The sequence below is a fragment of the Rathayibacter sp. AY1C1 genome (assembly GCF_002932105.1).
Lineage (GTDB): Bacteria > Actinomycetota > Actinomycetes > Actinomycetales > Microbacteriaceae > Rathayibacter.
On record NZ_PSWH01000011.1, the window covers coordinates 1 to 56,485 of the forward strand.

A 56,485-nucleotide genomic window follows, 5' to 3' on the forward strand; every position below is an offset into this window, starting at 1 on the left:
CCCTCGAACCGCCCCCGACGCCCCCTCGAAGACCCGGAGCCGATCGTGAATCCTCAGACGACGCCAGACCCGACCCGCCCTCGCCGACGACGCGCACGCCTCTCCCTCACCACCGCTCTGATCGCCGCTCTCGGCATCCTGGTCGCCCCCCTCACGGCGCCCGCCGCCTCCGCGGCCACTCTCGACCCGGGCGCCGGGCAGAGCACGCGGATCCAGGAGACGAACTCCTCGCTGACCTACAGCGGCTCGTGGCGCACGATGACGGGCGGCGACAGCGGCGGCGGGATCAAGTTCCTCAACAGCACCGGCTCCGTCTCGTTCAGCTTCCGCGGCACCGGCTTCAGCTGGGTCAGCCGCACCACCGCCTCCGCCGGCATCGCCACCGTCACGGTCGACGGCGCGAGCACCTCGGTCGACCGGTACACGAAGACCACGGCGTACCAGGTCCCGGTGTTCACGAAGAAGGACCTCGCCGACACCGTCCACACGGTCAAGATCGCCTGGAGCGGCACGGCCAACAGCTCCGCGAGCGACAAGAACCTGGTCATCGACGCGTTCGACATCACCCGCGCGACTCCCGCCACCGAGGAGCCGACCGACGAGACCGGCGGCGGCGAGGACGACGGCCCCGTGCTCGACCCCTCCGGAGCGACCAGCCTCCTCGTGCAGGAGACCGACCCCGCGCTGCAGTACACCGGCTCGTGGAGATCGATGGCCGGCGGCGACAGCGGCGGCGGGATGAAGTACCTGACCTCCGCCGGCTCGGTGAAGTTCACGTTCGTCGGCACGTCGTGGCGCTGGATCAGCCGGAAGACCTCCTCCTCCGGCATCGCCGCGGTCTCGGTCGACGGCGGACCCGTCACCAAGGTCGACCGCTACAGCTCGACCGCGCAGTACCAGGTGCCGGTCTACGAGACGACCGACCTCGCCGAGGGCACGCACACCGTGACCATCTCCTACACGGGGACGAAGAACTCCAAGTCGACCGACAAGAACCTGATCATCGACGCGTTCGTCCTCGCCGAGGACGGCCTCGCGACCGACGCCGTGGAGCTCTCCCCCCTGACCGACGGCTACACCGTCGCCTGGGACGCGCCCTTCAGCTCGCGGGTCGTCTCGTACGACGTGCACCGCTCGAACGAGGACGGCTCCGGCGACACGGTCGTCGGCACCGTCGCCGACCCGGTGCGCCAGTACCGCGACGAGACCGCCGAGGCGGGACGCGCCTACACGTACACCGTCACGGCGACCGACGACGCCGGCCGCGACTCGCGGCTGAAGGAGTCGGCCACCACCTCGGCCGACATCCTCGCCTCCCGCGCCTCGCTGCTCGCGGCCTTCGACTGCCCCGCCGCCACCAAGACGGTGTCGACCTCGGCGCAGCTCGTCACGGCCCTGACCAACCCCTCCTCCGGCGACGTCATCCGCCTGGCCGACGGCGTCTACACCGGCAAGTTCGCCCTCCGCGGCACCGCCGCCCAGCCCGGGTCGATCTGGATCTGCGGCTCGCCCAACGCGGTCCTCACCTCCGGATCCACCTCGAGCGGCACCGCGCTCATCCTGAACACGGTGAGCGACGTGCACCTCGTGGGCTTCTCGGTCCGCAGCTCCTTCCAGGGCATCCAGGTGCTCGCCAGCAAGGGCGTCCAGATGGCCGGCCTGACGGTGAGCGAGATCGGCTACGAGGCGGTCCACTTCCGCAGCCAGACCACCGACTCCCTGATCGTCGGCAGCACCATCCGCCGCACCGGCCTCGTCTCCGCCAAGTACGGCGAGGGCGTCTACGTCGGCACCTCCGACCGCAACTGGTGCGAGTACAACAGCTGCAACCCTGACCGCACGGCCCGCATCGCGGTCGTGGACAACGCGATCAGCGACACCGGCGCCGAGCCGATCGAGGCCAAGGAGGGCACCCTCGACGGCGACATCATCGGGAACACGGTCCTCGGCGGATCGCGGCTCGCCTCGGACGTCGTCTCGCTGATCCTGGTCTCGGGCAACAGCTGGCTGGCCGCGGGCAACTCCGCCGCGGGCACCACCACCTACGGCTACCAGGTGATCACCCGCGCCGACGGCTCGGGCAACGACAACACCATCAGCGGCAACCTCGCGCTGAAGACCAGCAACGCGGTGGTCTACCTCCACCAGCCGTCCAACTGGTCCACCAGCGGCAACACGCTGAGCTGCTCCAACTCCGGGAAGGACCTGATCGGGAACGTGGCCTGCACGCCGTGACCTGACCCGCTCCCCGCGCGCAGAACCGCCGCCGTCGTCCCCTCGACGGCGGCGGTTCTGCGTGTGCCCGCCTCCCGCCGACCAGGCGCGGACGGCCGGGGTCGCGCCCGACTACCGCGGACTCGCGAGGGCGCGGGCGGGCGCTCGTGCGCCCGTGGGCCGCGGGAGGGGGCCGAGAGGACGGGGACGGGATCAGAGCCCGGCTGACGCGCCCGCGCCTCTCCAGCACGCAGAAGTGGGCGGAGTCGCGCGCGAGTACCGCGACTTCTGCGGGCTCGCGGGGTCAGCTGGCTCCCGGAGCCGGTGAGGCATTCGGTCCGGCCACGGCGGGCACTGGAGAGGCCGGAGGTCCGGAGGGGCCGGCCGGGCCCCGGAGAGCCCGCACGGGCCCGCCCCGGAGAGTCCGCGGCCCCAGCACGAGGACGCCGCCTCCTCTCGAGTCCGCGGAAGTCGGCGTGCTCGCGTGCAACTGCCGCGACTCGTGCGGACTCGCGGGGTGAGCGCGCTCGCGGGGGACGGAGAAGGGCCTGGTCCGGCCGCGGTGGGCGCCGGAGAGACTGGGAGGGCGGACGGACCGGCCAGGCCTCGCAGAGCCCGCACGGGCCCGCCCCGGACAAGCGGCGCAGTCCCCGGACGCGGAAGAGCGCACCGCGGCCGGGGCCGGGGTGCGCTCTTCCGCAGCGTGCGAGGACGCGATCAGACGATCGCGGGGGCCTTCTGCAGCTTGTGGCGGGCCAGGACGACCGCGCCGACCACGGGGGTGCCGGCGGTCTCGATCCAGTGCACGTCGGCGGCGGCCTGGGGCGAGTCGACCTTGCCCTCGATCAGGACGAGGACGGCTCCGTCGGCAACGCCGCGGAAGGTCGGCGACTGCTCGGTCGCGCCGAGGGTGCCGGTGACGATCAGGACGATGTCGTAGACCTTCTCGAGCTCCTCGACCAGCGCGCGGAGGGCGTCGGTCGGCATCGGCGTGCCGGCCTGGGCGCCGCCCGCGGGGAGCAGGTCGACGCGGTCGGTCGAGCGCTTGATGATCGCGTCGTCGAGCGAGGCGGCTCCGGCGAGCACCTCGCGCAGGCCCGGGCGTCCGCCCGAGGCGGAAGCGAGAGCCGAGCCCTCGGCGGTGCCGTCCACGATCACGACGGACGAGCCGAGCACGGCCAGCGCCTTGGCGAGCAGCACCGCGCTGGCGGTGTGCGGGGTCTTCTCGGACGCCGGGGCGATCGCGAAGGAGGAGTACGAGCGGGTGCGCGCGATGGCGGAGAGCTCGAACGCCACGGCCGAGTAGCGGGCCGGGATCTCGGTCGAGTTCAGCATCTCGTCGAGCTTGGTGGCCTTGACCGGGACGATGCCCAGCAGCGGCCGGTCGATCGCGGAGCGGACGTCGTCGCCGCTGCGGAGGCGGCGGTCGAGGGCGGTCATCACGATCGCCACTCCCACGCCGACCACGGCGCCGCCGAGGATGCCGAGCGCGAGCAGGACGAGGATGCCACCGGTGACCGGCAGCTCCGGCGGGAGCGCCTGGCTGAGCACCTGGAGCTGGATCTGCGGGACGGCGACGCCGTTCGTGGTGGTCGTCGGGTCGGCCCCCTTCACGGCCGCGTCGAGCTGGGCGGCGACCGCGTTGGCGATGACCGCGGCCTGCTCGGGCGAGGGGTCGGTGGCCGAGATCGTGATGACCACGGACTCCGGCTCGGCGAGGACGGTCACGCGCTTGGCGAAGTCCTCGATGGGCTCGTCGATGCCGAGGCCGTCGATGACGCCCTGCAGGACGGTGTCCGAGGTGCCGAGGGCGACGGAGGTGACCGTGGCCTGGGAGGCGGCGCTGTTGGCCGCGACCCGGTCCGCGGTCGAGAGGACTCCGGACGAGGAGACCGCGACGTACACGCGTGCGTCCGCCTTGTACTGCGGGAGGAGGACGGCGTTGAGTACCAGGGCCGCCACGGCGCCGAGCAGAGCGAAGGCGACGATGTAGACCCACCTCCGGCCGATGCCGGCGAACAGTCCGTTCAAGGTCATGGTGTGTGGTGTCCCTTTCGTCGACTGCACCGGAGTGCAGGGGGTCTGACTGTAGCGTCGTGATGTGTCGTCCGCGTTGCGCGGACCCGGCCGCGAGGTTTCGCGCGGGAGCGGTGGATCAGAGGTGGGCCTGCAGGAAGGCGAGGATCGCCTTCTTGTTGTTCGGGGTGTTGTTCTGGAGCCCGTGGTGGCCGGAGCCGTCCACGCCGACCTCGGACGCCACTCCGGCGTCCTGCAGGGCGACCTGCATCGCGTCGGCCTGCTCGACCGGGACGAGCTCGTCCTCGGAGGTCAGCCAGATCTGCGGGGCGTCCGTGGAGTCGACCGAGGTGATCGGCGACGCGGGGATGCTCTGCGGGCAGGTCGTCGAGTCGATCTCGTCGCAGTCCAGGTAGGAGAGGATCTGCTCCTTCGCCTCGGGCACCGGCGTGCCCAGCGACATCCCGGTCTCGGTCATGTCGGCGACCGCCGAGAAGGCGACGACCGTCTTGACCCGCGAGCCCTCGGTGAGGGAGCCCTCGCCGAGCGTGCCCATGGTCGCTCCGATGATCGCTCCGGCGGAGCTGCCCATCACGCCGATGCGGGCGGGGTCGAGGCCGAAGCGCGTGACCTGCGCGGGCTCGCGCAGCCACTCCACGGCGGCCTGCGCGTCCTCGATCTGGCCGGGGTACCGGCTGTCCTGGAGGAGGCGGTAGTCGACGGAGACCGAGACGAAGCCGCGCTCGGCGTAGTACTCGCAGAGCTCGGTCATCCCGCCCTCGTCGCGGGCGCCGTCGACGAACCCTCCGCCGTGCAGCATCAGCAGCGCGGGGCGGTCGGTGCCGCCCGCGGTGGGGAGGCAGGCGTCGGCCTTCAGCGAGACGCCGTCGACCGAGCGGTACTCGATCGCCTTCTCCGTCGTGAAGCCGTCGGGCGTGCGGACGGGCTCGGGCTGCGAGGAGCAGCCGGCCAGCCCGAGGGCGACGGCCACGACGGCCGCCAGGACTCCGGCTCTGCGTGCTCGTGTCGTCTTCACTCGTGGGACTCCGCTCTCTTCTTCTCGTAACTGGGGGAGGTGCCGGGCTCATCGGCCGGGACCGCGACGGGATCGGAGACGACTCCGGGGCCGCGCGCAGGGACGGGCACGGGCTTGCGCCGCTTGCCGGGGCCGCCGAGGGCGGCCGGGGGGACGTAGATCCACTTGACCTTCGAGAGGTAGCGGGTCACGAAGAGCGAGAGGACGACCGCGAGCACCATCACGACCAGCAGCAGCGGCACCTCGAAGCCGCCGATCTCGGAGCGGTCCTCGGGGAGGATCACCCGCAGGATCGTGATGGCGATCACGATGAAGTAGAGGTGCAGCAGGTAGATGTGCAGGCTGCGCTCGCCGCAGATCGTGAAGAAGTTCAGGAATCGCACTCGGGAGAGGGCCCGCGACACGAGGATGCCCATCGCGACGGCGGCCATCTGGCCGGCGAGGGCGAGGAACGGCACCCAGCGGATCGGGAAGAGGAAGAGCACCGCGCTCAGCACGACGAAGACCGGAGTGACGTAGAGGAACGCGCGGCTCCCCTTCTGCTCGACGACGTCGATGATCCTCTTCGAGTAGAGCGTGCCCACCAGGAAGAAGACGAACAGGGCGCCGATGCGGTTCCAGCCCACGTTGGTCGTGTTGAGGAGACCCGTGGTGAACATCGTCCCCATCACCGCGGCGAGGGCGACCTGCACGCGGTGGTCGACCTTGCGCAGGAGCCACGCGCCGAGCGTGAAGAGCACGAGGCCGTAGATGAACCAGTAGCTGCTGCTGGGCCAGAAGAACAGCAGGAGCAGGTTGAGCGGGTCGGTCGCGGGGAGCTCGCCGAGTCCGCCGTTCGCGAGCGGCACGACCAGGTAGAAGGCCATGCGGATCACGGACCAGACCACGTAGAGCCAGAGCAGCGGGTACAGCCTGCGGCGCCAGAGGTCGCCGAAGCTCCAGGTGCGGATGCGCGAGCCGAAGAGACCGGACACCAGGAAGAAGAGGGGCATCGGGAACAGCTCGAACACGACCTTGATGCGGCCGAGAGTGTTCTCGACCCCGATGTCACCGAGGTACAACGACGTGTGGTAGTACACGACCATCAGGATGGCGGCACCCTTGGCGAAGTCCACCCATTCGCGTCGGGCCCCGCCCGCAGGCTTCAGCAGCTTCATTCTCTCCCCCTTGTGCCCGGTCGTACCGCTCGTGAATTCCATCCGAGGTGAACAAGGCTCAGAGAAGGACGCAGGCTCGGTCGCAGAATGCGACCGAGGATCAAGACTAAGGGTGTATCGTCCGCGCCGCACATTCGACGGAATAGTGACGAGGACTCGATTGCCGGGAAGCGCACTCCGGCCTCTCCGCTCACCATGGAGACGACGGTCACCGGCGTCCGTTCCCGGCGCTCATCGCCGCTCGGTAGAGCGCGGGCGCCGCGGCGGCGAGCCCGAAGAGGACGGAGCGCTTGAGGTCGCGCCGGCGCACGAGCGCGACCAGGTGCCGGAGTCCCGCCTCGTCGTGCGCGGCCCGCCAGAGCCGGTCCGCCTCCTCGGGGCTGTGCGCGCCCGAGGTGGCGTCCTTGAAGCGGGAGAGCAGGGAGAAGCGCGCGCGGTAGTAGGAGTAGTCCTGCGAGTCGAGGATGCGCGGGTCGAGCCCGCGGGCCGTCCGCTCGATCACGGCGGCGAGCCCGGCGAGCGAGTCGGCGCGCTTCGCGCCCGAGCGGATGATCGAGCCGGAGCGGAGGCGGTACTCGTAGACGGAGTCGGGGACGACGACGACCTCGTCGGCCGCGGCGAGCAGCTGCGCGACCTGCGCCTGGTCCGAGTGCTGGCGGATCCGCGTGAACTCGATGCCGTCGAACAGCTCGCGGCGGAACAGCTTGTTCCAGAGGTGCCCGGTCAGCTCCCCGACCAGGAGCGCGGTGAAGGCACCCCGGCCCGAGAGCGCGAGCGGGCCGCGCAGGGAGCCGACGGGCGTGGATCCGGTGGCGTCGACCGCGACCGCCTGGGCGACCACCACGTCGGCGCGGCCCGCCTCCCCCGCCGAGAGCATGGCCTCGACCGCGGTCTCCGGCCACTCGTCGTCGGCGTCGACCAGCCAGACCCACTCGCCGGCGGCCTCGCCGACGGCGCGCTCGCGAGCGGCGGCGACGCCCTGGTTCTCGTCCTGGCGGAGGTAGCGGATCCGCTCGTGCTCCTCGGCGAACGCGCGGCCGATCGCCTCGGTCCCGTCGGTCGAGGCGTCGTCGACCACGAGGATCTCGAGCTCGGCGTGGGTCTGCCGCAGCAGGCGCTCCAGGGCGGAGGCGAGGTGCGCCTCCTCCTGGTGCGCCGGGACCACCACCGAGACGAGGGTCACTTCTGCCCCACGACCCGGCGGAGCACCGTCTCGAGGTCGCGGCCGCTGGACTCCAGCGAGAAGCGGTCGAGCCAGCGGTCGATGCCGGTGATCTCGAGCTCGCTCGCGCGGATCAGCGCGTCGGCGAGGTCGGAGGCGGAGGGGGTGAGCGCGAGCTCGCCGGTCAGGCCGGGGACGATCGCGTCCGCGACTCCGAGCGCCCCGGACACGGCGACCGAGGGGACGCCGGCGGCGGCCGCCTCGACCAGCACGTTGCCGAAGCCCTCGCGCAGCGACGGGAGCAGCACGACGGCGTTCTCGTCGAAGTGGTGGAACCAGTCCTCGACCCAGCCCATGTCCTGGAAGTCCACGCCGCGCGCGGTCGCCTCCGCCTTCATGCTGCCGAGCAGCGGGCCGCCGCCGAAGGAGACGACCTTCGCGGGGATGCCGCGGCGCTCCAGCTCCTCGGCCGCGAGGATCGCGAGCTCGGGGCGCTTCTGGACGACGAGGCGGCAGGGCAGCACGATCTGCAGGCCCGCCGCAGTGCCGGGGGTGCGCGAGACCTGGCGGGAGCGGTCGACCTTGGCGGTCGCCGGGTTCGGCACGACGGTGCAGCGCTCGCCCGAGACGCCGAAGCCGGCGACGAGCTCGCCCGCGACGGGGTGCGAGATCGCGATGACGTGGTCGGCGCGGCGGTAGAGCGTCTTGGCGAGCCCGAGCTGCACCTTCTGGGTCCTCGAGAAGCCCGGGATGCCGAGCGAGACGAGGTTGCGCTCGCTCACGATGGTCTTCGGGCGGTCCGCCTTCGCGGTCATCTCGGCCGAGGCCAGGAGCACGATGTTCGGGTAGCCCTGCAGGGCGACCGCGACGTCGGGGGTGCGGCGGCGGAACAGCTCCTTGAGCATCCGCGCCTTGCCGACGTGGCCCTTGCCCTCGCCGATGCGGTGCAGCACCGCGCCCTCGGGGAGGTACTCGTCCGTGCCCTTCACCGAGGTGGTGACCACGTCGACGTAGTGGCCCTGCTCGAGGAGCCAGCCCATCCAGGTGCGGGCGACGAACTCGGCCCCGCCGCCGTGCAGCGACGTGACGACGAACATGATCCGCATGCGCGGTCCCTTCTCCTGCGCCGCGCTCATCGCACGACCTCCGCGCCGAGGCCGCGGGTGTTGAGCGCCGAGAGGCGGCGCACCTCGGGCATGGCCGCGTCGATGGTGGCGCGCACGCCGCCGTCGCCCGGCTCCGCGAGGATGCGGTCGATCACCGGGAGGACGCGGTCGGCGAAGCCGGGGACCGGCTCGACGCACAGCTGCGGCAGGCCGATGAGGCGCATGATGCCCTCGACCTTGCCCTGGGTGGCGAGGGTGATCGCGGGGACGCCGAGCGAGAGCGACATGATCGCGAGGTGCATCCGCCCGGTGACGGTCAGCAGGGCGTCCTCGGCGAGGCCGCGGATCTCGGCGGGCATGAGCACGCGGTCGACGACGGTGACGCCCTCGGTTCCCACGCGCTCGGCGACCGCGCGGACGGCCACCTTGTCGTCGCCGATGGGGCGGGAGACGTGCGGGAGGAGCACGACGTGAACGCCGGCCGCGCGCAGGCGGTCGACGATGCGCTCGTACTCCGGCACCTGGTCGACCATGCCGGCGACGAGGGCGCTCGCGTTCACGAGCGCGAAGGGGACGCCCTCGGGCAGTCCCAGCCCCTCGCGGAAGCTGCGGTCGCGGGTGCGCGCCGAGAAGACGATGTCCGTGACCTCCTCGACGCGCTGCACGCCGATGCTCCGGGCGCGCTCCGCCGAGAGCGGGTCGCGGAGCATCGGGACGACGCCGGCGCGGGAGGCGGCGATCAGGGAGCGGCGGGCGGCGAGGCGGGCCGCCGCGTTCCAGGAGAAGCCGAGGACGCGCGTGGGCACCCCTGCCTCGGCGGCGGCCTGCGCGAGCAGGGAGCGGCGGACCGAGCCGCGGAGGCTGTACTTGCCGTCCATCATGTCGGCGCCGACGACCGAGACCGAGCGGGCGCGGCGGATCAGCGCGGCGTAGGCGCGGAGATCGGCGGCGTGCGCGTCGCCCACTCCGTAGACCAGGTGCGGGAGCTCGACGACCTCGACCCGGTCGGCCTGCTCCTCGGGGATCACGACGTCGCCGGCGTAGCGCTGGACGACCACGACGGGGCCGCTTGTGTTCTCGAGGAACGCCTCCAGCATGGCCTGGTCGCCGATGTTGCCGCTGCCGGGAGCGGCGATCACGAGGTGAGACTCGGGCTCGGGTCGGAGGGCCGCGAGGGCGGCGCGGAGCACCGCCGCGTCGCGTCGGGCGGGCAGGCGGGTCGTCGTGACGAAGTCCTTCTTCCAGGACTTGACGACGCCGAGCTTGAGTTTCATCGATCTCTTTCGGTGGGAGGAACGGCGGCGGGAGGCCGCTCGGAGTCGGGGATGCCGGCCGTGACGGCTCCGTCGACCAGCGCGCTGTCGCCGGTGGGGCTGATGGCATCGACCGTGGCCGGGGCCGGAGCGGCGGCCGGGCGGCTGCGGCGGAAGTGGCGGCGCAGGTCGGCGAGGCTGAGGATCTGGCGGCGGAACGCGGGGAGGATCAGCATCCAGAGCCCGACCCCGACCAGGACGGCGGCGCCGCCCACGAGGAGGCGGAGGACGGGCTGGTCGGCGGCGATCCAGACGGTGGAGAAGTAGGCGCCCACCGTGATCGATCCGAACGTGATGCCGCTGCGGAGGCCGTTGGTGAACATCTCGCGGACGGGGGCATCGGAGGTGCGGCCGATCCAGATCAGCGCGGTCGGCCAGGTGAGGGCGAGCGAGCCGGCGTACGCGACCGCGACGCCCGTCACTCCCCAGTTGGAGCCGAGCAGGATCAGGACGACCATCAGCGGGCGGGTCGCCAGGCTGTACCAGACGCTCTGGCGCACGAGGCCCTTGGCGAGGAACACCCAGTTGGAGCAGTACGCCGTGGCCTGGAAGAACCCGGCCACGAGCAGGATCTGGAAGATCGGGACCGAGGCGAGCCAGCGCTCCCCCACCAGGATCCGGATGACCGAGTCGGACTGGGAGCCGAGGACGGCGAGCACGAGGCCCATCGCCGTCAGCATCGCCGACTGGCCGAAGAGGATGAACGTGCGGAACCGCTCGCGCTCGTCCTGCAGCTTGGACAGCACGGGCAGTGCCACGCGCTGCACCGGAGAGTTCAACTGCTGCAGCGGCAGCATCATCAGCTGGAACGCGCGGTTGTAGAGGCCGAGGTCGACCGGGCCGAAGCGCGCGCCGATGATGACGGAGTCGACGTTCTTGCTCACGTAGGTCAGCGCCTGGGTCGCGAAGACCCCGCCTCCGTAGCGGAGGAAGTGGCCCATCGCCTCGCCGCGGCGGTAGCGGCCGGGACGCCAGCCCGTGATGAAGACCAGCATCAGCACGCTGATGAGCGGCTGCACGATCTGGCTCCCGGCCAGCGCCCAGTAGCCGGCGCCGCCGAGCGCCATCAGCACGCCGACCACGAGGCCCAGCACCTGGGCGACGATGTCGACCAGGGTGATCTTCACGAAGCGGAGGTGACGGGCGAGGTCGGCGCGGAACTGCGTCGAGATTCCGTTGAGGAGGAACGTCGAGGAGAGCACGACGGTCAGCAGCTGGAGCCGGTCGTCGCCGTAGAGGGCGGCGATCGGCCAGGAGGCCGCGATGACCACCAGGGTGAGGGTGAGGCCGATGCCCGAGTTCATCCAGAACAGGTTGCTCTTCTGGCCCGGCGTGATCTCCTTCGCCTGGATGGCGGCGGAGGAGAGGCCGAAGTCGCGGAAGATCTCGCCGATGCCGATGATCGCCGTGACCATCGCGAGCAGGCCGTAGTCGGCCGGCGAGAGCAGGCGCGCGAGGATGACGATGCCGCCCAGCTGGACGGCGATGCGGATCGCCTGCCCGCCGATGGTGACGGCGGCGCCGCGGCTCGCCGAGCGGCTGAGGCTCGGTGACGGGTTCTGCGTGGTCCCGGTCATCGGGTCGAGCCCTTCTTGGTGGCGATCGCGCCCTCGTAGGCCTTCTTGAGCTGGAGTCCGAGCACGTCCCAGTCCCGACCGGAGAGGGCGGGGAGCCCCTCCGGCGGCCGGGTGCGCGTGCGCTCGAGAGCGGCGGTGATCAGCTCGGGGGTGAGCTCGCCGTCGTACTCGATCACCCAGTCGCTGCCGACCTCCTCGGCCAGGGCCGTGTTGGTGGGCGTGCGAGGCACCAGGATCGGCCGGCCGAGCGACAGGGCGACCAGGATCGAGCCGGAGTTGTGCATCTCGCGGTAGGGAAGGACGATCAGCTCGGCCCGGCCGATCTCGTCGACCATCTCGGCGTCGTCGACCCGGCGGAGCGTGGTGCGCACCCGGGTGTCGCGGGCGGCCCGCTCCTCGACCAGCTCGCGCTGGCCCGTGCTGGGGCTGCCGACCACGTGCAGGGAGAGGGAGTCGTCCTCCACGCCGCGGAACACGTCCATCAGCTCGACGACGCCCTTGTACGGGCGGATGATGCCGAAGTAGAGGACGCGGCCGTGCTCGCGCTCGGGCAGCGGGTGCTGCGCGAACTGGTCGCGGTAGTGGCCGTGCAGCACGGTGACGGCGGGCGCCCGGCCGGGAGCGACGGTCGTCGGGTTCAGGCGGACGAACAGGTCGGTCGCGCGGTCGACCCGGGCCAGCGAGCGGCGCTCGGCGGCGGGACCGAGCTCGTGCGGGTGCAGGTTGTGCACCGTCCGCACGAGCGGGATGCGCTGGAGCGCGAGGCGCACCAGCAGCACGTCGAGGGCGCGGCGGCGGAGGAAGCGGTGCAGCGGGCTGCGGCCGCGGATCATCAGCTCGGGCCAGTGCACGTGCAGCACGTCGTAGTCGGCGAGCAGGGCGCTGCGCCAGGAGAAGAACAGCAGCTCGACGCCGGGCGCCAGGCCGTCGACGATCGAGTCGACGTACTGCGTGGTCGAGTCCGGCGGCGCGAGCGACTGCTGGACGACGAGCGCGGCCGGCGACGAGTCGTTCCTGCGGGCGAGGCGGCTCATCGCTCGCCCCGCATCCCGACGGCCATCGGCGCGTCGAAGATCCTCGCCCCGAGGGGCTGGCGCATCCGGATGCCCTTCGAGAAGTCGGGGACGTGCACCGGGTTGAGGCAGATGATGACGAGGAATCCCAGGAGCAGGTGGCTGGGGCGGACCGCGTCGATGGCGTTGTAGCCGGCGAGGCAGACCATGAAGCCGAGCAGGCCCGCCGCAGGACCGACGTCGCGACGGCTGAGTGTGGCGCCGAACATCGCGGCCACCATGATCACGAAGAGCAGCAGGCCGGGGATGCCGACGCTGATCAGCAGCTGCAGGAACGAGTTCTCGATGACGACGTCCGAGAACCGCCTGCCGCTGATGCCGGACGTCGCCGCTCCGGAGCCGAGCCAGTGCGTGAGCTCGGCCGCCTTCAGCGACACGGTCACCGCGAGGTCGCGGGCGCCGGCCGAGATGGAGGCGTCGAGGTTGTTGTTGCGGGCGGTGACGGGCTCGAAGTTCAGGACTCCGACACCCGCGACGAGCCCGGCGATCAGGATCGAGCCGGGCCGGAGCAGCGAGCGGTTCGGGTTGAGGAAGCCCACGGCGACGAGCGCGACGACGACCGCGACGGCGATGGCCGCCATCGGTCCGCGCGAGACGGTCGCGACGACGCCGCCCGAGGCCAGGATGCCCAGCAGCAGGTCCGACTTGCGGGAGCCCTGGAGCCAGGAGCCGAACGCGAGACCGGCGCCCACCGTGAGGAAGGTGCCGGCGAGCAGCGGGTGGCCGAAGGTGATCTCGGCGCGGTAGAGCGACCAGTGCTGGTCCTGCTCGTAGCCGAGGGCGCCGTAGACGGCACCGAGGATCGGGGAGCTCTGCGCGACCAGCTCGAGGGCGGCGTAGAGGGCGAGCAGCCCCGAGAGGATCACCCACGTCTTGCGCAGCAGCACGGCCTCGCGCTGGGCGTCGAAGACGAGCATCGGCACGCCCACGCAGATCGCGAAGCTGAACATCCACGAGACGCCCTCGGTCGCGTAGGAGCTGCGCACCGTCGCCAGGGCCGACCAGAGCATGAGGGCGATGAACGCGAGGATCACCACGGCCCGCCACGGGGAGAGCACGAGCTCGCGGGTCCACGCCTTGACGGGGGCGCGCCACAGCTCGGGAGCGAGCCCGCGCCGGATCGCCCAGATCACGAGGATGACGGCCCAGAGCGTCATGCGGAACGTCAGGGTCGAGGGGGTCAGCGGCGTCGGGACGAGCGCGAAGAACGCGAGCGCCATCGCCGGCAGCCAGTGCGCGGGGACCCGCAGCAGCACGTAGGCGCCGACGATGCCGCCGACTCCGGCGGCGATCACCAGGAGGCCGGTGCCCGGCTCCCGGGTCGAGAAGATGTACCCCATCCCGAGGACGATCACCAGGGCGACCGAGAAGAGCGCGCCGACGAGGAGTCGTCGCGGGAGGATGTCGATCACGTCAGGGAGTCCTTCTGGCGTCGGAGCGGAGTGGTGGAGGAGGGGGCGGGCGGTGCGGCGCTCACGGGAGTGGTCCCGTCGGCCTCGATGAGGATCGCGATGCCCTCGCGAGCCGCCTCTCGGCGGCTGGGACGCCTGCGATGCCGTGCCCTCCTCCTCCACTGCTCGACCCTGGCGCCGACCCCCGGGGAGGAGGGGTCGCGTCGGTCCTGCCGCGGATCAGGCGGGGCCCTCCTGAAGCCAGCGGCGGAAGGTCGCGACCGAGTCCTTGTTGGTGAACTCCGGTACGACGTGACCATTATCGAATTCGGCGCCGCTGTGGTACGCGATCGTCGCCTCCCTGGCGACGGGGAGCGCCAGGCGACGCAGGCGTCCGCCGTGGAGCTCGGCGGGAGCGAGCTTGTCGGCCGTGCCGGCGCTGACGCGCAGACGCATGCCCTTCCACGCGTCCTGCGGCAGCCGGGCGGGGTTGGTCGCGCGCATCAGCGCCCGGTCTCCCCCGTACACGGCGAGAACGCGGTTCGACGGACTGGTATCGCGCGCCGCGAGGTCCTCGACGTCGAAGACGCTGCTGGCGTGGTACGCCCCGTAGATGTTCGGCACCATCTTCTTCGCGTAGGCCCAGCACATCATCGCTCCGCCGCCGGAGTTCGAGCGGAGGAAGCTCGCGCGGACGTCCCAGAGGTTCTGCACCCAGGCTGTGGCGGCCGTCTGCACGGCGAGCGCCGTGGGGTTGGTGTAGTTGCTCGGACCGCCGAAGTCCGGACAGATGCTGACGAAGCCCAGGTCGACGAGTGGATCGGCCGAGTACCTGTAGGCGAAGTAGAGCGACGTGTAGTCGCTGCCGCTGGCGTGGTAGAACCAGGCGACCGGCACCGAGGAGCCTGATTTCGGCTTCGCCGAGTGCGGGACGAAGAGGCGGGTGGAGTCGCCGCCGATCTTCACATCGATGATCTCGTAAGGCTTCCTGCCGTTCTTCGAGAACGCGGTGTCGAGGCGCGAGACCTCGCCCGGAAGCTTCGGGATCACGCTGTAGTTCGGCGCGGCGAGCGCCGGGGTCGCTACGAGAGCGGAGGCGGTCGCGGCGGCTCCGACAGCGGAGGCGGCGAGCAGGAGGCGGCGCGAGAGGCCGCGCGGGGTGTCAGTCATATCGAGAATCCTTCGGAGCTTTCGCCATCAGTGTCGAGTCGGCCGACCATTCCGAATTCGACGCACATGAAGTGACGTCCGGCCCCCCAACCCATTCGAGAGTGTACGGGCCGCGGATGACGCGTGGATGTCGTTCTCATCACGTCTGGTCGCTCGGGCGGGGATCAGCGGGAGGAGGGGAAGAGACGGCGGGAGAGGCCCGAGGACTTCTCGGCCGTCTCGTGCACCACGAAGGGCACGGCGGAATCGGCGGAGACGACCCGCCTCGCCGCGGCGAGTTCGAGCGTCTCGCGGGAGAGGCCCTCGATGTCGACGGTGACCGCGAGGCCGGAGTCGGCCAGGCGGGTGGCGATCTGCACCTGGTGGTCGTCGACGTGCTCGCCGAACGAGGCGCGGCGCGGGACCAGGATCGGCACCCGGCCCTGCTCGATGGCGCTGAGCGCGGTGCCCACTCCCCCGTGCGCGATGACGACGTCGGCCGCCTTCATCGCGGCGTTGAGCTCGTCGTGCGGCACGGAGTGGCGGCCGTCGATCCCGAGCCCGGAGACGTCGTTCGCTCCGGTCTGCCAGAGCACCTCCACGCCCTCGAGCAGCGGCGCGAGCGCGGCGAAGAAGCGGGGGAACGGGTAGCCGTCCTGCGTGCCGACCGAGACCACGGCGCGGCGGATCGGCTGCGGGACGACGTCCTCGACGCGGTAGGTGTCGAAGATCGAGCCGCCGAAGCTCCAGCGGTCGTCGGCCCAGGAGCGGTACTGGGTGTAGGTCGAGACGGCGGGGACCCGGGCGAGGATCCGACCGGTCATCGACGGGCCGAGCACGCGGGCGGCGCTCTCGATGTAGTGCGCGGGGATGCCGCGCGAGGCCGCGAGCGGCAGGAAGGAGAGGGCGGGGCTGGCGCCGGTGCTGAAGACGGCGTCGAAGGACCCGCGGGCCAGCAGGGAGCGGCCGATCATCGCGTTGCGGAGCACCGGCACCACGGCGCGGGGCGGCGGATCGGCGAGGTGGGTCACGCGCCGGTCGGCGAGGAGGGTGCGGCTGAGGGCGCTGTCGACGGTCGCCCAGTGCTGCTCCTCCGGGTCGACTCCGAGGAGCCCCGAGAGCGCGAACATCTCCTTGAGATGCCCGCCGCCGGAGCAGACGAAGAGATACGAAGCCATACGCGCCTTCACTGGTGATGATCGAGATAACAGGCGTGTGGATGATCGATCGTCCGCCGAGAACGACCCCCCGGTCCCTGGTGCAGAAGTCGCCCGATCATAGCAGGGAGGGTCTCCGAGGGGCACTTCTCTGAGAGAACTGTTCACCTCGCCGGAAAGCGATAGGGGCTCATTCGACAGGCGATATCCGCTCACTTCTCCGGAGGGTGGAAAGCGATATCCGCTCGACTCGGGGATGACCGGGAACGTCGCTCGGCACCCCGATAGCGGACCGGCCGATTCCCGTCGATCACCTGCACCGCACGGGCCGCGCGCGTAGCGTCGGACCACCGGCGCAGAGGCCGGTCGACCCAGGAGGAGCGCCATGAGCGACAACGAGCAGAACAGCCCCGTGATGGACGGAGCCGAGGACGCCAGCAACGACGAGAAGCTCGGCGGCCTGATCGACCAGGTCGAGCACGACCACGGAGCCGAGGGCGCCGGCGCGATGGCCGACGCGCTCCGCGACCGCGCCGACGAGACCGACACCGAGATCACCGAGGAGTCGGACGCGTCCGGCCCGGTCGAGGACAGCGGCACCGCCCAGGTCTGAGCGACGGGGCCCGGAGGACGACTCCGGGCCCCGATCCCTGATCGCTGGGGAGAGCGGTGGGCCCTCCGGATCGCTCGTCAGAGCGGCCCGGCGAGCGCCGCCCGATGTGCACCGGAGCGGCCCGATGAGCGCCGCCCCACCCCCAAAGCCCTGTTTGACGGTGCGGGAGCCGCCGGTCACCATGGCCGCATGTCCTCTCTCGACGAGCTGCGCGCGACCGCGCACCCGATCCGCCTCCGCCTGCTGTCCCTGGTGACGGGAGCGGCGATGAGCGCCGCGGAGGCCGCCCGCGAGCTGCAGCTGTCGCAGGCGACGGCGAGCTACCACTTCCGCGTGCTGGAGCGCGCCGGGCTCGTGGCCATCGTCGAGACCGTGCGCCTGCGGGGCGGCGAGGCGAAGAGGTACCGGCACGAGGCCTCCGGAAGGCCCTTCGACGTGACCGCGTCAGTGGACGCCGGGCCGGAGGAGGAGCGGGACCTGCACCTCGAGGCCCTGATCGAGGAGCTCCGGCGGCGCTCGTCGAGCCGGGCGGACGGTCCTCAGCTCTCGACGGACGCGGAGCTCTGGGTCGACCCCGAGGTCTGGCGGCGGGTGGTGCGGCACGTCGGGGAGGCGTCCGCGCTGCTGCACGCGGCGGCCCGGCCGCCGAGGACGCCCGGTACCGCGCCGGTGTCGATGACGACCGCGATGTTCCCGCTCCGCCGGCCGTGACCCGCGACGGGCGCGGGCCGCTGGCGCACGGTCCTCTCGCGCACGGCCCCTTCCGCTGGCTCCTCGCCGCCCGCACGACCGGGGTCCTCGGCAACGCCGTCGCTCCGATCGCCCTGGCCTTCGCCGTGCTGGACCTGACGGGCTCGCCGACGGACCTCGGACTCGTCGTCGCCGCGCGCTCCCTCGCCAACGTCGCCGTCCTGCTGCTCGGCGGCGTCCTCGCCGACCGGCTCCCCCGCTCCGTGATCCTCGTCGGCACCTCGCTCGCGGCAGCAGCCACTCAGGCCGCGGTCGCCGTGACGGTGATCACGGGGACGGCGACCGTCGCGGCCCTGGTCGTGCTCAGCGTGCTCAACGGCGCCGTCGCGGCGATGAGCCTGCCCGCCGCGGCCGCCCTCGTCCCCGAGACGGTGCCGGTCGGCGAGCTCCGCCCGGCCAACGCCCTGCTCCGCCTGGGCCTGAACGCCGGGAGCATCGTCGGCGCCTCGGGCGGGGCCGCGCTCGTCGCACTGGTGGGTCCCGGGTGGGGGCTGGCGGTCGACGCCGCGGGCTTCGCCCTGGCCGCGGTCCTCTACTCCCGTGTGCGGCTGCCGCGGACGGTCCGCTCGGGCCCGGGCGCCTCCGTCCTCGCCGACCTCCGCGAGGGGTGGCGGGAGTTCACGAGCCGGCGCTGGGTGTGGATCGTCGTGGCGCAGTTCACCGCCGTCAACGCCGCGTTCGTCGGCGCGACCACGGTCCTCGGCCCGGTCGTCGCCGACCGGTCCTTCGGCCGAGCGGCATGGGGACTCGTGATCGCCGCGCAGACCGTCGGCCTGGTGATCGGGGCCGTGATCGCGCTGCGTTGGCGGCCCCGCCGTGCGCTGGGGGCGGGCGTCGCCCTCATGGCGGTGACGGCCGTCCCGGTCGCCGCCCTCGGGATCCTCCCGGCGCTCCCCGCCCTCCTCCTCGCCTTCGCCCTCGGCGGAGTCGCGCTCGAGATCTTCGCCATCGCCTGGGACCAGACGCTGCAGACCCACGTCCCCCGCGAGGCGCTCGCCCGGGTCTACTCCTACGACATGGTCGGCTCCTTCCTCGCCGTGCCGCTCGGGGAGGCGCTCGTGGGCCCGCTCGCCGACCTCGTCGGGCTCGACCGCACCCTGCTCGGCTGCGCCGCGGTCGTCCTCGTCGCCTCGCTCCTCGCGGCCTCCAGCAGGAGCGTCCGCGGGGTGGGCACGGACCGTCCGCGGCCGCAGACGCTCTAGCGCGTCACGGGAGGCGCGGGTGCGCAGGAAGGGGCGCACCACCCGGAGCCCGGGGGAAGGCAGCTCCAGGACGCCGTCCCAGGTGGCGGGGACGTCGGGGAAGCCGTGCACGAGCACGAGCGGAGTGCCGTCCTCCGGTCCCTCGTCGAGGTAGTGGACGTCGGTGAAGCGCGTGGACAGGACGCGCGCACCCGTCCCCTCCTGCTCCGGCCCGTCCGAACGGGAGTGCCGCGGCCCGCTCACGGGCGGTAGAGGGAGTCGACGGGGACCTCGCGGCTCGAGCCGTCCCGGGTGGTGATCGTGACCGTGCCGGCGGGCCCGGCGGCGAGACCGTCGGACGAGGGCCACCAGGCGGTCCAGGAGCCGCCCTCGAGGGTCGCGACGACCGGCTCGACGCCGGCCTCGTTCAGCACCACCGATTCCACGTCCGCGCCCGCGAAGCCGACCGCGTAGATCAGAGCGGCGTCCCCCTCTCCGAAGGTGCCGGCCGAGCTGAGCTGGACGGCGTCCGCGGCGAGGGGGCCGGCCGGTGCGGCGTCCGCCACCTCCCACATCCCCGCGCCGTTCCCGGCGCTGAGGCAGTAGTAGAGGGAGTCGTCGAAGCGGTAGATCATCGAGGCGGCGTCGCCGCGCGCGTCGAGGTGCGAGACCTCCGCCGGCCCGGCCTCGCCGTTGGGGCTCTGCAGGTTCGTCGCACACCACTGCGTCGCCGACTGCCCGAGCTCGGAGCTCGGCAGGAGGCGCTCGGGGATCGCGGTCCAGGAGGCGAGCACCGCGCGGTTCAGCCCGACGGAGCCGGTGCCGGGGATGAGACCCGGGACCACGACGATCACCGCGGCTGCGGCTGCGGCGGCCAGGAGCACGGTCGCCGCGCCGGCGACGGCCCAGTCGCGGGGGCGGAAGAAACGGGGAGCGGCCGCGTCCTCGCTGACCAGGATCTCGCCGAGGAGCGCGTCCCGACGTGCGGCCTCGGCAGCGGAGAGAGGGGTGCGGGGCTCGGCGTCGTGCGCGCGGAGCAGGTCGAGGAGCTGGTCGGTCATGAGAGGGTCCGTTCTGCCGTGCCGGAGAGGAGCGTGGAGTCGAGGGGGGCGAGCAGCGCCGCCAGCCGCCGCTTCGCGCGGGTGAGCCGCATCGCGTAGGCGGCCCGGGAGCAGCCGAGCACCTGCGCCGCCTCGGCCTGCGGGAGGTCCTCCCACACGTGGAGGGCCAGAGCCTCCTGCTCGGCGAGGGGCAGCCGCTTCCACGCGCTCTCCAGGTCGAGGCGGTCGCCGACCGACGGGTCGGCCTGCTCCTCCGGGGCGAGGGTCCCGATCCGCACGGCCAGCGCCTGCCGGCGGTTCTCGCCGCGGGCGGCGTTGAGGATCGCGTGCCGGGCGGTGCCGAACAGCCAGGGCCGCACGTTCTCCGGCAGGTCCTGCCGGCGACGCCAGGCGGCGAGGAAGGTCTCGCCGACGATGTCGTCGACCGTCGCGGCGGGAGCGCGGCGGCGGACGAAGCGGAGCAGGTCGTCGAAGTGGGCGCGGTACAGCTCGGAGAAGTCGTCTCGGGAGCGGATGCTCATGGTTCCCCTTTCGCGGAGTCACAGGTACATGTCCGGCTGCGGCGGCGATGCAACATCCGTGTCGGCGGGAGTCCCGCTGGGGCGGTGGCCGCGGCGTCCTGCGCGGCGCTCCGTGTCCGGGCAGGATCCACCGCGCGGGGGAGGTCCTGCGAGCGGCAGGCGGCGATCCGCATCGACCGCACGCCGGAGAGGAGGGGCCCTCGGCGGGTGGCGGGCTGTCGGAGGGAGCAGCGGACGCGCGGTCATCCCCGAGGCGCACCGGACGCGACTCCCGGACGACGCACCGGACTCCTCCGGCCCGGGACTCTGGCAGAACGCCGCCGAGCCTCTGCTCCCGGCGCCCGTCCCACCCAAGGAGACCTTCGTGAACCGCGCCCTCGCTTCCGCCGCCGCCTCAGCCCTCGTCGTCGTCGACGTCGTCCAGCGCGCCGCTGACGCCCGATGACCGGCTCCGGGAAGCCGGCCGGCGATCAGGCTCCGCTCCGCCTCGCGCTCGTGCACGTCGACTTCTGGTCGGCCGTGAAGCTCTCGTTCCTGCTCGGCCTCGCGCTCGCGATACTCGGCCTCGTCGCCGTCCTGGTCGCCCATCCGCTGCTCGTGCACTCGGACCTCTTCACCCAGGCCGACACGCTCCTCGGGCAGGTCGTCGGCGATCAGATCGACCTCGACGCGATCCTCTCGCTGCCGAACGTGCTGGGCTTCGCGCTCGTCGGAGCCGTGCTGAACACCGTCGTCGCCACCGCCCTGGGCGGGGTGGGGGCGCTGCTCTTCGGATCCGCCGCCGCCCTCGCGGGCGGGCTCCCGGTCGGCCTCGCTCGGCAGTGAGGGGCTCCGCTCCGACTAGGCCGCGAGCCCTCCCTCGGGAACCGGGGACGGACGGTCGTCACCGAGGAGCGGCGCCTGCTCGGGCTCAGCGGCGACGACCATGTCGCGCCCGGACGCGGGGGTGAGGAGCTCGCGCAGCCAGAGGCGGTTCACGGCGTGCAGACGGGGATGATCGAAGCGGTACTCCAGCACCGCGTTCGGCTGCACGAGGATCGCGTGCGAGCGCGGCTCCGACTCCTGCAGCGTCCTCCAGGTCGAGCGGAACGGCTGTCCCTGCTCCATCCGCGCGCGCACCGCGATCCGCACGTGCGCGAGCGTCCGGTCCTCGAACTCGATCCGGCGCCGCCAGGCGCCGAAGATCAGCACTCCCACAGGGGCTCTCCTCATCGTGTCGGTCGAGCAGCCCGCAGAACGGCGGGGGCGGCGGGCGCGAGGCTCGCAGGGCCGGACCGCCATCGGACGGTCCGGTCGTGGGGACCGGAGTAGAGGTGGGTCCGAGGCTGGTCCGTTCCCGGAGGTGTGCGGACGGAGTGCGCTCCCGCGTCAGTCGGCGAACATGGCGCCGACCGGCTCGCGCTTCTCGGCCTGGAAGCGGTCCTCGGCGCGGCCGAGAGCCCAGTAGGCCGAGAGCGAGAGCGCCCGGCGCTCCACGCCCCACTCGTCCTGCAGGAGGGCGCGCAGCTGCTTCATCGCGGTGCGCTCGCCGTGCGCGAAGACCTCGAGCACGCCCTCGGGCCTCGGCTCGGCCCGCACGGCCGCGACCAGCGCCCGGCCGGCCTCGAGACCGCCGCGGTGCAGCCAGCGCACCTCCACTCCGGCCGGAGCGGGAAGATCGAGCTCGTCGGCGGCCGAGTCCACCTCGATCAGGACCAGGCCGCGGGCGTGCGCGGACATCCCCTCGAGGGCGGAGGCGATCGCCGGCAGAGCGGAGTCGTCGCCGAGCAGCAGGTGCACGGCCTCGGGGTCGGCGCTCGGCGACCAGGCGCCGCCGGGCGCGGAGAGCGCGATCCGGTCGCCGGGAGCCGCGGCGAGCGCCCACGGTCCCGCCACCCCTTCGTCGCCGTGCACGACGAAGTCGACGGCGATCGAGCGCCGCTCGAGGTCGACCGAGCGGACGGTGTAGGTGCGGCGCACGGGCAGCTGCTCGGGGGCGGCGCTCGCCCGGAGCGCGTCGAGGTCGAAGGGCGGCTGGAGGTCGGAGCCGCGCGGCGGGAGCAGGAGCTTCACGTAGCGGTCGGTCGCGGCGAGGCGCTCGGGGTCGGACTCGGCGAGGAACGCGTCGAGCCCGTCGCCGCCGAGGTGCACGCGGACCAGGTGGCCGGTGAGGCGCTCGGTCCGCAGCACGGTGAGCACGTGCTGGCTGCGGGCACGGCGCGGGCGGTCGGGGGACGGGGCGGCGTCGGTCATCCGCCCAGCATGCCCGGTCGTGCTCGGTGCGGGCCGAGTGCGGGCCGCTCGCGGGCGGGTGGGCGCCGAGGAGTCACGAACGGTCGCTTCGGGAGGACGGAAGGAGCCGTTCGTGACGCATCGGAGCAGGCCGATGCGAGGCCGGGACGTCGCGGCGGCGCCGAGCGCGAGGCGGCGGCGCGGGCGCGCGTGCGGACGAGCGGGCGTCGAAGGGTCACGAACGGTCGCTTCGGGAGGACGGAAGGAGCCGTTCGTGACGCATCGGAGCAGGCCGAGGCGAGGCCGGGACGTCGCGGCGGGGATCCGCGCGAGGCGGCGGCGCGGGCGGGCGCTGATCCGTCGCTCACGGCCCGCGGAGGAGCGCAGGACGGGCCGTCCGCGACGGATCGGAGCGGGCCGGGCGCGACTGGGCGCCGCATGCGGAGCGAGCGCGGGCCTGCCGGAGGGCGCCGGGCGTCGATCCGTCACGAACGGCCCGTGCGGGAGGACGGAACGGGCCGTTAGCGACGGATCGGAGCGGGCGGCCGGAGGCCGGGCCGACGGAGCGGAGCGGACAGCAGCGCACGTCGGCGGAGCGGGCGGCGCCGCGGCCGGTCAGCGACGGGTGGGAGCGGGCCGCCGGAGGCCCGGACCGACGGAGCGGAGCGGACAGCAGCGCACGTCGGCGGAGCGGGCGGCGCCGCGGCCGACGGCCCGGCGGACGGCCGGTGGCGCGAGGTGCGCTCGCGCGGGGCGCGGCGGCGGGGGCGCGCCTACTCTCGCGGGATGACTGCGACGGCTCCGCGACTCCGGCACGACCGACTGGTCGCTCCCGATGTGCTGCGCGGAGTGGCGGTGGCGGCCATGCTCGTCGCGCACGCGATGCCGCTCGTGCCGAGCGCGCGCACGGGGGTCGTCGGGTTCCTGGCGTGGAACTTCAACGATCTCGCGTCACCGCTGTTCGCGCTGGTGATGGGGATGTCGGCGGCCCTGGTGCTCGCGCGGCCCGGTGCCTCCCCCGGGCGGGTGCTGCTGCGGAACGCGATCCGCGGCGCGGTGCTCGTGGCGCTCGGCGTCTGGCTCGAGACCTGGGGCAGCTGGATCGCGATCGTGCTGCAGTACCTCGGCGTCGTGCTCGTGCTCGGCACGCCGCTGCTGCTCGTCCGCTCCCGGACGATCGCCGCGCTGGCCGCTGTGCTCGCGCTCGCCGCGGGGCCCGTGAACGCCGCGGTCGCCGCCGCCGCACCCGGCTCTCCGCTCGCCCTCTGGCTCTTCACCGGGCCGAGCTACCGCGCGACCAACCTGCTCCCCTTCTTCCTCCTCGGAGCCCTGCTGCTGCGGCACGGCGCGCAGCGCGACCGGCTGCTGCCGGTGCTCGCGGCGGTCGCGGTCGTCGCGTACCCGGTGCGGCCGCTGGTCGCGCTCCTGCTCGGCGTGGAGTCGCCCTCCGGCAGCCTCCCGGACACCCTGCACGACCTCGGGCTCGTGCTCCTGGCCTACGTCGCGGTGGTGCTGCTGACAACGTCGCGCTCCACCGCTGTCCAGCGGCTGCTGGTGCCGCTCCGCGCGATCGGCACGCTGGCGCTCTCGGTCTACGTGCTGCAGGTGGCGCTCGTCGCAGCGCTCGCGCGGGCGGGCCTCGGCTATTCCGCCGACACTCCGCTCGCCGCTCTCGCCCTCGTGCTCGGTTTGTGCACGGCCGCCGTGCTGTGGTGGCGGTTCCTCGGTGCCGGCCCCGTCGAGCGGCTGACGGCGCGGCTCACCGGGCTCGTGCCGCGCTGAGCCGCCCGGCCGCCCGGCTGGGTCCGCGGCGAGGACCTGAGCCCGCTGCGGTCCGCGGCGAGCTCGCCTGAGCCCGCGGCGGCCCGCGGCGAGTTCGCCTGAGCTCGCGAGGTCCGCGGCGACCTCGGCTGAGCCCCCGACGCCCGACGGCCCGTACACGGGCGCAGGCCGCCGGGCGTCCCCTCCCTCAGCGCGCGAGCGCCGACGCCTCCTTCGCGAGGGCCGGACCGTGCGCCGCGAGCACCAGGTCCCGAACCGCGGTGGCCGGGAGCGACGCGGCTCCGGCCGGCAGCAGGTCCGCGTCCGAGGCCAGCACGAGCGGGGTGTCGGCCGACGAGGACGGCAGCCTCCCGTGCGTGCCGCGCACGAGCGACGCGTCCAGCGGCACCAGGTTCATCGCGTAGCGCAGCCCCAGTGCCTTCTTGGCCAGGTTGCCCGCCGCCTTCGCCTTCACCAGCGGGTCGGCCGGATCGAAGAAGAGCTCGGCCGGGTCGTAGCCGGGCTTGCGGTGGATGTCGACGCCGCGGGCGAAGTCGGGCGCGCGGTCGTCGTCGAGCCAGTAGTAGTAGGTGAACCACGCCCCCGGCCGGGCGACCACGACGAACTCGCCCGAGCGCTCGTGGTCGAGGCCGTAGCGGGCCTGCGCCTCCCGGTCGAGCACCTCGTCGACGCCGTCGAGCCCCTCGAGGATCGAGCGCACCCGCGGCAGGTCCGCCGCGTCCTGCACGTAGACGTGCGCGACCTGGTGGTCGGCGACGGCGAACGCGCGCGACGTCCACGGGTCCAGCTGCTCGCGGCCGTCCTGCACGTAGACCTCGAGCAGGCCCTCGCGGCGGAGCGCCCGGTTCACGTCGACCGGAGTGTCGGCGTCGGCGATCCCGTACTCGGCGACCACGATCACCGACGCGCCCAGCGCCTCCGCGTCGTCGAGCAGCGGAGCGAGCACCACGTCGAGCTCCGACGCGGCCCGGCGCGCCTCGGGCGAGTCCGGTCCGAAGCGCTGGAGGTCGTAGTCGAGGTGCGGCAGGTACGCCGTGGTCAGCTCGGGCGGGCCGGAGCCGTCGCCCGCCAGCACATGCCGGGTCGCGTCGACCATCCACTGGGTCGAGCGGAGCGACGCGGTCGGCCCCCAGTACTGGAACAGCGGGAAGGCGCCGAAGCGCGAGACCAGCTCGTCGTGCAGCGCCGGCGGACGCACGTACGCGTCCGGCGACTTGCGGCCGTCGGCGTGGTAGATCGGGCGCGGAGTGACGGTGACGTCGGTCGACGCCCCCATCGCGTACCACCAGCCGATGTTGGCCGCGCGGTACGGCTCCCCGCTCAGCCGGCGCGCGGTCTCCCAGACCTTCTCCCCCGTGACCAGGCGGTTGTGCTGGCGCCACAGGTGCACCTCGCCGAGGTCGCGGAAGTACCAGCCGTTGCCGACGATCCCGTGCTGCGCGGGCATCGAGCCGGTGAGCATGGTCGACTGCACGCTGCAGGTGACCGCGGGCAGGACCGTGTCCAGCGGCAGGCGCCCGCCCCCGCGGGCCAGCCGCGAGAGGCGGGGCATGTCGGCGAGCGCCGTCGAGGTCAGCCCGACCACGTCGAGCAGCAGCACGGGCCTCACAGCGCCGCCGCCTGCGGGAGGAGGGGCGCCAGCAGCGCCTCTCGGGAGGCGGGCGTGAGCAGGTGCGCGGCAGCCCAGGCGAGCTCGGCGCCGATGCCCGTCGAGAGGTCGCTCGGGGCGTCGGCGAGCACCGACCAGGTGTAGGTCTCGACGTCGAGGTGGATCTCGTCGTACGGCCAGGCGGCGTCGACCGCCGAGACCGCCTCCGCCAGGACGGCCGTGGTCGCCGAGAGCGGCGCCTCCGGCCGGTGGTGCAGCGGCACGTGGAAGTGCACGCGCCACGGGCCGGTGCCGGGGAGCGTGTCCAGCGCCTCGGGCAGGTCGTCGACGCGGAGCACTCCGTCGATCCCGTTCTCGCGGGTCTGGTGCAGGTAGCGCTTCTCGACGAACGGGGTGAGCGCGGCGCGGCCCGAGGGGTCCTCCAGGTGGAGCGCGGCGGAGGCCTGCACCTTGACCACGCGCAGGCCCGCGTCGCGGATGCGGCGGACGGCCGAGACCGGGTCGGCGAAGGAGACGGCGAGGTGGCAGGTGTCGAGGCACACGCCCACGTACGCCGGGTCGACCACTCCGATCCGCGGGTGCAGCCAGTCGACGACGTCGTCCACGGTGTCGAGGATGCAGCCGGGCTCGGGCTCGATCGCCAGGCGGATCGCGTGGCCGGTGGAGCGGCGCAGGTCGCGCAGCTCCTCGACGAGCCGGGCGAGGTTGCGGCAGGCGGCCTCGTCCTGCTCCCGTCCCCAGCCCTCGCGCCAGCCCAGCGGCAGCGTCGAGATGCTGCCGTCGGCGCCGGCGGGCAGCAGGTCGGCCAGGATCCGCGCGCAGTCGATCGTGTACTGCAGGCGCTCCGGCGTGGTCCAGTCGGGGCGGTAGACGTCGAGCTTCACGACCTCGGCGTGGAACGCGGCGTACGGGAAGGCGTTGAGCGTGCGCACCTCCAGGCCGTTGCGCTGCAGGGCCGCGCGGAGGACGGCGCGGTCCTCGGCGCTGGCGACCAGGCGGGCCGCGAGGTCGCGCGGGATCCACAGGCCGACTCCGACCAGGGCGAGCCCGGCGGCCACGCGCGCGGGTCCGGCGTAGACGTCGAGCTGGCGGACGACTCCGGCCAGGTCCTCGGCGGGATGGACGTTGGTGCAGTAGGAGAGGTGCATCACACGACCTCCGCCATGCGCGGGGCGCCCCGGAGCACGGAGTTGCCCTCGAAGGTGCGGCCGGCCGACTCCTGCACGTCGAAGCCCGCGACGGGCGAGAGATCCAGGCGTCCGCTCTGCCCGTAGAACTCGACCGGGTTCTGCCAGAGCAGCCGGTCGACGTCGCCCGCGCTGAAGCCGGCGACGAGGAGGAGGCGGCCGGTCTTCGCGGTCGTGAGCGGGTCGGAGCGGCCCCAGTCGGCGGCGGAGTTGACCAGCACGCGGTCCAGCCCGATCCGCTCGACCAGCGTCACCAGGCGCGTCTCGTCCATCTTCGTGTCGGGGTAGATGGAGAACCCCATCCAGCAGCCGGAGTCGCGGACCGCGTCGACGGTGACCTCGTTGAGGTGGTCGACGAGGACCCGCCCGGGCTCGAGCCCCGAGTCGGCGACGACCTCGAGGGTCCGGCGGGTGCCCGACTCCTTGTCGCGGTGCGGGGTGTGCACCATCGCGGGGAGGCCGTGCTCGCCGGCGAGCTCGAGCTGCTGGCGGAAGACCTCGTCCTCCTCGGGGGTGAGCGAGTCGTAGCCGGTCTCGCCGACGGCGACGACGCCGTCCTTGGCGAGGTAGCGGTCGAGCTCGGGCAGGACGGCCCGGCAGCGCGGGTCGTTCGCCTCCTTCGGGTTGAGCCCGATGGTGCAGTGGTGGCGGATGCCGAACTGCGCGGCGCGGAAGCGCTCCCAGCCGATCAGGGCGTCGAAGTAGTCCGTGAACGAGCCGACGTTCGTGCGCGGCTGGCCGAGCCAGAAGGAGGGTTCGACGACCGCGCGGACGCCGGCGTCGAACATCGCCTGGTAGTCGTCGGTGGTGCGGGAGGTCATGTGGATGTGCGGGTCGAAGATGCGCATCGTCGCGCCTTTCTCATCGGTGGTGGTGCCCCGCGGTCGGGGCGGCGTTCGGGGGCGGTCAGCTCGGCAGGAGCACCGCCAGATCGTCCGGGAGCGGGCGCCCGGCCGCGCGGCGCTCGTCGGCGAAGCGGCCGGCCATCGCGCGCAGCTCGGCGTCGCTGCGCTCCTCCAGCCCGGCGACCGCCGCGAGCGGGACGCCGAGGAAGACGAGCTTGAGCACCCCGTGCCGCCAGGCGTGCGCGTCGAGGTGGCGGCGGGCGAAGGAGCCCATCGCCGCGGCGACGAGCCGGGTGTCGTTGGCGCGCAGGGCGTCGGCGGTCAGCTCGAGGCCGGCGAGGGTCGTCGCCGGTCCCGGGTCGCCGAGGGCGTTCAGCCCGGCCAGCACTCCGCGGCGCTCGGCGCCGTCCCCGCCCCGGTAGAGGCGGAGGAGGAGAGCGGCCAGGTCGTCGTCGCCGAGCGCCTGCGCGGCGGCCTGCACCAGGGCGGCGCGGGCCGCGTCGTCGTGCGTGCCGTGGACGAGGCCGTGCGGGTCCTCGGCGGGCCGGAGCGGCTCGCGTCCGGCCTCGCGGCCCGCGGCGGGGAAGAAGCGCTCGATCCGCGACGGGCGCTCGAGGACGGCGGAGCGGGCGGCCGCGGTCCACGGGTGCTCGGCGTGCGAGGAGGCGCCGCCGAGCGCCTCCTCCATCGCCGCGAGGCTCGCCACGGCCAGGCGGGGCGCGTCGTGCGAGTGCCGGGGCAGCTCGACGGCGGCGATCCCGCGGTAGCCGATCTCGGCGAGGGTCGCGAAGGCGGCCGCGAGGTCGAGCGATCCGGTGCCGAGCTCGAGGTGCTCGTGCCGCTCCGGGAGCATGTCGTCGACCTGCACGTTCAGCAGCAGGTCCCCGGCGCTGCGGAGGGCTCCGACCACGCCGTCCGGCTCCACCACGACGCAGTGGCCGAGGTCGACCGTCAGCCCGACCGACTCCGGGTCGCCGAGCTCGCGGCGCAGCAGCAGCGCGTCGGCGACCGTCTCCACCAGCATCCCCGGCTCGGGCTCGACGGCCAGCCGCACGCCGTGGCGCTCGGCCGTCGCGACGACGCCGCGCATCCGCTCGACGAGCAGCCGCCAGGCCGCGGCCGCATCCGCGCCCGCTGGCACGACCCCCGACCAGAGGGAGACGGCGTCGGCGCCCAGCAGCGCGGCGATCTCGATCGCGCGCTCGAGGAAGCGGACCCGGGGGCCGGCCTCCTCGTCGACCAGCGTGGGGCGGTGCTTCGCGAACGGGTCGAGCAGGTACCGCGCGCCCGTCTCGACGACCACGCGCAGGCCCAGCTCGTCGAGCCGCGACCGGAGCGCCAGCGTACGCTCGCGCCAGTCGGCTGCGAAGGGATCGAGGTGCGGGTGCCCGAGGGTGAGCGCGACGGCGCGGTACCCCGCGGCGTGGATCACCGTGAGCGCGTCGTCGAGGGTGTGGTCGGCGAAGCCGTTGGTGCCGTAGCCGAGGACGGGTCCGGTGGCGCTCATGTGATGTCCGCCGTCCGCGGGCGGCGGAGCAGGAGGGAGCCGAGCGCGTCGAGCGCGAGCAGCGCCGCCCCCAGCTCGGGACGCTTCAGACCGGCGAGCGCGGCCTGCAGCGGGATCATCCCGGTGATGCCCGCGCGGGTGGCCGTCCGCGCGGCCGCGGCCGTCGGCGTCCGCACGGCCTGCAGCTGCGCGGTGAGCACGAGCAGGAGCCAGCGCCCGAGGCCCGCGGCGACGACCGCGGCGGGGGCGGCCCGGCGCTCGGCCAGAGCGCCGGCCGCGGTGGACAGCGCGATCGCCGCGGTGCCGGCCGAGACCGCTCCCGCCGCGACCGGGGTGGTGCCGTGCACCTCGCCGCGCGAGAGCACGGTGACGCCGAGCGTGTGCGCGGCCACGGCGGCGGAGGCGGAGGCCGCCGCGCGCACGCCGTCGACGCCCGCGCCGAGCAGCACGTCGAGACCGCGGCAGGCCGCCATCACGACCGGGCCCAGCGGAGTCGGCTTCGCGAGAAGGTCGTACGACCAGATCCCGGCCGCGAGCGGCAGCGAGAGCGCGAGCGAGCGCCGCCCGTCCACGACGGCCGCCACGACGATCCCCGCCGCGGTCAGCGCGGCCGCCGTGCCCAGCGCCGCCGAGCGCCGGATGCGCCCCGAGGGGATCGGCCGCTCCGGCCGCTCCCGGGCGTCGAGCTCGGCGTCCGCGTAGTCGTTGAGCGCCATGCCCGCCGAGTAGAGCAGCGCCGAGGACAGTGGGAGCGCGACCGTGCGCGCTCCCACTCCGCGGCCCGCCCACGCTCCGCCCGCGACGGTGTCGCCGATCACGGTCAGCGCGGCCTTCGCGCGGACGAGCTCGAGGTAGTCGCGCAGCTCAGCCATCGCTCCGCGTCCCGCTCGTCACCGGGGTGCGGCGCTCGGCGACGAGCGCGCCGGTGCGGGCGGACCAGGCCACCAGCTCCGCGGTCTGCTCGGCGAAGCCGTGCACGTCGCTGCCCCACGGGTCCTTGAAGAAGAAGCCGAGCTCGCCGACCGGGCCCGAGACGCCGGCCTCGTCCGCGAGCGCCAGCAGGCGGGCGAGGTCGAGGATCAGCGGCGCCGCGAGGGCCGAGTCGTACGCCGACCAGATCGTCTGCACCGTGATCCGCGAGCCGAGGAAGCCCTCCGCGTGCACGTGGTCCCAGGCGGTCTTGACGTCGCCGAGGTCCGGGACGTTGTCGATGTGGAGCGGAGTGACGACGTCGTCGCCGAGGAGGGAGCGGAGTCCGCGGTTCTTCGAGACGAGCTTCGAGCGCACCGCCTCCGGGTCGGCGAGGGTCTGCCCGTCGCCGCCGCCGAGGAGGTTCGCGCCCGCCCACGAGAGCACGCGCATCCCGCGCGCCGTGAACATCGGCGCGAGCACGCTGCGGAGCAGGGTCTCCCCCGTCTTGCCGTCCTGGCCGGCGATCGGGATCCCGGCCTCGGCGGCCCACTCCTCCAGGGCCGGCAGAGCCAGCGCGGTCGAGGGAGTGAAGCAGGCGTAGGCCGCGCCCGCGACGACGGCCGAGAGGGCGGCGATCGAGCTCGGCGGCAGGAGGCGCTCGCCCGGACGCGCCAGGGCGGCGCGCAGAGCGGCGAGGTCGTGGAACTCGGGACGGTCGGCCGGCAGCACCTCGGTCGAGGCGACGTCGATCACGACGACCCGGGCGAGGCCGTGGCGCTCGCGGAAGGCGACGATGTCGGCGGCCCGGCGGTCGATCTCCTCCTGCTGCGACGCGGCGTCGGCGGGGGCGAGGCGGATCTCGGCGTCGGTCGCGTCGATCCGGTCGGCCACCTCGGCGACGACCGAGGTCGGGAACATGCCACCGGCCGCGAGGCCCGTGGCCTTCTCGAGCAGCGGGGTCGGCGAGACGTCGTGGCCGCCGATGACGATGTCGGCGAACCCGGCGAGCGGGACGTCCTCGAAGGCGGGGGTCGCGGTGGCGCAGCCCGAGCTGGGCGCGGCTCCGGCGGCGATGGCGTGCAGGCCCACGGCGGCCGTGGTGGCGACGCTGCCCCGGGCCCCGATCAGCCAGAGGCCGATGCGCCCGCTCGATCGGGGGGCGCCTGTGGTGGTGGTGTCGGACGAGGTCATCGTTCTCTCCTGTCTGGAAGGGCTGGCTGAGCGGCGATCGTCGGGGCGCACCCGGGCGATCGGAGTGGGGAGGGGCCTCGGCCGGGCGCGCGTCGCGCCTCCGGCCGGCCGTGTTGCGCAGGAACCGCACGCAGGGCCCGCCGAGATTGCGCGACCGTGCGTCGACTGGTTTCCTCAGGTGTGCTGTCCCCCGAACCCGTCCTCCGGGCCGAGAGAAGGAGCTGAGCGTGGCCGAGCGCGCGGGTACCGCGACCGGCGACATGCTGAGGCTGTTCGCCGACGGTCGGCCGCGCACCCGCGCCGAGCTGGTCGAGGAGACGGGCCTCGCGCGGACCGCGGTGATGACGCGCCTGGAGCAGTTCTTCGACCTCGGACTGATCGCGCACCTCGACCGCGCTCCGTCGACCGGCGGCCGCCCGTCCGCGCGCCTCGTCTTCGACCCGGCCGTCCGCTCGCTCCTGGCCATCGACCTGGGCGCGGCGCACTCGACCATCGCGCTGACCGACTTCGACGGCCGCATCATCGCCGAGCGCCGCGAGGAGCTCGACATCGCGCAGGGCCCCGTGGCGGTGCTCGGGCACGCGCTCGACGTCTGCGACGGGATCCTCGCCGCGGCCGGCGTCGACCGCTCCGCCCTCGCGGGAATCGGGGTCGGCGTGCCCGGCCCGGTGGAGCACGCGAGCGGCCGCCCGGTGCGCCCGCCGATCATGCCCGGCTGGGACGGCTTCGACATCCCCGCCTTCGTGCGCCGGCGCTACGACACCACGGTGCTCGTCGACAACGACGTGAACCTGCTGGCGCTCGGCGAGCGGGCCTCGCGGTTCCCGCACGCCCTCGATCTGATGTTCGTGAAGGTCGGCACCGGCATCGGCGCGGGCATCGTCTCGTCCGGGCTGCTCCAGCGCGGAGCCCTCGGCTCCGCCGGTGATCTCGGCCACGTCCAGGTGCCGCGCACGGCCCCGGCCGCGGCGGGCGGTCAGGAGGGGGACCTCGAGGCGGTCGCGGGCGGCTCCGCTCTGGCCGCCGGGCTCGCCCGGGCGGGCCGCGACGTGCAGTCGGTGCGCGAGCTGATCGACCTGCTGAAGGCGCGCGATCCCGAGGCCGTGGAGGCGGCGCGGATCGCGGGACTCCAGCTCGGCGAGGTGCTGGCCACCTGCGTGAGCCTGCTGAACCCCTCCGTCATCGTGCTGGGCGGCGCGGTCGCCCTCGCCAGCCCGGAGATCCTGACGGCCGTGCGCTCGGTGATCGACGAGCGCTCCCTCCCCCTCGCGACGCAGCGGCTCGACGTGGTGACCGCCGAGCTGGGCGGCAGCGGGGGCGTGCGCGGTGCCGCGCTGATGCTGCGCGGGCACCTGCTCAGCCCCGCCGTGGTGGACGGCTTCCTCGAGCAGCTGCGCGCCGAGGGGCGGGCGGTCCGCTAGAGCGGCGGCCGCGCGCCCGGAGACGGCGGGCCGCGCCGGCGCGATCCCCCGCGGACCGCGTCGGCCGCACCCGGTCAGGAGCGGACCTCCGCGCGGTCGGCGTCCTCCGGCTGGGCGCCGAGAGCGGCGGCGACGGCGGCGTCGATGCGCGCCTGCTCCCCCGCGGCCCGGCGGCGGCGGCGGACGACGGTCAGCACGATGAGCCCGATGAGCAGGGCGAGGAGGAGCACGGCGCTCCACGGCACGGCCGCGGCCGAGGTCTCGGCGGTGGCGACCGGCACGTCGGGAACGACGACGGCGGAGTCGGCCTGGGAGGCCTGGTCGGCGGTGACGACCGTGCCCGAGAGCGCGGCGCGGGCGGTCGCGACGAAGAGCGGCCAGACTCCGGCGACGGTCACGGTGCGCGAGACGGAGGTTCCGGGGAGGAGCTCGGGCAGCGGCTCCGGGTCGGTCGCGGACACCGGCGCGAGGCCGAAGAGGCCGGCGACGCTGATCTCGGCGCCCGGCGCGATGCGGGTGTTGCCCGCGTTGGTCACGGTGTAGTCGACGGTCGCGGAGCCGGGGGCGAAGGGGTTCCAGCCGCCCTGGTACGAGACGGCGAGGCCGTCGATCGACAGGCGCGGGGCGAGCTCGCCGCCGACGCGGAGGTACATGCGCGAGCCCAGGCGCCGGTCGACCGAGACTCCGGTCTCGCCCTGCACCAGGATCGAGGAGACGACGCCCGCGGCGTAGTCGCCCGGGGTCACGTCGTCGGGGACGACGACCTCGAACGGGACCTGCACGCTCTCGCCGGCGGGCACGGTGACCTCGGGCTCGGGGAACGCGATCCAGCTGCCGAGCTGCGTCGAGGGCTCCGCGGCGGGGAGCAGGTCGAGCTGGCCGGCCTCGGTGATGAAGCCGTCGGAGCCGTAGACGCGGAACGTCTGCTCCTCGTCGTCGTAGTTGGAGACGATCAGGGCGTCGCTGAGGCGTCCGCCGGGATCGAGGGCGTACGCGTAGTTCGGCCGCTCGCTGCCCTGCTCGGTGTCGGCGGGGCGCACCCCCCAGGTGACCGGCGTGGAGGCGGGGTCCGCCTCCTGGGCACCCGCCTGAGCCGAGAGGCCGCCGGCTGCGAGGAGCGTCATCAGCAGCAGGGCGGCGGTGGTGCGGGAGGTGCGTGGCATGAGCGACATCGATCAGGCTTCCGTTGCAAGGGGGGATGCCTCCCCGCGGGACGCCGCTCCGGTGCGCGGCACGCCGAGCGGGGCGTACCGGAGTGGCGTCTCGCGGGGAGACGGGGGGAGGGTGGGGCGGCCCGGAGGCCGCCCCACCGGTGCTAGCCGAGCGCGGTGAGCGTCAGCGTCGCGGTGTAGGTGCCGGTTCCGACCGAGAGCGGGAGCTTCAGGTCGAGGTCGGCGCCCAGGACCGAGGATCCGGTCGGGTGCTGCGCCGCGGCGGAGCCGAGGACGCGGGGCGTGGCGAGGCCGTTGCCCGAGTCGAACCCGGAGGGGACGGCTGCGCCCGCGACGGCACCGCCGGTGTTCTCCAGGACCTCGGGGGTCCAGCCGAGGTGCTTGCCCGAGAACGTCTTCTCGCCGGAGCGGAAGTCGCTCAGCTGGCCGGTGACCGACCAGGCCGGGCCGTTGAGGCGGGTGTCGGTCACGCGGACCGGCACGAGCTCACCGGAGGCGGCGAAGTGGTCGCCCTGCTCCTCGGCGACGCCGAGGTTCACCAGGTTGCTGGTGCCCTCGAGCGTCCAGGTCAGCTCGCCCTTGTTGGCCTCGGGGACGATGACGGCCACGGCCTGGTCGCCGGCCGCCGCAGCGCCCGCCGCCGTTCCCGTGAAGGTGCCGTCGACTCCGGCGGCGGTGTTGCCCGCGCCGAAGTTGACCGCCGGCGCGTTGTCGGCGAGCGCGATGCGCCCGCCGACCGTCGAGCCCGCGAGCTGGACGTTGCCGGAGTTGCCCGAGAGCGTGAGGTTCCCGCCCACCGTGTTGCCGAGGGCCGAGGCCGAGCCGTCCTCGTTCGCGCCCAGGAGGACGCCGCGCGAGGAGCCGGTGACGGCGAGCGAGCCGCCGACGATGGCGCCCTGCACGTTCACGCCGAAGTCGCTGCCGGCGAAGGTGGCGTCGCCGCCGACACTGGTGCGGTCGACGTCGACGTAGTTCGCCGCGTCGGTGCTGACCGAGCCGTCGACCGAGAGGTCGCTGAACTCGACGTCGATCCCGCCGGCCTCGACCATGCCGCCGACCGTGAGGTCGCGCAGGTAGAGGAAGCCGTTGCGGCTGCCGTCCGAAAACGACACGACGTCTCCGCCGACGCTGGTGCCGTCGATCGAGATGCCGTACGCGTCGGTGCCGATCACGTCGCCGCCGATGGTCGCCGAGGTGGCGTCCAGCCAGGCGTCGTCGCCGACGATGACGTTGCCGGTGACGGTCACGTTGCCGAGCACGCAGGTCTGGCCTGCGCCGACGTTGAGGTCTCCGGTGATCGTCTGGTTCCCGAGCTCGGTGGTGCAGTCCGTCGTCGCCGCGAAGGCGGACGGTGCGGCGACCATCGCGAGGGAGGCGGCCGCGAGGACCGCCGTGGGCGTCTTCCACTTCATGGGGGTTCTCCTCGGTGCGCTCGTGCGCGTCGTGCTGGTGGTGGTGCTGTCGGTGCGGCGCGCGCGGCGCGGGGTGCGCTCAGCCACGGAGCGCAGCGATCGCGGAGTAGCTGCGGGAAGCGGCCTCGAGGGAGTTCCCCGTGCTCGGCGGCGTCGCCAGCGTGGGAGCGGTGTCCTGCTCCCAGACGCCGAAGCGCTGGCCGCGGTCGCGCAGCTCCGAGAGGAACGCCTGGTAGGGCAGGTTGCCCGCGCCGAACTCGACGATGTCGTAGCCGTTGGTGTTGGCGTTGTTCGTCTTGCCGTCCTTGAGGTGCAGGATCGGGTAGCGGCGCGGGTTGCGCTTGATGTAGTCGAGCGGCTCGAAGCCCGGGTAGAGCTTCTTGCCGACGTACGCCCAGTAGACGTCCATCTCGAGGTACACGTGACGCGGGTCGGTGTTGTCGTAGAAGAGGTCGTACAGGCGGGTCTTGGGGTCGTCCGTGGCGAACCCGAACTCACCGGCGTGGTTGTGCTGGTAGAGCTTCATGCCCGCGGCCGAGACCTGCTGGCCCCACTTGTTCCACTCCTCCGCCGCGGCGAGGTAGCCCGCCTTGGTGTTGACGTTGGTGGGCGCGTTGCCGGTGCCGAGGTGCGGCGTGCCGAGGATCTGCGCGATCTCGATCTGCTTGCCCAGCTCCGAGCGGAGGAGGTTGGTGCCGACGTGCGAGCCGACGGCGCGGAGGCCGTTGTCGTCGAGCAGCTGGCGGATCTGCTGCGGGGTGATCGCCCCGACGTTGCCCTGGGTGTACCCGGCGAACTCGATCTCGCTGTAGCCGATGCGGCCGAGCTCCTCGAAGACGGCCCGGAAGCCGAGCGACGAGACCTTGTCGCGGACGCTGAAGAGCTGGATGCCGATGCGGTTGATCGGGACCAGGCGCGTGGATCCGGACGAGGGCGCGGGGGCGGCCGTGGCGGGCGCCGCGAGGGCTCCCGCTCCGACGCCGACCGCGACGGTCGATGCGGCCAGGGCCGTCATCAGCGAGCGCCGGCTCATCGGCTTGGCCGTGATGGATGCGTGGTGGTGGTGCATCATTTCTCCTTCGAAATGGCAGATGGTGCAGGGGGTGGGGGGCCGGCCGGCCCGGTCGAGCCGGCCGGCCCCTGCGCGGGGGCTACTGCTGGACGGTGAGGTTCAGCAGCGCCGACGCGGCGTTGGTGTCCGCCGTGGCGGTGTGGGTGACGGTCAGCTTGTAGCTGCCCGCCGCGAGCTTCGGGAGCGTCACCACGACGTGCCCGTTCTCGTCGAGGGTCCCGGTGAGCATCGCGACGGTGGAGAGGTTCCTCTTCACCATCACGCTCACCTGACCGGTGCCGGCGACACCCGTCGAGGACTTCGCGTCGACCGTGACCTGCGCGCTGGCGCCCGGCTTGACCGGGTTGGGCGAGACGGTCGCGGTGAGCTCCGAGGCGGCCTTCGAGACGATCAGGCGGGCGGTGCCCTCCGAGGCCTTGAAGGTGGCGTCCGAGCCGTACGCCGCACGGAGGGTGTGGGTGCCGGCGCCGAGGGTCTTCGGCAGGGCGAAGGTCGCCTTGCCGTCCTTCAGCGTCGCGCGGCCCAGCTCGGTGGCGCCCTCGTAGAGGACGACCTCTCCGCCGGGGTTCCCACCCTGACCGGTGACCGTGACGGTCGCCTCGCCGGGTGCCCCGAAGGTCACGCGGGGAGCCGAGAGCGCCACAGTGGTGGTCGACGCGGCGGTCGGGGCGTTCGCCGCGGCCAGGTCGATCGTGAACTTCACCGTGCCGACCGCCGAGACGTTGCCGCCGGTGTCGGTGGCGCGGTACTGGATCGTCCGGGCGCCGTTCGTGGTGAACGGGACCGTGTACGCGCCGTTGACGGCGCGGACCGTGGTCCACGTCGTGCCGTTGTCGGCGGAGTACTGGACGGTGGAGAGCGCTCCGTTGTCCGTGGCGGTGAGGCCGAGGGTCACGGGCTTGTTGTAGACGCCGCCGACGCCCGCAGGCGCTGCCGGGTCGAGGGTCGCCGCGACGGTCGGAGCCGTCTTGTCACCGGCGCCGGCACCCTGGAAGGTGAGGGAGTCGAGCGACAGGCCGTTGGGCGAGGTCACGTAGAGCGAGCCGGTGCCGCGGGGGACGTTGGTGCCGAAGGGGACGAGGACGTCCTTCCAGCCGGCTCCCGCGGGGATGGTCGCTGTTCCGAAGGGCGCTGCGTCGGCAGCGTTCCAGCGGAGGTCGACGGTGCCCTCACCGGTGGCGCGGACCACGACGCCGGTCAGGTTGGCGAAGTTCACCGGGTCCCAGCGCAGGAAGGATCCCGCACCGAGTCCGCTGACGGCGTTGCCGCCGCTGGCGGTGGTGTCCGCGTAGGGCAGGACGCCCTCACGGGCGGCGTGCTCCGCCTCCTGCGTCTTCGGGTTCAGCCGCAGCGTCGCCTCGGCCGCAGCCGGGGGCAGGCCGTTGAAGCCGCCGTCCGTGTAGGTCACGACGACGGTGCCGTACAGCAGCGCGCCGGGGCCGTGCTCGGGCGAGTCCTTGGACGTCGGGAACGCTCCCTTGGCACCGGTGCCGGTGACCTCGGGGTGGGCGTGCTCGTCGTGGCCGAGGCCGTAGGTCCAGCCCACGCGGCTGCTGACGATCTGGTCGCCGTCCTCAGCGTCCTTGCCGGTCACCTGGTAGGGGATCGCGTCGCCCCAGCTGAAGAACGAGCCGTTGCCGGGCGTCTGGATCTGGATCTGCGGCGCCTGGTTGCCGACCGAGATGACCCGCGAGGTCAGGCTGAACTTGCCCTTGGCGTCGGTGACGCGCAGACGGGCCGTGAACTGTCCGAGCTCGGTGTAGGTCTTCTTGACGGTCACTCCGGTGGCGTCGAAGGTGCCGTCGCCGTCGAAGTCCCAGTCGTAGGTGAGCGCGTCGCCCTCGGGGTCGGTCGATCCCTTGGCGTCGAACGTGACCTCGAGCGGGGTCTGCGAGGCGGACAGGGGGGTCGCGGTGAAGCGGGCCTGCGGCGCCTTGTTGCCCTCGGCGTAGTCGATCCGGTACAGGCCCGCGTCGGGGTTGGCGCGGAAGAATCCGTCGCCGTACTCGATCACGTACATCGACCCGTCGGGGCCGAACTCCATGTCCATCGGGTTGTCGTGGATCGGCTGCGCGGCCTGGCTGAGCGCCGCGTTGGGGAGGAAGTCCTCGATGTGCGTGACCGCGCGGTCCTCATCGAGCGTGAACGCCGCGATGTAGTCCTGCGAGAACTCGCCGAAGAAGGTCTTCTTGTCCCAGTACTCCGGGAACTTCGACGTCGAGGTGTTCTCCGCGTCGAAGTGGTACACCGGTCCGCCCATGGGGCCCTGGCCGGTGCTGGTCCCGAAGTTGACGAGCTCGTCGAACGGCTGGTCGCCGGGGTTGTCGCCGTAGTAGACGGTCGCCGCCTTGGCGTCCGGGATGTCGACGAGGCCGGTGTTCCAGCGCGAGTTGTTCTTCAGGTTCTCCGGGTCGAAGAAGCCGCGGGGCGTCGACGTCTCGAAGTTCCACTCGTTGTACGGCGCGTTCGGTCCGTGGACGTAGGGCCAGCCGGAGTTGTGCGGCTCGTCCAGTCCGGTCGCGTTCCACTCGACGAGGCCCATCGGGCCGCGGACGCCGTCGGCCGCAGCGGCCTTCGTGGCGTCGGGGCCGTAGTCGCCCCAGGAGAGGGTGTTCGTCTCGGCGTCGACGTCGATCTTGAACGGGTTGCGGACGCCCATCACGAAGATCTCGGGGCGGGTCTTCTCGGTTCCCACCGGGAAGAGGTTGCCGTCGGGGATCGTGTACGAGCCGTCCTCCTGCACGGTGATCCGGAGGATCTTGCCGCGGAGGTCGTTCGTGTTGCCGGCGCCGCGACGCGAGTCGAAGCCCGGGTTCATGCGGGGCGCGTCGTTGTTCGGCGCGAAGCCCGCGGCACCCGGAGCGCTCGCCGGCGTGTTGTCGCCGGTGGAGAGGTACAGGTTGCCGTCGGCGTCCCAGTCGAAGTCGGCACCCACGTGGCAGCACTGCCCGCGCTGGGTCTCGATGTCGATGATCTTCTGCTCGCTCGCGAGGTCGAGGCCCGAGCCGGTCCACTTGAACCGGGAGAGGCGGTTGATGCCCTTCCACTGGTCCCAGTAGCTGTCGGTCGCGCCCTCGGGCAGCATGTTCGGGGCCGCGCCGGTCGGGGTGTTCCCGGGGGGCGCGTAGACGAGGTAGACCCACTTGTTCTCGGCGAAGTCGGGGTCGATGCCGACGGACTGCAGTCCGTCCTCCGAGTTCTGGTACACGGGGATCGTGTTGACGACACGGGTGGTGCCGGTCTTGGGGTCGGTGTGGCGGATCTCGCCGTTCCGAGCGGTGTGGAGGACCGACTTGTCCGGGAGGACGGCCAGGTCGAGGGGCTCGCCGACGTTCTTCGTCAGCAGGACCTTCTCGTAGTTGCTCCAGTCGAGAGCGGATGCTCCGCCCTCGGAACCGTGGTCCACTCCGTCGTGGGCCGAGGCGGGCAGGCCGAGGGCGGTGAGTCCGGAGACCGTCACCATCCCGGCGATGCCGAGTGCGAGAAGACGCCTGATGCTTCTTCTCGAGGATCGCTTACCATTCATGCGTGATGTGATTCCTTCAATGAGGTGTTCATCGCAGAGGCCGGGTCCGTCGCTGTCCGCACGACTGAGCGGATCCGGTCTCCTCCTGTCCGGCCCTGGGGCCGGTGTCTTGCACTCCTCCTCCTCTCGCGGATGCCGGTGGCGCTGCGCTGCGGGTCGTCAGTGATCCCGGGGCGGCGCCGAGGTGGGGGTCGGCGCGGGATGGTTCCCGCGCCGACCCGGGCTGGTGGGGCCGATCAGGACTCGAAGGCCGAGGGCAGGTACTCGGAGACGTTGTCCTTGGTGACGACCGGCGCGAAGAGCTGGATCTGGCGCGGGACGCCGAGCGAGCTGGTGTCGGCCATCGACTTGTTCTGCTCGACGAGGCGGGCGAGCTTGATGCCGTCCGCGGCCTGGGTCGAGGGGTAGACGACCGTGGCCTTGACGACGGAGTCGTCGGCCTCGATCGCGCGCATCACGTTGGCCGATCCGGCGCCGCCGACGAAGAGGAACTCGTCGCGTCCGGCGGTGTCGATCGCCGCGAGGACGCCGACGCCCTGGTCGTCGTCGTGGTTCCAGATGGCGTCGATCTTCGGCGCGGCCTGGAGGAGGTTGGCCGCGGCCTGCTCTCCGCCCTGGACGGTGAAGTCGGCGGCGACGCGGTTGTCCACGTCGAGTCCGCAGCCCTCGAGCGCGTCCGAGAAGCCCTGGCTGCGCTCCTGGGTCAGCGGGAGGGAGTCGATGCCGGCGATCTCGGCGACGACGGCGTCGGGGTTGTCGCCGAGCTCCTCGCAGATGTAGGTGCCGGCGCTGACGCCCATGCCGTAGTTGTCGCCGAGGATGGTCGATCGGGCGGCGAAGGGGCTGGAGAACTCGCGGTCCACGTTGATGACGGTGATGCCCGCCTCCATCGCCTGGGTGGCGACCTGCGTGAGCGCCGCTCCGTCGATCGGCAGGAGCACGATCGCGTCGACGCCGTCGTTGATGAAGGTCTCGACCTGGCTGATCTGGAGGTTGACGTCGTTGGTCCCCTCCGCGGTGCGGAGCTCCACGTCGTCGTACTTCTCGGCCTCGGCGATGGCGGCGCGGCTGACCGCACCCATCCAGCCGTGGTCGGCGGCGGGAGCGGTGAAGCCGATGACGACGTTGTCGCCGGAGGCGTCGTTGTCCGAGGCGGCCACGGCGGCGGCGGTCCCGCCGGAGGCGGCGTTGCCGGTCTCGACCGGGGCGTTCGAGATGCAGCCGGTGAGCATCAGCGCGACGGCGCCGAAGGCGACGCCGGCCGAGCCGAGTCGGGCGGTGCGGGAGAGGCGGCTGCGGGTGAAGGGGCGTGCGGGCATGGAAGTGATCTCCTTCGATCGATCCGAGGGGTCCGAGGGCACACGTGTCCTGCGGAGAGGTGACCTGAGTGGTCGGGTGGGTTGCTGTGTGTGGAGGAGCGGGGCCGGAGCCCCGGGGTCAGGACTTCCTGCCGCGGGCGGCGAACCGCTGCTGCAGCAGGACGGCGGCGACGATGATCGCGCCCTTCGCGACGGCCTGAGTCGAGGTCGACATGTTGTTCTGCGTGAACACGTTGGTCAGGGTCGTGAAGATGAGGACGCCGAACACGGTGCCGACGATGGTGCCGCGGCCGCCGGCCAGCAGCGTGCCTCCGACGACGACCGCCGCGATGGCGTCGAGCTCGTAGAGGAGGCCGTTGGTCGAGCTGCCGGCGGTGGTGCGGGCGAGCATCATGACGGCGGCGATGCCGGCGGTGAGCCCGGCGAGGCCGTAGACGTACATGGTGTGGCGGCGGACCTTGATGCCGGCGAGGCGGGCGGCCTCGGGGTTGCCGCCGACCGCGATGGTGCGGCGGCCGAAGGTGGTGCGGTTGAGCAGGATCCAGCCGGCGACGGCGACGACCACGAAGATCAGCACGAGCACCGGGATGCCGAGCACGTCGGCGCGGAAGAAGTCGAGGAACGGCGTGACCGTGACGACCTGCGTCTGGCGGTTCGAGATCAGCTCGGCGAAGCCGCGGGCGGCGACGAGCATCGCCAGCGTGGCCATGAACGCGACGACCCGGCCGTAGGCGATCAGCGCGCCGTTGATCAGGCCGCAGACGAGGCCGACGACGACCGCGGTGAGCACGATCACCAGCCAGGAGGTGTTGGCCGCGTAGTACTGGGTCGAGACCGTGCTCGCCCAGACCGTCGCGAGCCCCATCACGGAGCCGACCGAGAGGTCGATGCCGCCGGAGGTGATGACGAAGGTCATGCCGATGCTCAGCACGCCGATGACGGCGGCCAGGCGGAGGATCGTGAGCACGTTGTCGACGCTGGCGAAGCGCTCCCCCGCGGTCGCGAATCCGACGATGCAGAGGATCACCAGCGCGAGCAGCAGCCCGACGTTGCGGCCGAGGGAGCCCTGCATGAGGCGGGCGATCCCGGAGCGGGAGTCCTTCGAGGGCACGCCCCCGGAGGAGCCTCCCGTCGCGGCCGACGCGTGACGGGCGGCGTCCTCCTGCGGACCGCCGATCGACGGCGACGCGGTGTCGAGCTGTCCGCTCACGCTGCACTTCCTTCCATGACGAGATCGAGCACGCGGTGCTCGTCGATCGAATCGGCCGGGCCCTCGTGGACCACGGCGCCGTCGGAGATCACGAGCACTCGGTCGGAGAGTCCGAGGACCTCGCCGATCTCGCTGGAGACCACGAGCACGGCGGCGCCGTTGGTCGCGAGGTCCCTGATCAGGGTGTAGATCTCGGCCCGTGCGCCGACGTCGACCCCGCGGGTCGGCTCGTCGAGCAGCAGGACGCGGCAGCCGCGCACGAGCCAGCGGGCGAGGAGCGCCTTCTGCTGGTTGCCTCCGGAGAGGGTGCGGGCGTCGCGGTCGACCCCGGAGGGCCGCAGGTCGAGGGAGACCGCCTGCTCGGCCGCCGCCGCGCGCTCGGAGCGCTCGTCGAGGAAGCCGCGCTTGGCGAAGCGGTCGAAGGTCGAGAGGGTGATGTTGCGGTAGACCGGCTCGTCCAGGAGCAGGCCCTGGCTCTTGCGCTCCTCCGGGCAGAGGCCGATGCCGGCGTCGACCGCCGAGGTGACGGATCCGGCGCGCAGGCGCTTGCCCGCCACGCTGACCGTCCCGGTGCTGGCGCGGCGCGCCCCGTAGATGGTCTCGAGGATCTCGGAGCGGCCGGAGCCGACCAGCCCCGCGAGGCCGACGACCTCGCCGGCGCGGATCTCGAGGGAGACGTCCGAGAAGGAGCCCTGCAGGCCCAGCTTCTCGACCTTCAGCAGCGTCTCGGCTTCGACGTCGAGCTCCTGGCGGTCCGGGAAGACGTACTCGACGGCGCGGCCGGTCATCAGGGTGATGAGCTTCGAGGTGGGGGTGTCGGCGACCGCGAGGTTCTGCGCGACGGTGGCGCCGTCCTTGATCACGGTGATCCGGTCGCCGATGGCGCGGATCTCGTCGAGGCGGTGCGAGATGTACACGATGGCTACGCCGGAGGCGGTGAGCTGGCGCACCACGTGGAAGAGGTTCTCCACCTCCTCGGAGTCGAGCACCGCGGAGGGCTCGTCCATGATGATGACCCGCGCGTCGTGCGAGAGGGCACGGGCCATCTGCACGATCTGCTTGCCGGCGGCGGAGAGCGTGCCGACCTCGCGGTTCGGCGAGATCTCGGAGTGGCCGAGGCGCTCCATCAGCTCGCGGGTGATCCTCGTGGCCTTCGCCCGGGCGGTGAAGCCGCCGCGGGAGAGCTCGTGGCCGAGGAAGATGTTCTCGGCGACGGAGAGGCCGTCGACGACGTCGAGCTCCTGGTACATCGTCGCGATGCCCAGGGCGAGGGCCGCCGTCGGGGACGGGATCGTGACGACGTTCCCGTCGACGAGGATCTCGCCCTCGGTGGGCTGGTGGGCCCCGGCGAGGGTCTTGATGAGGGTGGACTTGCCGGCGCCGTTCTGGCCGAGGAGGCAGTGCACCTCACCGGGTCGGACATCGAGGTCGACGCCGTCGAGAGCACGGGCGCCGGGGAAGACCTTCACGATGCCGCGCATCTGCAGAAGCAGCTGCTGAGACTCGTCGGAGGTGCGGGGAAGAGGCTGTGCAGCAGTGCTGCGGGGGTCTGCGGTGACCATGCGGATGAAGCTACTTCCACTTACGTCGCGGGTCAAGCAAAAGTTCTGAACCGATTCGAAGGCGGTTCGAGTGATCGCCCAGTCGCCCCAAGGGCTTCCTGCTACCGCGTCAGGGCTGGGATCCGCGGGATTACGCGACATCTGACGGCGGCGGTTGAGACATTCCGTCCGTGATAGAGCGCTCTCCGAACCCTATGAACGCGCTCATGTCCGTGCAGCCCGGGCGCGTCGCCCCGGAGGCGGCCTCGCCGAGCGCGGTAGCGCCCGCGCCCCGACCCGTGGCAGGGTCGTACGGCCGACGAAAGGACGACGATGTCGAACGACCGAGCCCTGCGCGTCGCGATGGTGGGGACCGCCTTCATGGGCCGCACCCACTCGCACGCCTGGCGCACCGCCTCCCGCTTCTTCCCCCTCCCTCTCCGCCCCGAGCTCGCCGTGCTCGTGGGGAGCAACCCCGACTCGACCGCCGAGCGCGCCGAGCGGCTGGGCTGGAGCGAGGCCTCCACCGACTGGCGGGCCGTCATCGCCCGCGACGACATCGACCTCGTCGACATCTGCACCCCGGGCGACATCCACGCCGAGATCGCCATCGCGGCCCTCGAGGCCGGCAAGCACGTGCTGTGCGAGAAGCCCCTGGCCAACTCCGTCGAGGAGGCGGAGCGGATGGTCGCCGCGGCCGCCGCCTCCGGGAAGGTGGCGATGTGCGGCTTCAGCTACCGCCGCACCCCGGCCCTCGCCCTCGCCAAGCGCTTCATCGAGGAGGGCCGCCTCGGCGACATCCGCCACGTGCGCGCCCAGTACCTGCAGGACTGGCTGTCCGACTCCGAGGCGCCGCTGACCTGGCGCCTGCAGAAGGAGCGCGCGGGCTCGGGCGCCCTCGGCGACATCGGCGCGCACAGCATCGACACCGCCCAGTGGCTGACCGGCCGCGGCATCACCTCGGTCTCGGCGACGCTGCGCACCTTCACCACCGAGCGCCCCGTGCTCAGCGAGCAGGTCGGCCTCGGCGGCCGCGCCGGTGCCGACGCCCCGCGCGGCGCCGTGACCGTCGACGACGCCGCGGCCTTCACCGCCTCCTTCGAGGGCGGCGCCCTGGGCGTCTTCGAGGCGACCCGCGTCGCGACCGGCCGCCGCAACGCCAACCGGATCGAGGTGAACGGCGAGCTCGGCTCGATCGCGTTCGACTTCGAGCGGATGAACGAGCTCGAGTACTACGACGCCCGCGACCCCGAGGAGGCGCAGGGCTTCCGGCGCATCCAGGTCACCGAGCCGGCGCACCCGTACATGTCGGCCTGGTGGCCGACCGGGCACGGCATCGGCTACGAGCACCTCTTCACCCACCAGGTCGTCGACCTCGTCGAGGCGATCGCCGGCGGCACGGCGGTCACGCCCACGTTCGCCGACGCCCTCGACGTGCAGCGCGTCCTCGACGCGGTCGCCATCAGCGCGGGCGCGTCGTCCGTCTCCACGCCGGTCGCCCGCTGACCCGACCGTCCCCTCCCCGCGAGATGCCGCTCCGGTGCGCCTCCCCCGGCGTGTCGCGTGCCGAGGCGGCGTCTCACGGAAGGGGGCGGCGGGCGCGGGGAGTCACAGTCGGCGCCGTGCGCCGATCCTGCGCCATAATGCGCCTATGAGCAAGAAGATTGACGCTGCGCATCGCGCACTGGTAGAGGCCCTCGACAAGCACGCCCGACTCGTCTCGGACAAGGAGTCGAAGCCGCGGAAGGTCGAACGGGCCGGAGCCGAGCTCCGCGCCGCGACGAAGGCGTACGCCGCGCTCGTGTCCGCGCGCACCGGCGCCGCGAGCCCCTTCGCCGATCTGGCCGACCCCCGCCTGGACAAGCCGACCATCGCGTCGCTCCGGGCCGAGCGCGACGCGATCGCGAAGCGGATCGCCAAGCACGAGGCGTCGGCGGGCGAGGACGGCGCGCTCGCGAGCTGAGCGTCCGGCGCGGCGCGGTCAGGCGCTGAGCAGCCGTCACAGCGCGATCCGGCGGTGAGCGCGCGCCTCCTCTGCCTCCGAGTCGCCGTGTTACGCGCGGGTTCCGCGCGGGTCCGACCGCCTTCGTAAGGTGATCCCCGGGATCCGCGCAGTCGCGGCGCCGAGCGACCGGAGGCCGGTCGCAGCGCCGGCGGTGACCAGCACCGCTCGGTCGGCGCCGAGTGCCCGGATCCTCTCCACGGAAGGATCCCCACAGCCATGACCCTGCGCACCCGACTCCTCGCGACCTCCGCGATCGCCGCCTCCGCCGCCCTCCTCCTCGCCGGCTGCTCCGGCGCGGGCGGCGGCGACGACACCGTCCGCATCGGCGTGGTCGGCGCGAGCGACCCCTACTGGGCCACCTACGAGAAGGCCGCCGCCGACGCCGGGATCGACGTCGAGATCGTCGACTTCAGCGACTACAACCAGCCCAACCCGGCGCTCACCGAGGGCGAGATCGACCTCAACCAGTTCCAGCACATCGCCTACCTGGCGCAGTACAACACCTCGGCCGACGCCGACCTCGTGCCGATCGGCGCGACCGCGATCTACCCGCTCGGCCTCTACTCCTCGCAGTACGACGACGTCGCGGACATCCCCGCCGGCTCCACCGTCGCGATCCCCAACGACGAGACCAACCAGGCGCGCGCGCTGCTGGTGCTGCAGTCGGCCGGGCTCGTCGAGCTGAAGGACGGCGGCGGAGTGCTCTCGAACGTCGACGACGTCGAATCCTCCTCGAAGGTGGAGGTCACGGCACTGGAGGCCTCCCTCACCCCGACGTCGCTCCCGGACGTGGCCGCCGCGATCATCAACAACGACTTCATCGAGAACGCGGGCCTCAAGGCCTCGGACGCGATCGCCCAGGACGACCCGAGCGACCCCGCCTCCCTGCTCTACACGAACATCTTCGCCGCCCGAGCCGACGACGCCGAGAACGAGACCTACACGAAGCTCGTCTCGATCTACCAGGACAGCCAGGACGTGCTCGACGGCGTCTCGGAGCAGTCCGGCGGCACCGCGGTCTTCCTGAAGACCCCGGCCTCCGAGCTGGAGACCTCGCTCGAGTCCGCCGAGACCGACATCTCCGCCGCCTCCTGACTCCGGCACCCGCGGCACCGCGCCGGTCGGGTCCTCCGCTCGCGGAGCTCCCCACCGGCGCGGTCCCGTGCCTCCCCCGCAATAGAAAGGGCGCCCCGTGCCGCTCATCCGCATGACCGACGTGCGCAAGGTGTACCCCGGCGCAGGGCGCGGCGCCGCCCCGACCGCAGCCGTCGACGGCGTGAGCCTCGAGATCGACGCGGGCGACGTCTACGGAGTGATCGGCTACTCCGGCGCCGGCAAGAGCACGCTCGCGCGCCTCGTCAACGCCCTCGAGCCCGCGACCAGCGGCAGCATCGAGATCGACGGCCGCGAGACCGTGGGCCTGCCCGAGCGCGAGCTGCGCCGGCTGCGCCTGGGGATCGGGATGATCTTCCAGCAGTTCAACCTGTTCGGCTCGAAGACCGTGGGGCAGAACGTCGCCTACCCGCTGCAGGTCGCGGGCGTCCCGCGGGCGGAGCAGCGCGCCCGCGTCGACGAGATGCTCCGCTTCGTCGGCCTGAGCGACAAGGCGCGCAGCCACCCGGAGCAGCTCTCGGGCGGGCAGAAGCAGCGCGTCGGCATCGCCCGCGCCCTCGCCGCCTCCCCGCGCATCCTGCTGGCCGACGAGGCCACCAGCGCGCTCGACCCGGACACCACAGGCGAGGTGCTCGCCCTCCTCCGCCGCATCAACGAGGAGCTGGGCGTCACCATCGTCGTGATCACCCACGAGATGGACGTGGTCCAGCAGCTCGCGACGAAGGTCGCGGTGATGGAGTCGGGCCGCATCGTGGAGCGCGGGCCCGTCTTCGACGTGTTCTCGGCCCCGCGCGATCCGGTCACCCGCCGCTTCGTCTCCACGGTGGTCCGCTCGGTGCCCTCGCCCGCGGAGGCGGCCGTCCTGCGCGCGCGCCACCGCGGCCGGCTGGTCACGCTCTCGTTCTCGGACGACTCCGCCTCCCAGGGCGACGTCTTCGCCGAGGTCGCGGCGGCCGGCGTGCCGCTCGAGCTCGTCTACGGCGGCATCACCGACGTCCGCGGACGGGCCTTCGGCCACCTCACGGTCGCCCTCGACGCGCCGGACGGCGTCGTCGACCCCCTCCTCGCCCGCCTCGGCGGACGCGTCGCCCTCACGGAGGTGCCCCGATGAACGAGCTGATCCCGCTCCTGCCCAAGCTCGTCCAGGCGACCGGCGAGACGCTCTACATCGTCGCGCTGAGCCTCCTCTTCGGCGGGCTCGGCGGACTGCTGATCGGGCTGGGCCTCGCGCTCACCCGCGGCGGCGCCCTCTACGCGAACCGGGTGGTCCACGGACTGCTCAACGTGATCGTGAACGTGTTCCGGCCGATCCCGTTCATCATCTTCATCGCCGCGGCCCAGCCGCTGGCCCGGCTGGTGGTCGGCTCCGGCATCGGCACGGACGCCATCGTCTTCACCCTCTCTCTCGGCGCCGCCTTCGGCATCGGGCGGATCGTGGAGCAGAACCTGCTGACCGTGCAGCCCGGCGTGATCGAGGCGGCGCGGTCGGTCGGAGCGAGCCGGTTCCGGATCGTCCGCACGGTGCTGCTGCCGGAGGCGCTCGGTCCGCTGATCCTCGGCTACACGTTCGTGTTCGTCGCCGTGATCGACATGTCGGCGGTCGCCGGATACATCGGCGCCGGCGGGCTCGGCAACTTCGCGATCCAGTACGGCTACCGGCAGTTCGAGCCGGTCGTCACCTGGGCCGCGGTGCTCGTGATCATCGTGATCGTGCAGCTGGTGCAGCTGCTCGGCAACGTGCTGGCCCGGCGCGTCCTGCGCCGCTGAGGCCGCCCCCCGCACCAACGCGAGACGCCACTCCGGTTCGCGACACGCAAGGGTCGCTGTACCGGAGCGGCGTCTCGTGGAAGCCCGTCCGCAGAGGCGGGAGCCGTCAGTAGCGCGGCTTGCGCTCCGGGCGCTCGCTCGAGCGGCTCGGGCCGCTGGGGCGTGCGCCGCGGTCGGCGCCGCCGCGGCTCGGACGGCGGTCCGGCTTCAGCTCGATCAGCTGCCCGCTGATGCGGGTGTCGGCGAGGCGGTCGAGCACGTCCTGGGGCAGGTCGGCCGGCAGCTCCACGATCGAGAAGTCCGGGCGGATGTCGATGTGCCCGAAGTCGCCGCGGTTGAGGCCGCCCTCGTTCGCGAGCGCGCCCACGATCTGGCGGGGCTCGACGCGCTGGCGGCGGCCGACCTCGATCCGGTACGAGGCGAGGTTGCTGTTCGCCGGGCGCTGACGGCGCTCGGGACGCTCGCCCCGGTCGCCGCCGCGGTCGAAGCGGTCGCCGCGCTCGGGACGGTCGCCGCGGTCGGGCCGGGAGTCGCGGTCCTCGCGCTCGCGACGGGCGAAGCGGGGGTCGTCGGGCGAGAGCAGCAGCGGCTCCTCGCCCTGCGCGACGATGGCCAGCGCGGCGGCGACGTCCGACTCGACCACGTCGTGGTGCTCGACGTAGTGGCCGATGATGTCGCGGAAGCGCTGCAGGCGCTCGGTGTCGGCGAGCGCCGCGGTGATCGCGTCGTCGAAGCGCGAGAGGCGGGTGACGTTGACGTCCTCGACGCTCGGCATCCGCATCTCGGTCAGCGGCTGGCGGGTGGCCTTCTCGATGGCGGCGAGGAGGCGGCGCTCGCGCGGCGTGACGAAGCTGATCGCCGCTCCGCTGCGCCCCGCGCGACCGGTGCGGCCGATGCGGTGGACGTACGACTCGGTGTCGATCGGGATGTCGTAGTTGACGACGTGGCTGATGCGCTCGACGTCGAGGCCGCGGGCGGCGACGTCGGTCGCGACGAGGATGTCGAGCTTGCCCGACTTCAGCTGCTCGACGGTGCGCTCGCGCTGGGCCTGGGCCACGTCTCCGCTGATCGCCGCCGCGGTGTAGCCGCGGGCGCGCAGCTTCTCGGCCAGCGTCTCCGTCTCGCTCTTCGTGCGGACGAACACGATCATGCCCTCGAAGTTCTCGACCTCGAGGATGCGGGTGAGGGCGTCGACCTTCTGCGGGTACGACACCATCAGGTAGCGCTGGGTGGTGTTGACGGAGGTCGTGGTCTTGTTCTTGACCGTGATCTCCTCCGGCTCCTTCAGGTACTTGCCGGAGATGCGGCGGATCTGCGCGGGCATCGTCGCCGAGAACAGCGCGATCTGCTTCTCGACGGGGGTGTCGGCGAGGATCGTCTCGACGTCCTCCGCGAAGCCCATCTTGAGCATCTCGTCGGCCTCGTCGAGAACCAGGAACTTCAGCTGCGAGAGGTCGAGGGTGCCCTTCTCGAGGTGGTCCATGATGCGGCCGGGCGTGCCGACGACGACGTGGACGCCGCGGCGGAGCGCGGAGAGCTGGGTGCCGTAGCCCTGGCCGCCGTAGACGGGGAGGACGTGGACGCCGCGGAGGCCGGACGCGTAGCGCTCGAACGCCTCGCACACCTGCAGCGCGAGCTCGCGGGTCGGGGCCAGCACGAGGGCCTGCGGCGTCTTCTGCGAGACGTCGAGGCGCGAGAGGATCGGCAGCGCGAACGCCGCGGTCTTGCCGGTGCCGGTCTGGGCGACGCCGAGGACGTCGCGGCCGGAGAGGAGGGACGGGATCGTCGCGGCCTGGATGGCCGAGGGCGTCTCGTAGCCGACCTCCTTGAGGGCCTTGAGGACCGGGTCGGAGAGACCGAGGTCGGAGAAGGTGAGCGTGGGGGCGCTCTCGGAAGCGGTGTCGGCTTCGGGGGCGGAATCGGGGGTATCGGTGGACGCCATGGTGCAACGGTAGTGCTCCGGCGGCGCCGCCGTCCGAGGGAACTCCGAACGCTCGGGCGATCCCGACCCTCCGGAGGCGCCTCGAGCGCCCGTCACGGGGTGAAGTCGAGCAGCACCTTGCTCGAGCGCGAGGCGTCGCGGGCGAGCTCGAAGGCCTCGATCGCGCGCTCCAGCGGCACCACCTGCGTGACCACCGGCGCCACCGCGAGGCTCCCGTCGGCGAGCGCCGCCAGCACCTCGTCGATCTCGTCGACGAAGCGGAAGGAGCCGATCAGGCGCAGCTCCCGCGTGATCGCGAGCGAGATCAGGGCCGGCTGCTCGCCCGAGGGGAGGAGTCCCACCATCACGACGGTGCCGCCGCGGGCGGCGCCCCGGACGGCCGAGCCGAGGCCGCGCGGGCTGCCCGAGGACTCGAAGACGACGTCGGCCGCGACCTCGGCGATCGCGTCGGCGTCGGTCGCGCGGATCGTCCGGGTCGCGCCGACCGCCCGGGCGATCGCGAGGGGCTCCTCGGCCAGGTCGACGGCGACGATCTCGGCCGCCCCCGCCCGCTTCAGCACGGCGACGATCAGCGCCCCGATCGGGCCGCTGCCGATCACCAGCGTGCGCCGTCCCGCCACCTCCCCCGCGCGCGAGACCGCGTGCCAGGCGACGCTCGCAGGCTCCGCGAGCGCCGCCTCCCGGAGCCCGAGGCCGGCGGGCAGCTCGCGGAGCATGCGCACCGGCAGCACCGCGTGGCGGGCGAACGCGCCCTGGGTGTGCGGCATCCGCGCGGCGCTGCCCAGGTAGGTGCCCTCGGTCGCGAGGTTCGGGCGCCCGTCGGGCCACTCGCCGCGCGCGGTCGCGGGGTGCACGGCGACGGCCGCGCCGTCCGGGGGTCCGGAGCCGTCCACCGCTACCTCGACGACCGTGCCGACCACCTCGTGGCCGAGCGTCAGCGGCTCGCGGAGAATCGACTCGCCCGCGGCGCCGTGCCTCCAGTAGTGCAGATCGGAGCCGCAGATCCCGCCGTACGCGACGGCGACGAGGGCCTCGCCGGGGCCGCGCGGCGCGAGCGGCGCCTCCTCGACGCGGAGGTCGCCGGCGGCGTGGACGACGACGCGGGTGGTGGAGGCGGGGACGAGCGCGGTCATTCGGGTTCCGTTCGTGGGTCGAGGGGTGGCTCAGACGACGACGGTCATGCCGCCGTCGATGAAGACGACCTGCCCGTTGACGTAGTCCGAGCCGTCGGAGGCGAGCCAGACGGCGGGGCCGATCAGGTCCTCGACGCGGCCCCAGCGCGCGGCGGGCGTGCGCCCGAGGATCCAGCTGTTGAACTCCTCGTCGTCGACGAGGCCCTGCGTCATCTCGGTGTGGATGTACCCCGGAGCGATCGCGTTGACCTGGATGCCGTGCTGCGCCCACTCCGCCGTCATCGCGCGGGTGAGGTTGCGGATCCCGCCCTTCGAGGCGGTGTAGGGCGCGATCGTCGGCCGCGCGAGATCGGCCTGCACCGAGGCGACGTTGACGATCTTCCCGGCGCCGCGCGGGATCATCCGCTTCGCCGCCGCCCGGCCGACCACGAAGGCGCTGGTGAGGTTCGTGCGCAGCACCCGCTCCCAGTCGGCGACCTCGAGCTCGAGCAGGGGCACGCGGTGCTGGACGCCGGCGTTGTTGACCAGGATGCGCAACGGACCCACCGCCTCCTCGATCCAGGCGACGCCCGCCTCGGCGGCCGCGTCGTCGGTGACGTCGGCGGGGAGCGCTCGCGCGCGGAGGCCGGGCGGAGACGTCCCGCTGTGCGCCGAGACGCCGGCGAGGGGCGGCGTCTCGGCGAGGGGCGGTGTCTCGGCACTGACGGGCAGCGGGAAGCCGGCGCCTCACCGCCGCCGGGCGCGTGAGCGCGGCAGCTCGGCGGAGAGGCGCCGCGCGAGAGCAGCCTCCGCGCGTCGGCGCAAGGGCCCCCGCTCCGGGCGTCCCCGACCTAGCGTCGGAGGAACGGCATCATCGAGCGAAGGAGCACGACATGGCATCAGGAGTCGCAACGGTCTGGGTCCCCGTCACGGACATGGAGCGGGCGGTCGCGTTCTACCGCGACACGCTCGGCCTCGAGGTCAAGGACACCTCCGACGACTGGTCGGAGCTGGACGCCGGCGGGCTGATGATCGGCCTGAACGCCCGCGAGTCGGCCACGGTCGCGGAGCAGGGCGGGGCGGTCATCTCGTTCCAGCCCGAGGGCTCGATCGAGGACGAGCTGGAGCGCCTCACGGCGCGGGGCGCGTCGATCGAGGGTGAGATCAGCGACCACGAGTGGGGCCGCATCCTCCCCTTCAAGGACTCGGAGGGCAACGACCTCCAGTTCTACTCGCCGCCGCAGGGCTGAGCGGAGCGCCGCCGTCGAGGCGGCCGCGACGAGCGGCGGGCGGGCCGGAGCCGGAGGGCTGCGGTCCGCCCGCCTCTGTGCGTCGCGCGGGCGGTCCTTCCCCGCGCAGGTGCGTCGCCCGGCCGGTCCGGTCCTCGAATCGTCTCTCCGCCGCACGTGAGGCCCTCCTTCCAGCCAGCCTCCGCACCTGAGGTCCTAGGATCAGCTGTCCGCCGCATCTGCGGACTCCAGATCCGGAGGTCCCCGTGCGTCGTCACCTGCTCCCCCTCGTTCCGGCCGCTGCCGCGCTCCTCCTGCTCGCCGGCTGCTCCGCTCCGTCGACCCCCGCCGGCGATGCGGCCACCGGCGGCGCGACGTCCTCGGCCGGCGGCTCCCTCACGGTCTTCGCCGCCGCCTCGCTGAAGGGCGCGTTCACCGAGCTCGCCACGGGGTTCGAGGCCGCCGAGCCCGGAGCCGAGGTCGAGCTCTCCTTCGCCGGCTCCTCCGACCTCGCGACGCAGATCGTCAACGGCGCCCCGGCCGACGTCTTCGCCTCCGCCGACGAGCGCACGATGTCCACCGTCGCCGAGGCCGGGCTCGTCGACGGGGACCCGGTCGACATCGCCACGAACACGCTCGAGATCGCCGTGCCCCCCGGCAACCCGGCGCAGGTCGCCTCGCTCGCCGACCTCGCCCGGCCCGGGACCGCCACCGTCGTCTGCGCGCCGCAGGTGCCGTGCGGAGCAGCTGCCGCCGCGGTCGAGCAGGCCGCCGGGGTCGACATCGCCCCGGTGAGCGAGGAGTCGTCGGTCACCGACGTGCTCGGCAAGGTGTCCTCGGGCGAAGCGGACGCCGGGCTCGTCTACGCGACCGACGTCCGCGGGGCCGCGGGCTCGGTCACCGGCATCCCCTTCGCCGAGGCCTCGGAGGCGGTGAACACGTACCCGATCGCGGCGCTGACCGGAGCGGGCGACCCGGCCACGGCGGCGGCCTTCGTCGCGTACGTCGCCTCCGACGCCGGGCGCGCGGTGCTCGCGGCGGCCGGGTTCGGAGCGCCGTGAGAGGCCACGGGATACCCGGGTTGGGAGCACCCTGAGGGGCGTCTCGGCGTCGGAGGAGGGTCGGCGGACGGCCGGTGCGGGGTCGCAGGACGGCCAGCAGGACGGCCGGGGAGCCGCGGGTCGGTCATAGGAGGGTCGTAGGACGGTCATCGGAGGCGCAGAGCCCCGGCCGCAAGGGTTGCTCGCGACGGACACCACGACCGACGAGGAGCACGACCATGACCCGCATCCCGGAGCCCCGCAGCACGCCCGACGGACCGGCCTACGAGGGCCGCCGGCTCGACCGCCCCGAGGAGGAGGTGGTCGACCAGGGCCTCCCGTTCGACGTGGGGACCCTCTTCTCGCGGCGCGGCGTGCTGACGCTGGTCGGCGCGGGGGCGGCGACCCTCGGGCTCGCAGCATGCGCCACCGGAGGATCGGGATCCGCCTCCTCCGCCGCCGCGACCGCCACCGCGACTCCCACCGCGACCGCCACGGCCGGGGCCGGCACCGCGGTCGCCGGCGAGATCCCCGACGAGACGGCCGGCCCCTACCCGGGCGACGGCTCGAACGGGGTCGACGTCCTCGAGCGCTCCGGGATCGTCCGCAGCGACCTGCGGACCAGCATCGGCGGCGGCGCGACGGCCGACGGGGTCCCCCTGACACTCACTCTGACGATCCTCGACGCGGCGAACGGGGACGTGCCGTTCGCCGGAGCCGCCGTGTACGTCTGGCACTGCGACGCGCACGGGGACTACTCGATGTACTCCAGCGGCGTCGAGGACGAGACGTACCTCCGCGGCGTGCAGGTCGCCGACGCGTCGGGCGTCGTCTCCTTCGCCACGATCGTCCCGGCCTGCTACTCCGGCCGCTGGCCGCACATCCACTTCGAGGTGTACCCGGGAGCGGACTCGATCACCGACGCGTCGAACGCGATCGCGACCTCGCAGGTCGCCCTCCAGGAGGAGGCGTGCACCGCGGTCTACGCCCTCGACGCGTACGCGGGCTCGGCCGCGAACCTCGCCCGGGTCGGCCTGGACACCGACTCCGTCTTCGGCGACGACGGCGGAGCCCTGCAGCTCGCGACGATGACCGGCAGCCCGGCGTCCGGCTACTCCGCGGCACTCACGGCGAGCGTCGACACCCGCACCGCGCCGACCGCGGGCGCCGCACCTCGCAGCCGCTGAACCCCCGTCCTCCTCCGCGGGACGCCGCCCCGGTCCGCGACACGCCGACGGCGGCGTACCGGAGCGGCCTCTCGCGAGAGGGGAACGGGCGTCAGCGCAGGAGGCGGCGGGCGACGGCCACGGCGCCGAGGGCGGCGAGGACCCAGGGACCGCCGACGAGCAGCGGGTCGAGGATCTGGTGGCGCACGTCGGTCCGGCCGCGGCGCGAGGCGATCGGGTGCGCGTGCACCTCGGCGAGCACACCGGTCTCGGTGATCGGATCGTCCGGCCGGGTCGTGAGCAGCGAGCGGAGGTGCGCCCCGGTCGACTCCACCCGGTCGCCCAGCACGAGCAGCAGCCAGTGCGCGTGGCGGCCCTCGCTGAACCGGTCGTAGGCGTAGCGGCGGATCGCGCCCGAGATCCCGTGGAGGGGCTGCGCCGTGCCGAAGACGGCGGGCAGCTCGAGGTGCTCGATGCTCTTCTCGCGACGGCCGTGCGTCCGCATCCTCTCCGGGCGCTCCCAGTGCGCGCCCGACACGAGGTCGCTGCGCTCGCGGGGGAACGCGGGCCGGTCGGCGGGATCGAGGTCGGCGCCCCAGCCCGGGATGCGGGCGCGCAGCTCCTCGGCGGTCGGCACGCGGACGGGGCGGTCGGCGGTGTACGGCACGGGATCCTCCTACGGGACGACGACGGTCTTGATGCAGCCGTCGAGCTTGG

The 56,485-nt window shown here is 73.1% G+C and carries 48 protein-coding genes (1 of these 48 cut by a window edge); 15 read left to right on the forward strand and 33 right to left on the reverse strand.

The window, feature by feature from the left end:
• Nucleotides 1-45: 45 nt before the first annotated feature.
• Nucleotides 46-2,235, forward strand: coding sequence for a hypothetical protein (locus C5C71_RS07140; RefSeq protein ID WP_104226624.1), 2,190 nt, complete (start codon nucleotides 46-48; stop codon nucleotides 2,233-2,235).
• Nucleotides 2,236-2,931: 696 nt separating this feature from the next.
• Here C5C71_RS07140 and C5C71_RS07145 read toward each other — a convergent pair.
• From C5C71_RS07145 to C5C71_RS07195, 11 genes are all read right to left on the reverse strand, one after another.
• A complete protein-coding gene (locus C5C71_RS07145) occupies nucleotides 2,932-4,251 on the reverse strand; it encodes a Wzz/FepE/Etk N-terminal domain-containing protein (protein ID WP_104255871.1) in 1,320 nt (439 codons plus the stop codon).
• Between the two features lie 118 nt (nucleotides 4,252-4,369).
• Nucleotides 4,370-5,266 (reverse strand): alpha/beta hydrolase, encoded by an 897-nt coding sequence (locus C5C71_RS07150; RefSeq protein WP_104247646.1) that lies wholly within the window; start codon nucleotides 5,264-5,266, stop codon nucleotides 4,370-4,372.
• Nucleotides 5,263-6,423, reverse strand: a complete 1,161-nt coding sequence (locus C5C71_RS07155; RefSeq protein WP_181065664.1) for an acyltransferase family protein — start codon at nucleotides 6,421-6,423, stop codon at nucleotides 5,263-5,265. Before C5C71_RS07155 ends, C5C71_RS07150 begins: the two co-directional genes overlap by 4 nt.
• 208 nt (nucleotides 6,424-6,631) lie before the next feature.
• The gene (locus C5C71_RS07160) at nucleotides 6,632-7,606 is read right to left on the reverse strand and encodes a glycosyltransferase family 2 protein (RefSeq protein ID WP_104269488.1); all 975 of its coding nucleotides are present in this window, start codon (nucleotides 7,604-7,606) and stop codon (nucleotides 6,632-6,634) included.
• The gene (locus tag C5C71_RS07165) at nucleotides 7,603-8,721 is read right to left on the reverse strand and encodes a glycosyltransferase (protein WP_104263235.1); all 1,119 of its coding nucleotides are present in this window, start codon (nucleotides 8,719-8,721) and stop codon (nucleotides 7,603-7,605) included. Before C5C71_RS07165 ends, C5C71_RS07160 begins: the two co-directional genes overlap by 4 nt.
• Complete coding sequence (locus tag C5C71_RS07170) at nucleotides 8,718-9,965, reverse strand: polysaccharide pyruvyl transferase family protein (RefSeq protein ID WP_104337412.1); 1,248 nt, start codon at nucleotides 9,963-9,965, stop codon at nucleotides 8,718-8,720. The genes C5C71_RS07165 and C5C71_RS07170 overlap by 4 nt, the downstream gene beginning before the upstream one ends.
• On the reverse strand, nucleotides 9,962-11,581 hold the full coding sequence (locus tag C5C71_RS07175; protein ID WP_104337413.1) for a lipopolysaccharide biosynthesis protein: 1,620 nt from the start codon (nucleotides 11,579-11,581) through the stop codon (nucleotides 9,962-9,964). The genes C5C71_RS07170 and C5C71_RS07175 overlap by 4 nt, the downstream gene beginning before the upstream one ends.
• Complete coding sequence (locus C5C71_RS07180) at nucleotides 11,578-12,615, reverse strand: glycosyltransferase (protein WP_104226616.1); 1,038 nt, start codon at nucleotides 12,613-12,615, stop codon at nucleotides 11,578-11,580. Before C5C71_RS07180 ends, C5C71_RS07175 begins: the two co-directional genes overlap by 4 nt.
• Entirely contained in the window at nucleotides 12,612-14,066 is a 1,455-nt protein-coding gene (locus C5C71_RS07185; RefSeq protein ID WP_104260672.1) for an O-antigen ligase, read from the reverse strand. Before C5C71_RS07185 ends, C5C71_RS07180 begins: the two co-directional genes overlap by 4 nt.
• A 219-nt stretch (nucleotides 14,067-14,285) precedes the next feature.
• Nucleotides 14,286-15,215, reverse strand: a complete 930-nt coding sequence (locus tag C5C71_RS07190) for a S9 family peptidase (RefSeq protein WP_104260671.1) — start codon at nucleotides 15,213-15,215, stop codon at nucleotides 14,286-14,288.
• Between the two features lie 164 nt (nucleotides 15,216-15,379).
• The gene (locus tag C5C71_RS07195; protein ID WP_104260670.1) at nucleotides 15,380-16,372 is read right to left on the reverse strand and encodes a glycosyltransferase; all 993 of its coding nucleotides are present in this window, start codon (nucleotides 16,370-16,372) and stop codon (nucleotides 15,380-15,382) included.
• 364 nt (nucleotides 16,373-16,736) lie between these two features.
• Between C5C71_RS07195 and C5C71_RS07200 the strand changes: the two genes are divergently transcribed.
• The 3 genes from C5C71_RS07200 (at nucleotide 16,737) to C5C71_RS07210 (ending at nucleotide 18,916) form a co-directional block, all read left to right on the forward strand.
• Entirely contained in the window at nucleotides 16,737-16,964 is a 228-nt protein-coding gene (locus C5C71_RS07200; protein WP_104222474.1) for a hypothetical protein, read from the forward strand.
• A 189-nt stretch (nucleotides 16,965-17,153) separates the two neighbouring features.
• Complete coding sequence (locus tag C5C71_RS07205) at nucleotides 17,154-17,675, forward strand: helix-turn-helix domain-containing protein (protein WP_104337415.1); 522 nt, start codon at nucleotides 17,154-17,156, stop codon at nucleotides 17,673-17,675.
• A complete protein-coding gene (locus tag C5C71_RS07210; protein WP_258067007.1) occupies nucleotides 17,672-18,916 on the forward strand; it encodes an MFS transporter in 1,245 nt (414 codons plus the stop codon). Before C5C71_RS07205 ends, C5C71_RS07210 begins: the two co-directional genes overlap by 4 nt.
• A gap of 239 nt (nucleotides 18,917-19,155) precedes the next feature.
• Here C5C71_RS07210 and C5C71_RS07215 read toward each other — a convergent pair whose 3' ends face one another.
• Together C5C71_RS07215 and C5C71_RS07220 are read right to left on the reverse strand one after the other, a co-directional pair.
• Complete coding sequence (locus tag C5C71_RS07215; RefSeq protein ID WP_104269485.1) at nucleotides 19,156-19,956, reverse strand: hypothetical protein; 801 nt, start codon at nucleotides 19,954-19,956, stop codon at nucleotides 19,156-19,158.
• Nucleotides 19,953-20,477, reverse strand: coding sequence for an RNA polymerase sigma factor (locus C5C71_RS07220; protein ID WP_104263229.1), 525 nt, complete (start codon nucleotides 20,475-20,477; stop codon nucleotides 19,953-19,955). Before C5C71_RS07220 ends, C5C71_RS07215 begins: the two co-directional genes overlap by 4 nt.
• A gap of 441 nt (nucleotides 20,478-20,918) precedes the next feature.
• On the opposite strand from C5C71_RS07220, the gene C5C71_RS07225 reads away from it, so the two are divergent.
• Complete coding sequence (locus C5C71_RS07225) at nucleotides 20,919-21,302, forward strand: DUF3566 domain-containing protein (RefSeq protein ID WP_104269484.1); 384 nt, start codon at nucleotides 20,919-20,921, stop codon at nucleotides 21,300-21,302.
• A 15-nt stretch (nucleotides 21,303-21,317) separates the two neighbouring features.
• Here C5C71_RS07225 and C5C71_RS07230 read toward each other — a convergent pair whose 3' ends face one another.
• Together C5C71_RS07230 and C5C71_RS07235 are read right to left on the reverse strand one after the other, a co-directional pair.
• Nucleotides 21,318-21,674: a hypothetical protein gene (locus tag C5C71_RS07230; protein ID WP_104337416.1), complete on the reverse strand. Its 357-nt coding sequence runs from the start codon at nucleotides 21,672-21,674 to the stop codon at nucleotides 21,318-21,320.
• A 171-nt stretch (nucleotides 21,675-21,845) separates the two neighbouring features.
• Nucleotides 21,846-22,709 (reverse strand): siderophore-interacting protein, encoded by an 864-nt coding sequence (locus C5C71_RS07235; RefSeq protein ID WP_104337417.1) that lies wholly within the window; start codon nucleotides 22,707-22,709, stop codon nucleotides 21,846-21,848.
• Nucleotides 22,710-23,474: 765 nt separating this feature from the next.
• Here C5C71_RS07235 and C5C71_RS07240 point away from each other — a divergent pair.
• Nucleotides 23,475-24,470, forward strand: a complete 996-nt coding sequence (locus C5C71_RS07240; protein ID WP_104337418.1) for a DUF418 domain-containing protein — start codon at nucleotides 23,475-23,477, stop codon at nucleotides 24,468-24,470.
• A gap of 187 nt (nucleotides 24,471-24,657) precedes the next feature.
• Here C5C71_RS07240 and C5C71_RS07245 read toward each other — a convergent pair whose 3' ends face one another.
• Genes C5C71_RS07245 through C5C71_RS07270 form a run of 6 tightly spaced genes read right to left on the reverse strand, consistent with a single transcriptional unit; the run spans nucleotide 24,658 to nucleotide 31,721 of the window.
• Complete coding sequence (locus C5C71_RS07245) at nucleotides 24,658-26,079, reverse strand: alkaline phosphatase family protein (RefSeq protein WP_104237951.1); 1,422 nt, start codon at nucleotides 26,077-26,079, stop codon at nucleotides 24,658-24,660.
• On the reverse strand, nucleotides 26,076-27,227 hold the full coding sequence (gene eboE / locus C5C71_RS07250) for a metabolite traffic protein EboE (RefSeq protein WP_104222467.1): 1,152 nt from the start codon (nucleotides 27,225-27,227) through the stop codon (nucleotides 26,076-26,078). Before eboE ends, C5C71_RS07245 begins: the two co-directional genes overlap by 4 nt.
• Nucleotides 27,227-28,114 (reverse strand): TatD family hydrolase, encoded by an 888-nt coding sequence (locus tag C5C71_RS07255; protein ID WP_104337419.1) that lies wholly within the window; start codon nucleotides 28,112-28,114, stop codon nucleotides 27,227-27,229. The genes eboE and C5C71_RS07255 overlap by 1 nt, the downstream gene beginning before the upstream one ends.
• A 58-nt stretch (nucleotides 28,115-28,172) precedes the next feature.
• Nucleotides 28,173-29,618, reverse strand: a complete 1,446-nt coding sequence (locus C5C71_RS17905; protein ID WP_104222465.1) for an EboA domain-containing protein — start codon at nucleotides 29,616-29,618, stop codon at nucleotides 28,173-28,175.
• Nucleotides 29,615-30,490 carry an SCO3242 family prenyltransferase gene (locus C5C71_RS07265; protein WP_219814164.1) on the reverse strand — a complete coding sequence of 292 codons (876 nt, stop codon included), beginning with the start codon at nucleotides 30,488-30,490 and terminating at the stop codon, nucleotides 29,615-29,617. The genes C5C71_RS17905 and C5C71_RS07265 overlap by 4 nt, the downstream gene beginning before the upstream one ends.
• Entirely contained in the window at nucleotides 30,483-31,721 is a 1,239-nt protein-coding gene (locus tag C5C71_RS07270) for an inositol-3-phosphate synthase (RefSeq protein WP_104222464.1), read from the reverse strand. The genes C5C71_RS07265 and C5C71_RS07270 overlap by 8 nt, the downstream gene beginning before the upstream one ends.
• A gap of 227 nt (nucleotides 31,722-31,948) precedes the next feature.
• Here C5C71_RS07270 and C5C71_RS07275 point away from each other — a divergent pair, with 227 nt between their 5' ends.
• On the forward strand, nucleotides 31,949-33,142 hold the full coding sequence (locus C5C71_RS07275; protein WP_258059432.1) for an ROK family protein: 1,194 nt from the start codon (nucleotides 31,949-31,951) through the stop codon (nucleotides 33,140-33,142).
• A 74-nt stretch (nucleotides 33,143-33,216) separates the two neighbouring features.
• Here the strand turns inward: C5C71_RS07275 and C5C71_RS17540 are convergent, their stop codons facing one another.
• The 7 genes from C5C71_RS17540 to C5C71_RS07310 form a co-directional block, all read right to left on the reverse strand.
• Nucleotides 33,217-34,305 carry a hypothetical protein gene (locus tag C5C71_RS17540; RefSeq protein ID WP_146085484.1) on the reverse strand — a complete coding sequence of 363 codons (1,089 nt, stop codon included), beginning with the start codon at nucleotides 34,303-34,305 and terminating at the stop codon, nucleotides 33,217-33,219.
• Nucleotides 34,306-34,457: 152 nt separating this feature from the next.
• The gene (locus C5C71_RS07285; protein ID WP_104226600.1) at nucleotides 34,458-35,726 is read right to left on the reverse strand and encodes a hypothetical protein; all 1,269 of its coding nucleotides are present in this window, start codon (nucleotides 35,724-35,726) and stop codon (nucleotides 34,458-34,460) included.
• Nucleotides 35,727-35,805: 79 nt separating this feature from the next.
• Entirely contained in the window at nucleotides 35,806-36,795 is a 990-nt protein-coding gene (locus C5C71_RS07290) for a sugar phosphate isomerase/epimerase (protein WP_219813837.1), read from the reverse strand.
• A gap of 82 nt (nucleotides 36,796-36,877) precedes the next feature.
• A complete protein-coding gene (locus C5C71_RS07295; RefSeq protein WP_146082424.1) occupies nucleotides 36,878-40,324 on the reverse strand; it encodes a PQQ-dependent sugar dehydrogenase in 3,447 nt (1,148 codons plus the stop codon).
• Nucleotides 40,325-40,560: 236 nt separating this feature from the next.
• Nucleotides 40,561-41,643 (reverse strand): substrate-binding domain-containing protein, encoded by a 1,083-nt coding sequence (locus tag C5C71_RS07300; protein WP_104222461.1) that lies wholly within the window; start codon nucleotides 41,641-41,643, stop codon nucleotides 40,561-40,563.
• Between the two features lie 118 nt (nucleotides 41,644-41,761).
• Nucleotides 41,762-42,715 carry an ABC transporter permease gene (locus tag C5C71_RS07305; protein ID WP_068256795.1) on the reverse strand — a complete coding sequence of 318 codons (954 nt, stop codon included), beginning with the start codon at nucleotides 42,713-42,715 and terminating at the stop codon, nucleotides 41,762-41,764.
• 134 nt (nucleotides 42,716-42,849) lie between these two features.
• Nucleotides 42,850-44,334 carry a sugar ABC transporter ATP-binding protein gene (locus tag C5C71_RS07310; protein WP_208543410.1) on the reverse strand — a complete coding sequence of 495 codons (1,485 nt, stop codon included), beginning with the start codon at nucleotides 44,332-44,334 and terminating at the stop codon, nucleotides 42,850-42,852.
• Between the two features lie 393 nt (nucleotides 44,335-44,727).
• On the opposite strand from C5C71_RS07310, the gene C5C71_RS07315 reads away from it, so the two are divergent.
• The 5 genes from C5C71_RS07315 (at nucleotide 44,728) to C5C71_RS07335 (ending at nucleotide 49,279) form a co-directional block, all read left to right on the forward strand.
• Nucleotides 44,728-45,900 carry a Gfo/Idh/MocA family protein gene (locus C5C71_RS07315; RefSeq protein WP_104337420.1) on the forward strand — a complete coding sequence of 391 codons (1,173 nt, stop codon included), beginning with the start codon at nucleotides 44,728-44,730 and terminating at the stop codon, nucleotides 45,898-45,900.
• A gap of 145 nt (nucleotides 45,901-46,045) precedes the next feature.
• The gene (locus tag C5C71_RS07320; protein WP_104222458.1) at nucleotides 46,046-46,357 is read left to right on the forward strand and encodes a hypothetical protein; all 312 of its coding nucleotides are present in this window, start codon (nucleotides 46,046-46,048) and stop codon (nucleotides 46,355-46,357) included.
• Nucleotides 46,358-46,615: 258 nt separating this feature from the next.
• Nucleotides 46,616-47,494 (forward strand): MetQ/NlpA family ABC transporter substrate-binding protein, encoded by an 879-nt coding sequence (locus tag C5C71_RS07325; RefSeq protein WP_104237943.1) that lies wholly within the window; start codon nucleotides 46,616-46,618, stop codon nucleotides 47,492-47,494.
• A gap of 97 nt (nucleotides 47,495-47,591) precedes the next feature.
• Nucleotides 47,592-48,623: a methionine ABC transporter ATP-binding protein gene (locus C5C71_RS07330; RefSeq protein ID WP_258068670.1), complete on the forward strand. Its 1,032-nt coding sequence runs from the start codon at nucleotides 47,592-47,594 to the stop codon at nucleotides 48,621-48,623.
• On the forward strand, nucleotides 48,620-49,279 hold the full coding sequence (locus tag C5C71_RS07335) for a methionine ABC transporter permease (protein WP_104233527.1): 660 nt from the start codon (nucleotides 48,620-48,622) through the stop codon (nucleotides 49,277-49,279). The genes C5C71_RS07330 and C5C71_RS07335 overlap by 4 nt, the downstream gene beginning before the upstream one ends.
• 106 nt (nucleotides 49,280-49,385) lie before the next feature.
• On the opposite strand, the gene C5C71_RS07340 is transcribed toward C5C71_RS07335, so the two are convergent.
• From C5C71_RS07340 to C5C71_RS07350, 3 genes are all read right to left on the reverse strand, one after another.
• A complete protein-coding gene (locus C5C71_RS07340; protein ID WP_104337421.1) occupies nucleotides 49,386-51,221 on the reverse strand; it encodes a DEAD/DEAH box helicase in 1,836 nt (611 codons plus the stop codon).
• Nucleotides 51,222-51,313: 92 nt separating this feature from the next.
• A complete protein-coding gene (locus C5C71_RS07345; protein WP_104337422.1) occupies nucleotides 51,314-52,354 on the reverse strand; it encodes an L-idonate 5-dehydrogenase in 1,041 nt (346 codons plus the stop codon).
• Nucleotides 52,355-52,384: 30 nt separating this feature from the next.
• Nucleotides 52,385-53,065, reverse strand: a complete 681-nt coding sequence (locus C5C71_RS07350) for an SDR family oxidoreductase (protein WP_104337423.1) — start codon at nucleotides 53,063-53,065, stop codon at nucleotides 52,385-52,387.
• Nucleotides 53,066-53,226: 161 nt separating this feature from the next.
• Between C5C71_RS07350 and C5C71_RS07355 the strand changes: the two genes are divergently transcribed.
• The 3 genes from C5C71_RS07355 (at nucleotide 53,227) to C5C71_RS07365 (ending at nucleotide 55,789) form a co-directional block, all read left to right on the forward strand.
• Complete coding sequence (locus tag C5C71_RS07355; protein WP_104233520.1) at nucleotides 53,227-53,583, forward strand: VOC family protein; 357 nt, start codon at nucleotides 53,227-53,229, stop codon at nucleotides 53,581-53,583.
• Nucleotides 53,584-53,828: 245 nt separating this feature from the next.
• A complete protein-coding gene (gene modA / locus C5C71_RS07360) occupies nucleotides 53,829-54,623 on the forward strand; it encodes a molybdate ABC transporter substrate-binding protein (RefSeq protein WP_104337424.1) in 795 nt (264 codons plus the stop codon).
• 218 nt (nucleotides 54,624-54,841) lie between these two features.
• Nucleotides 54,842-55,789, forward strand: a complete 948-nt coding sequence (locus C5C71_RS07365; RefSeq protein WP_104337425.1) for an intradiol ring-cleavage dioxygenase — start codon at nucleotides 54,842-54,844, stop codon at nucleotides 55,787-55,789.
• 91 nt (nucleotides 55,790-55,880) lie between these two features.
• Here C5C71_RS07365 and C5C71_RS07370 read toward each other — a convergent pair whose 3' ends face one another.
• Both C5C71_RS07370 and C5C71_RS07375 read right to left on the reverse strand, forming a co-directional pair.
• Entirely contained in the window at nucleotides 55,881-56,435 is a 555-nt protein-coding gene (locus C5C71_RS07370; protein WP_104226589.1) for a hypothetical protein, read from the reverse strand.
• 9 nt (nucleotides 56,436-56,444) lie between these two features.
• Nucleotides 56,445-56,485 carry the 3' portion of a zinc-dependent alcohol dehydrogenase gene (locus C5C71_RS07375; protein WP_104337426.1) on the reverse strand. 1,099 nt of this gene lie beyond the right edge of the window, so 41 of the gene's 1,140 nt are visible here — the last part of the coding sequence; the start codon falls outside the window, past its right edge — the gene reads right to left on this strand; the stop codon is at nucleotides 56,445-56,447.

Excerpts from the sequence above, each read along its gene's own strand:
- C5C71_RS07145 (WP_104255871.1), bottom strand. The coding sequence starts at position 4,251 with ATGACCTTGAACGGACTGTTCGCCGGCATCGGCCGGAGGTGGGTCTAC.
- C5C71_RS07155 (WP_181065664.1), bottom strand. The coding sequence starts at position 6,423 with ATGAAGCTGCTGAAGCCTGCGGGCGGGGCCCGACGCGAATGGGTGGAC.
- C5C71_RS07165 (WP_104263235.1), bottom strand. The coding sequence starts at position 8,721 with ATGAGCGCGGCGCAGGAGAAGGGACCGCGCATGCGGATCATGTTCGTC.
- C5C71_RS07170 (WP_104337412.1), bottom strand. The coding sequence starts at position 9,965 with ATGAAACTCAAGCTCGGCGTCGTCAAGTCCTGGAAGAAGGACTTCGTC.
- C5C71_RS07175 (WP_104337413.1), bottom strand. The coding sequence starts at position 11,581 with ATGACCGGGACCACGCAGAACCCGTCACCGAGCCTCAGCCGCTCGGCG.
- C5C71_RS07180 (WP_104226616.1), bottom strand. The coding sequence starts at position 12,615 with ATGAGCCGCCTCGCCCGCAGGAACGACTCGTCGCCGGCCGCGCTCGTC.
- C5C71_RS07190 (WP_104260671.1), bottom strand. The coding sequence starts at position 15,215 with ATGACTGACACCCCGCGCGGCCTCTCGCGCCGCCTCCTGCTCGCCGCC.
- C5C71_RS07195 (WP_104260670.1), bottom strand. The coding sequence starts at position 16,372 with ATGGCTTCGTATCTCTTCGTCTGCTCCGGCGGCGGGCATCTCAAGGAG.
- C5C71_RS07200 (WP_104222474.1), top strand. The coding sequence starts at position 16,737 with ATGAGCGACAACGAGCAGAACAGCCCCGTGATGGACGGAGCCGAGGAC.
- C5C71_RS07205 (WP_104337415.1), top strand. The coding sequence starts at position 17,154 with ATGTCCTCTCTCGACGAGCTGCGCGCGACCGCGCACCCGATCCGCCTC.
- C5C71_RS07215 (WP_104269485.1), bottom strand. The coding sequence starts at position 19,956 with ATGACCGACCAGCTCCTCGACCTGCTCCGCGCGCACGACGCCGAGCCC.
- C5C71_RS07220 (WP_104263229.1), bottom strand. The coding sequence starts at position 20,477 with ATGAGCATCCGCTCCCGAGACGACTTCTCCGAGCTGTACCGCGCCCAC.
- C5C71_RS07225 (WP_104269484.1), top strand. The coding sequence starts at position 20,919 with ATGACCGGCTCCGGGAAGCCGGCCGGCGATCAGGCTCCGCTCCGCCTC.
- C5C71_RS07235 (WP_104337417.1), bottom strand. The coding sequence starts at position 22,709 with ATGACCGACGCCGCCCCGTCCCCCGACCGCCCGCGCCGTGCCCGCAGC.
- C5C71_RS07240 (WP_104337418.1), top strand. The coding sequence starts at position 23,475 with ATGACTGCGACGGCTCCGCGACTCCGGCACGACCGACTGGTCGCTCCC.
- eboE (WP_104222467.1), bottom strand. The coding sequence starts at position 27,227 with ATGCACCTCTCCTACTGCACCAACGTCCATCCCGCCGAGGACCTGGCC.
- C5C71_RS07255 (WP_104337419.1), bottom strand. The coding sequence starts at position 28,114 with ATGCGCATCTTCGACCCGCACATCCACATGACCTCCCGCACCACCGAC.
- C5C71_RS17905 (WP_104222465.1), bottom strand. The coding sequence starts at position 29,618 with ATGAGCGCCACCGGACCCGTCCTCGGCTACGGCACCAACGGCTTCGCC.
- C5C71_RS07265 (WP_219814164.1), bottom strand. The coding sequence starts at position 30,490 with ATGGCTGAGCTGCGCGACTACCTCGAGCTCGTCCGCGCGAAGGCCGCG.
- C5C71_RS07270 (WP_104222464.1), bottom strand. The coding sequence starts at position 31,721 with ATGACCTCGTCCGACACCACCACCACAGGCGCCCCCCGATCGAGCGGG.
- C5C71_RS17540 (WP_146085484.1), bottom strand. The coding sequence starts at position 34,305 with ATGCCACGCACCTCCCGCACCACCGCCGCCCTGCTGCTGATGACGCTC.
- C5C71_RS07285 (WP_104226600.1), bottom strand. The coding sequence starts at position 35,726 with ATGAAGTGGAAGACGCCCACGGCGGTCCTCGCGGCCGCCTCCCTCGCG.
- C5C71_RS07290 (WP_219813837.1), bottom strand. The coding sequence starts at position 36,795 with ATGCACCACCACCACGCATCCATCACGGCCAAGCCGATGAGCCGGCGC.
- C5C71_RS07295 (WP_146082424.1), bottom strand. The coding sequence starts at position 40,324 with ATGAATGGTAAGCGATCCTCGAGAAGAAGCATCAGGCGTCTTCTCGCA.
- C5C71_RS07300 (WP_104222461.1), bottom strand. The coding sequence starts at position 41,643 with ATGCCCGCACGCCCCTTCACCCGCAGCCGCCTCTCCCGCACCGCCCGA.
- C5C71_RS07305 (WP_068256795.1), bottom strand. The coding sequence starts at position 42,715 with ATGCAGGGCTCCCTCGGCCGCAACGTCGGGCTGCTGCTCGCGCTGGTG.
- C5C71_RS07310 (WP_208543410.1), bottom strand. The coding sequence starts at position 44,334 with ATGCGCGGCATCGTGAAGGTCTTCCCCGGCGCCCGTGCTCTCGACGGC.
- C5C71_RS07315 (WP_104337420.1), top strand. The coding sequence starts at position 44,728 with ATGTCGAACGACCGAGCCCTGCGCGTCGCGATGGTGGGGACCGCCTTC.
- C5C71_RS07320 (WP_104222458.1), top strand. The coding sequence starts at position 46,046 with ATGAGCAAGAAGATTGACGCTGCGCATCGCGCACTGGTAGAGGCCCTC.
- C5C71_RS07325 (WP_104237943.1), top strand. The coding sequence starts at position 46,616 with ATGACCCTGCGCACCCGACTCCTCGCGACCTCCGCGATCGCCGCCTCC.
- C5C71_RS07335 (WP_104233527.1), top strand. The coding sequence starts at position 48,620 with ATGAACGAGCTGATCCCGCTCCTGCCCAAGCTCGTCCAGGCGACCGGC.
- C5C71_RS07340 (WP_104337421.1), bottom strand. The coding sequence starts at position 51,221 with ATGGCGTCCACCGATACCCCCGATTCCGCCCCCGAAGCCGACACCGCT.
- C5C71_RS07345 (WP_104337422.1), bottom strand. The coding sequence starts at position 52,354 with ATGACCGCGCTCGTCCCCGCCTCCACCACCCGCGTCGTCGTCCACGCC.
- C5C71_RS07355 (WP_104233520.1), top strand. The coding sequence starts at position 53,227 with ATGGCATCAGGAGTCGCAACGGTCTGGGTCCCCGTCACGGACATGGAG.
- C5C71_RS07365 (WP_104337425.1), top strand. The coding sequence starts at position 54,842 with ATGACCCGCATCCCGGAGCCCCGCAGCACGCCCGACGGACCGGCCTAC.